The organism is Priestia sp. TGN 0903, assembly GCF_050846855.1.
Taxonomy (GTDB): domain Bacteria; phylum Bacillota; class Bacilli; order Bacillales; family Bacillaceae_H; genus Priestia; species Priestia zanthoxyli.
Genome location: NZ_JBOZGL010000013.1, coordinates 1 through 49,250, shown reverse-complemented (window position 1 = coordinate 49,250; position 49,250 = coordinate 1). Strand labels below are relative to the sequence as shown.

The 49,250-nt window shown below is 37.8% G+C and carries 51 protein-coding genes and 2 tRNA genes; 50 read left to right on the top strand and 3 right to left on the bottom strand.

The genetic code is table 11. The features are described 5' to 3' along the window. The first annotated feature begins 213 nt into the window (after nt 1-213). The 10 genes from ACRPLY_RS25100 (at nt 214) to rsmI (ending at nt 7,197) form a co-directional block, all read left to right on the top strand. On the top strand, nt 214-396 hold the full coding sequence (locus ACRPLY_RS25100) for a sigma factor G inhibitor Gin (RefSeq protein WP_013081329.1): 183 nt from the start codon (nt 214-216) through the stop codon (nt 394-396). 153 nt (nt 397-549) lie between these two features. Then, nucleotides 550-1,974: an aminotransferase class I/II-fold pyridoxal phosphate-dependent enzyme gene (locus ACRPLY_RS25095; RefSeq protein ID WP_028412631.1), complete on the top strand. Its 1,425-nt coding sequence runs from the start codon at nt 550-552 to the stop codon at nt 1,972-1,974. Nucleotides 1,975-1,990: 16 nt separating this feature from the next. Continuing rightward, entirely contained in the window at nt 1,991-2,617 is a 627-nt protein-coding gene (tmk, locus tag ACRPLY_RS25090; RefSeq protein WP_028412632.1) for a dTMP kinase, read from the top strand. A 63-nt stretch (nt 2,618-2,680) separates the two neighbouring features. Then, complete coding sequence (locus ACRPLY_RS25085) at nt 2,681-3,010, top strand: cyclic-di-AMP receptor (protein ID WP_013054845.1); 330 nt, start codon at nt 2,681-2,683, stop codon at nt 3,008-3,010. A 33-nt stretch (nt 3,011-3,043) separates the two neighbouring features. Then, nucleotides 3,044-4,036, top strand: coding sequence for a DNA polymerase III subunit delta' (gene holB, locus ACRPLY_RS25080; protein WP_013054846.1), 993 nt, complete (start codon nt 3,044-3,046; stop codon nt 4,034-4,036). 4 nt (nt 4,037-4,040) lie between these two features. Continuing rightward, a complete protein-coding gene (locus ACRPLY_RS25075) occupies nt 4,041-4,868 on the top strand; it encodes a PSP1 domain-containing protein (protein ID WP_013054847.1) in 828 nt (275 codons plus the stop codon). 14 nt (nt 4,869-4,882) lie between these two features. Continuing rightward, the gene (yabA, locus tag ACRPLY_RS25070; RefSeq protein ID WP_013054848.1) at nt 4,883-5,248 is read left to right on the top strand and encodes a DNA replication initiation control protein YabA; all 366 of its coding nucleotides are present in this window, start codon (nt 4,883-4,885) and stop codon (nt 5,246-5,248) included. A 78-nt stretch (nt 5,249-5,326) separates the two neighbouring features. Next, entirely contained in the window at nt 5,327-6,073 is a 747-nt protein-coding gene (locus ACRPLY_RS25065; RefSeq protein ID WP_028412633.1) for a tRNA1(Val) (adenine(37)-N6)-methyltransferase, read from the top strand. Continuing rightward, nucleotides 6,060-6,347 (top strand): GIY-YIG nuclease family protein, encoded by a 288-nt coding sequence (locus tag ACRPLY_RS25060; protein ID WP_013054850.1) that lies wholly within the window; start codon nt 6,060-6,062, stop codon nt 6,345-6,347. The genes ACRPLY_RS25065 and ACRPLY_RS25060 overlap by 14 nt, the downstream gene beginning before the upstream one ends. Beyond that, the gene (gene rsmI, locus ACRPLY_RS25055) at nt 6,325-7,197 is read left to right on the top strand and encodes a 16S rRNA (cytidine(1402)-2'-O)-methyltransferase (protein WP_016762698.1); all 873 of its coding nucleotides are present in this window, start codon (nt 6,325-6,327) and stop codon (nt 7,195-7,197) included. The genes ACRPLY_RS25060 and rsmI overlap by 23 nt, the downstream gene beginning before the upstream one ends. Before the next feature lie 32 nt (nt 7,198-7,229). Here rsmI and ACRPLY_RS25050 read toward each other — a convergent pair whose 3' ends face one another. Further along, nucleotides 7,230-7,520 carry an AbrB/MazE/SpoVT family DNA-binding domain-containing protein gene (locus tag ACRPLY_RS25050; RefSeq protein WP_170836841.1) on the bottom strand — a complete coding sequence of 97 codons (291 nt, stop codon included), beginning with the start codon at nt 7,518-7,520 and terminating at the stop codon, nt 7,230-7,232. A gap of 566 nt (nt 7,521-8,086) precedes the next feature. Here ACRPLY_RS25050 and metG point away from each other — a divergent pair. The 25 genes from metG to ACRPLY_RS24925 all read left to right on the top strand — a co-directional run bounded on the left by metG (nt 8,087) and on the right by ACRPLY_RS24925 (nt 31,464). After that, on the top strand, nt 8,087-10,069 hold the full coding sequence (gene metG, locus ACRPLY_RS25045; RefSeq protein ID WP_028412634.1) for a methionine--tRNA ligase: 1,983 nt from the start codon (nt 8,087-8,089) through the stop codon (nt 10,067-10,069). A 71-nt stretch (nt 10,070-10,140) separates the two neighbouring features. Then, entirely contained in the window at nt 10,141-10,911 is a 771-nt protein-coding gene (locus ACRPLY_RS25040) for a TatD family hydrolase (RefSeq protein WP_028412635.1), read from the top strand. Between the two features lie 223 nt (nt 10,912-11,134). Then, a complete protein-coding gene (rnmV, locus tag ACRPLY_RS25035; RefSeq protein WP_028412636.1) occupies nt 11,135-11,698 on the top strand; it encodes a ribonuclease M5 in 564 nt (187 codons plus the stop codon). Continuing rightward, a complete protein-coding gene (gene rsmA / locus ACRPLY_RS25030; protein ID WP_028412637.1) occupies nt 11,692-12,570 on the top strand; it encodes a 16S rRNA (adenine(1518)-N(6)/adenine(1519)-N(6))-dimethyltransferase RsmA in 879 nt (292 codons plus the stop codon). Before rnmV ends, rsmA begins: the two co-directional genes overlap by 7 nt. 77 nt (nt 12,571-12,647) lie before the next feature. Next, nucleotides 12,648-13,520, top strand: coding sequence for a sporulation peptidase YabG (gene yabG, locus ACRPLY_RS25025; protein ID WP_028412638.1), 873 nt, complete (start codon nt 12,648-12,650; stop codon nt 13,518-13,520). 273 nt (nt 13,521-13,793) lie between these two features. Continuing rightward, nucleotides 13,794-14,027: a biofilm formation stimulator Veg gene (gene veg, locus ACRPLY_RS25020; protein WP_013054859.1), complete on the top strand. Its 234-nt coding sequence runs from the start codon at nt 13,794-13,796 to the stop codon at nt 14,025-14,027. Between the two features lie 194 nt (nt 14,028-14,221). Continuing rightward, on the top strand, nt 14,222-14,392 hold the full coding sequence (locus ACRPLY_RS25015) for a small, acid-soluble spore protein, alpha/beta type (protein ID WP_016762700.1): 171 nt from the start codon (nt 14,222-14,224) through the stop codon (nt 14,390-14,392). Nucleotides 14,393-14,585: 193 nt separating this feature from the next. Beyond that, complete coding sequence (ispE, locus tag ACRPLY_RS25010; protein WP_013054861.1) at nt 14,586-15,455, top strand: 4-(cytidine 5'-diphospho)-2-C-methyl-D-erythritol kinase; 870 nt, start codon at nt 14,586-14,588, stop codon at nt 15,453-15,455. Between the two features lie 56 nt (nt 15,456-15,511). After that, a complete protein-coding gene (gene purR, locus ACRPLY_RS25005) occupies nt 15,512-16,333 on the top strand; it encodes a pur operon repressor (protein ID WP_013054862.1) in 822 nt (273 codons plus the stop codon). Between the two features lie 21 nt (nt 16,334-16,354). Continuing rightward, entirely contained in the window at nt 16,355-16,732 is a 378-nt protein-coding gene (locus tag ACRPLY_RS25000; RefSeq protein ID WP_325077499.1) for a RidA family protein, read from the top strand. A 155-nt stretch (nt 16,733-16,887) separates the two neighbouring features. Then, a complete protein-coding gene (spoVG, locus tag ACRPLY_RS24995; protein ID WP_013054864.1) occupies nt 16,888-17,178 on the top strand; it encodes a septation regulator SpoVG in 291 nt (96 codons plus the stop codon). A gap of 194 nt (nt 17,179-17,372) precedes the next feature. Continuing rightward, complete coding sequence (gene glmU, locus ACRPLY_RS24990) at nt 17,373-18,752, top strand: bifunctional UDP-N-acetylglucosamine diphosphorylase/glucosamine-1-phosphate N-acetyltransferase GlmU (protein WP_014462060.1); 1,380 nt, start codon at nt 17,373-17,375, stop codon at nt 18,750-18,752. A gap of 18 nt (nt 18,753-18,770) precedes the next feature. Continuing rightward, a complete protein-coding gene (locus ACRPLY_RS24985; protein ID WP_014462059.1) occupies nt 18,771-19,724 on the top strand; it encodes a ribose-phosphate diphosphokinase in 954 nt (317 codons plus the stop codon). A gap of 186 nt (nt 19,725-19,910) precedes the next feature. After that, complete coding sequence (locus ACRPLY_RS24980; protein ID WP_028412640.1) at nt 19,911-20,540, top strand: 50S ribosomal protein L25/general stress protein Ctc; 630 nt, start codon at nt 19,911-19,913, stop codon at nt 20,538-20,540. Nucleotides 20,541-20,679: 139 nt separating this feature from the next. Continuing rightward, nucleotides 20,680-21,237, top strand: a complete 558-nt coding sequence (gene pth / locus ACRPLY_RS24975; RefSeq protein ID WP_028412641.1) for an aminoacyl-tRNA hydrolase — start codon at nt 20,680-20,682, stop codon at nt 21,235-21,237. A 59-nt stretch (nt 21,238-21,296) separates the two neighbouring features. Continuing rightward, a complete protein-coding gene (locus ACRPLY_RS24970; RefSeq protein WP_013054869.1) occupies nt 21,297-21,527 on the top strand; it encodes an anti-sigma-F factor Fin family protein in 231 nt (76 codons plus the stop codon). A 69-nt stretch (nt 21,528-21,596) separates the two neighbouring features. After that, complete coding sequence (gene mfd / locus ACRPLY_RS24965) at nt 21,597-25,127, top strand: transcription-repair coupling factor (protein WP_048021886.1); 3,531 nt, start codon at nt 21,597-21,599, stop codon at nt 25,125-25,127. 249 nt (nt 25,128-25,376) lie between these two features. Then, complete coding sequence (gene spoVT, locus ACRPLY_RS24960; RefSeq protein WP_028412643.1) at nt 25,377-25,913, top strand: stage V sporulation protein T; 537 nt, start codon at nt 25,377-25,379, stop codon at nt 25,911-25,913. A 229-nt stretch (nt 25,914-26,142) separates the two neighbouring features. After that, nucleotides 26,143-27,747 (top strand): putative polysaccharide biosynthesis protein, encoded by a 1,605-nt coding sequence (locus ACRPLY_RS24955; RefSeq protein ID WP_028412644.1) that lies wholly within the window; start codon nt 26,143-26,145, stop codon nt 27,745-27,747. 12 nt (nt 27,748-27,759) lie between these two features. After that, nucleotides 27,760-29,220 (top strand): nucleoside triphosphate pyrophosphohydrolase, encoded by a 1,461-nt coding sequence (gene mazG, locus ACRPLY_RS24950; protein WP_028412645.1) that lies wholly within the window; start codon nt 27,760-27,762, stop codon nt 29,218-29,220. A gap of 20 nt (nt 29,221-29,240) precedes the next feature. After that, nucleotides 29,241-29,507, top strand: a complete 267-nt coding sequence (locus ACRPLY_RS24945) for an RNA-binding S4 domain-containing protein (RefSeq protein ID WP_013054875.1) — start codon at nt 29,241-29,243, stop codon at nt 29,505-29,507. Between the two features lie 99 nt (nt 29,508-29,606). Continuing rightward, nucleotides 29,607-29,912, top strand: coding sequence for a sporulation protein YabP (yabP, locus tag ACRPLY_RS24940; RefSeq protein ID WP_013054876.1), 306 nt, complete (start codon nt 29,607-29,609; stop codon nt 29,910-29,912). Then, a complete protein-coding gene (yabQ, locus tag ACRPLY_RS24935) occupies nt 29,909-30,532 on the top strand; it encodes a spore cortex biosynthesis protein YabQ (protein ID WP_028412646.1) in 624 nt (207 codons plus the stop codon). The genes yabP and yabQ overlap by 4 nt, the downstream gene beginning before the upstream one ends. A gap of 4 nt (nt 30,533-30,536) precedes the next feature. Continuing rightward, nucleotides 30,537-30,908, top strand: a complete 372-nt coding sequence (locus tag ACRPLY_RS24930) for an FtsB family cell division protein (protein ID WP_013054878.1) — start codon at nt 30,537-30,539, stop codon at nt 30,906-30,908. A gap of 88 nt (nt 30,909-30,996) precedes the next feature. Beyond that, nucleotides 30,997-31,464 (top strand): S1 domain-containing RNA-binding protein, encoded by a 468-nt coding sequence (locus tag ACRPLY_RS24925; RefSeq protein ID WP_013054879.1) that lies wholly within the window; start codon nt 30,997-30,999, stop codon nt 31,462-31,464. A gap of 121 nt (nt 31,465-31,585) precedes the next feature. Here ACRPLY_RS24925 and ACRPLY_RS24920 read toward each other — a convergent pair. Together ACRPLY_RS24920 and ACRPLY_RS24915 are read right to left on the bottom strand one after the other, a co-directional pair. Beyond that, nucleotides 31,586-31,657 (bottom strand) — tRNA-Glu (locus ACRPLY_RS24920). A gap of 10 nt (nt 31,658-31,667) precedes the next feature. Next, nucleotides 31,668-31,741: transfer RNA gene (locus tag ACRPLY_RS24915), tRNA-Met, on the bottom strand. A 312-nt stretch (nt 31,742-32,053) separates the two neighbouring features. Here ACRPLY_RS24915 and spoIIE point away from each other — a divergent pair. The 15 genes from spoIIE (at nt 32,054) to lysS (ending at nt 48,988) form a co-directional block, all read left to right on the top strand. Then, nucleotides 32,054-34,531 carry a stage II sporulation protein E gene (gene spoIIE, locus ACRPLY_RS24910; protein ID WP_013054880.1) on the top strand — a complete coding sequence of 826 codons (2,478 nt, stop codon included), beginning with the start codon at nt 32,054-32,056 and terminating at the stop codon, nt 34,529-34,531. Between the two features lie 71 nt (nt 34,532-34,602). After that, nucleotides 34,603-35,343 carry a VWA domain-containing protein gene (locus ACRPLY_RS24905; protein WP_013054881.1) on the top strand — a complete coding sequence of 247 codons (741 nt, stop codon included), beginning with the start codon at nt 34,603-34,605 and terminating at the stop codon, nt 35,341-35,343. Continuing rightward, nucleotides 35,312-36,277, top strand: a complete 966-nt coding sequence (locus ACRPLY_RS24900; protein WP_034263697.1) for a protein kinase domain-containing protein — start codon at nt 35,312-35,314, stop codon at nt 36,275-36,277. Before ACRPLY_RS24905 ends, ACRPLY_RS24900 begins: the two co-directional genes overlap by 32 nt. Before the next feature lie 96 nt (nt 36,278-36,373). After that, a complete protein-coding gene (gene tilS, locus ACRPLY_RS24895) occupies nt 36,374-37,750 on the top strand; it encodes a tRNA lysidine(34) synthetase TilS (protein WP_028412648.1) in 1,377 nt (458 codons plus the stop codon). A gap of 27 nt (nt 37,751-37,777) precedes the next feature. After that, complete coding sequence (gene hpt, locus ACRPLY_RS24890; RefSeq protein WP_028412649.1) at nt 37,778-38,317, top strand: hypoxanthine phosphoribosyltransferase; 540 nt, start codon at nt 37,778-37,780, stop codon at nt 38,315-38,317. A 93-nt stretch (nt 38,318-38,410) separates the two neighbouring features. Beyond that, nucleotides 38,411-40,321, top strand: a complete 1,911-nt coding sequence (gene ftsH, locus ACRPLY_RS24885; protein WP_013054885.1) for an ATP-dependent zinc metalloprotease FtsH — start codon at nt 38,411-38,413, stop codon at nt 40,319-40,321. Between the two features lie 219 nt (nt 40,322-40,540). Beyond that, nucleotides 40,541-41,308, top strand: a complete 768-nt coding sequence (locus tag ACRPLY_RS24880) for a type III pantothenate kinase (protein ID WP_013054886.1) — start codon at nt 40,541-40,543, stop codon at nt 41,306-41,308. A gap of 12 nt (nt 41,309-41,320) precedes the next feature. Beyond that, nucleotides 41,321-42,199, top strand: a complete 879-nt coding sequence (gene hslO, locus ACRPLY_RS24875) for an Hsp33 family molecular chaperone HslO (protein ID WP_028412650.1) — start codon at nt 41,321-41,323, stop codon at nt 42,197-42,199. A 201-nt stretch (nt 42,200-42,400) separates the two neighbouring features. Continuing rightward, nucleotides 42,401-43,339, top strand: a complete 939-nt coding sequence (gene cysK, locus ACRPLY_RS24870) for a cysteine synthase A (protein WP_013054888.1) — start codon at nt 42,401-42,403, stop codon at nt 43,337-43,339. Nucleotides 43,340-43,436: 97 nt separating this feature from the next. Continuing rightward, a complete protein-coding gene (pabB, locus tag ACRPLY_RS24865) occupies nt 43,437-44,852 on the top strand; it encodes an aminodeoxychorismate synthase component I (protein ID WP_028412651.1) in 1,416 nt (471 codons plus the stop codon). Nucleotides 44,853-44,854: 2 nt separating this feature from the next. Beyond that, a complete protein-coding gene (gene pabA, locus ACRPLY_RS24860) occupies nt 44,855-45,436 on the top strand; it encodes an aminodeoxychorismate/anthranilate synthase component II (protein WP_013054890.1) in 582 nt (193 codons plus the stop codon). 4 nt (nt 45,437-45,440) lie between these two features. Then, the gene (gene pabC, locus ACRPLY_RS24855; protein ID WP_274863128.1) at nt 45,441-46,304 is read left to right on the top strand and encodes an aminodeoxychorismate lyase; all 864 of its coding nucleotides are present in this window, start codon (nt 45,441-45,443) and stop codon (nt 46,302-46,304) included. 21 nt (nt 46,305-46,325) lie between these two features. Beyond that, a complete protein-coding gene (folB, locus tag ACRPLY_RS24850) occupies nt 46,326-46,685 on the top strand; it encodes a dihydroneopterin aldolase (protein WP_028412654.1) in 360 nt (119 codons plus the stop codon). Further along, entirely contained in the window at nt 46,686-47,231 is a 546-nt protein-coding gene (folK, locus tag ACRPLY_RS24845; protein WP_165635902.1) for a 2-amino-4-hydroxy-6-hydroxymethyldihydropteridine diphosphokinase, read from the top strand. Between the two features lie 272 nt (nt 47,232-47,503). Then, entirely contained in the window at nt 47,504-48,988 is a 1,485-nt protein-coding gene (lysS, locus tag ACRPLY_RS24840) for a lysine--tRNA ligase (RefSeq protein ID WP_013054894.1), read from the top strand. Nucleotides 48,989-49,250 lie beyond the last annotated feature (262 nt).

The window sequence follows — 49,250 nt, the reverse complement described above, 5'->3', positions numbered from 1 at the left end:
GAACACGGAAGTTAAGCTCTTTAGCGCCAATGGTAGTTGGGACTTTGTCCCTGTGAGAGTAGGACGTTGCCAGGCACTTGAAAAAAGACTAGCTATTTTAGCTAGTCTTTTTTTATTATTCACAAAGTATAAGCTATCTACATAAAATGGGGTAAATGAACTGCATAAAGAAGTTACATCTTGTCGATACTTATTTAGTGGAGGTGGAGAGTAATGGAAAAACAAATTAAAACATGTTCCGTTTGTCATGAACAGCATACAAAGGGTATTGAGGTGTTTTCCAGCTTTATATGCCAACACTGCGAGGTAGAGATTGTAGAGGTGGATTCATCTCATTTTCGTTATCAATTGTTAGTAAATCAATTAAAGAGAATATCAGGAGCGTTTTCTTACTAAAAGCCCTTTTTTATAAGGGCTTCTTTATATGGCTCAAAAAAATCATCTAAGTTTGTTATAATGAAAGAAAAATGAATTTTGATAGGAAAAATGCTTACATATTCTTTTATCAAGTTAACAATGTTATATTTACAAAAAGTAAGGAATGGATGTATGGATACATATTTACCTTTATATAACCGTTTAGTAAGGCATAGCGAAAAGAGGTCACTCTCTTACCACGTGCCCGGCCATAAAAATGGTCAAATTCTACCTTCACATATTCAGTCTTCTTACGCAGATTTTTTGCAATACGATCTAACGGAAATTAGCGGATTAGATGATTTACATGAAGCAGAATCTGTTATTAAAGAAGCACAAGAGTTAACGGCAAAGTTGTATGGAGTAGATGAAAGCTTTTTTTTAGTTAATGGTTCTACTGTAGGCAACCTCTCAGCAATTTTATCTCTTTGTCAAGAAGGAGATAAAATTGCTGTTCAAAGAGATTCTCATAAATCTATTTTTAATGCTATTACTTTATCAAAGGCATCACCTATTTTTTTAGCTCCTGAAATAGATTCAAAAACACATCTTAGTACAGGTGTATCCATTAAAACAATTAAAGCGGCTTTAGAGCGTTCTGAGGATATAAAAGCATTTGTATTAACAAATCCTACTTACTACGGGGTGGCACGAGATTTAAAGGAGACCATTGACTTTATTCATAGCTACAATATTCCTATAGTTATTGATGAAGCTCATGGAGCCCATTTTATTTTAGGCAATCCTTTTCCGTCGTCAGCTGTTACGTATGGAGCTGACCTTGTCGTTCAGTCAGCACATAAAACGCTACCAGCTATGACAATGGGTTCTTATTTACATATGCAGGGAACATTAGTGAATAAGCAAGCGGTGCGCCATTACCTACAAGTACTTCAGTCAAGCAGTCCTTCATACCCTATTATGGCTTCTCTCGATTTGGCACGGTATTATCTGCAGCAGTTTACACAGCATGATATCGATAGAATGACTGACAATATTCATTCGTTTGTTGAAAAGATTAATAAGATTGATACACTTTCAACTATTAATGTGGAAACAGATCAAACTGCTACCGACCTTTTGAAAATGACATTGACTTGTTCAGCGGCAACAGGATATGATTTGCAAAAGGAACTGGAAAAACAAGATATTTATACAGAACTAGCTGACGTTAACTATGTATTGTTTGTTCTACCGTTAAGCAGCAGTTGGGACTTTAATGATACAATTAAGCGGGTTAGACAAGCAGTAGCAAATATACAGCGTAAGTCGTATGAAAAACCACTAATCAAACCATTTCGTTTTTCAAGGGCAACGGTTCTCCTCTCTATGGAAGAAAGAAAATTAAGGACAAAGCATATGTGTTCGTTTGAAGAAGCAATTGGGTGTGTAAGCGCACAATCTATTATTCCATATCCTCCTGGAATTCCTATTTTAATGGAGGGAGAAACGATTACGAGCAATCATATTGACTATATTTTGCATATTCAAAGGTTAAATGGTCATATTCAAGGCGGCTCTTGTATGGAAGAAGGAAAGATAGAAGTATTTAAATAGAGAAAGGAATTTATACATGTCAGGAACGTTTATTACATTCGAAGGGCCAGAGGGTGCTGGTAAGACGACCATCATCCATATGGTTCAACAAAAATTAATACAAGATGGCTATAACATTGTATTAACAAGAGAGCCTGGAGGCATACGAATTGCTGAACAAATTCGTGAAATCATCTTAAATCCATCTAACACGGAAATGGATGCCAGAACAGAAGCACTTCTTTACGCTGCGGCTAGGAGACAACATCTTGTAGAAAAAGTGATTCCTGAGCTAAATAAAGGGAATATAGTATTATGTGACCGTTTTATTGATAGCTCACTTGCTTATCAAGGAAATGCGCGGGGGATAGGTGTAGAAGATATTTTTGCTATCAATCAATTTGCTATTGAGCAAACGATGCCACAGGCCACTTTATATTTTGATATTGAGCCTGAGGTAGGATTAGAAAGAATTAATAAAGGTCGAAAAGATGAGATTAATCGATTAGATTTAGAATCCTTAGACTTTCATTACAAAGTACGAGATGGATATCTATCTCTTTTGAGTCAATTTCCAGAGCGTATTCGCCGAATTGATGCAAATCAATCCATTGAAAAGGTCTGTGAAGAAGCTTATAAACAGATACAATTGATTTTAAAATAAATACAGATGATTGTTATTCTTGCTATACTATTCTTAACAATAAAGTAAAATGAGGTGTTATTCATGAAATTAGTAATGGCCGTTATTCAAGATTCAGATAGCTCAAAGCTTTTAAATGCACTTGTAGAAAGAGGATTTCGTTCAACCAAATTATCAAGTACGGGCGGATTTTTAAAATCAGGGAATACAACAATTATGATTGGTACAGATGATCATAAAGTAGATGAAGTACTTGATATTATTAAGGGCCAATGTGAAAACCGCAGACAGATGATTTCTCCTGTGGCACCGATGGGTGGTAATGCAGATTCATACATTCCGTATCCTGTTGAAGTTGAAGTGGGCGGAGCTACAGTATTCGTACTACCAGTAGATCAATTTCATCAATTTTAAGAGAGAAGATTTTAAATAGAAAGTGATGATTGAATGGGAAATACATGGGAACAGCTTGAAGCTCTTCAGCCGAACGTATTAAAGATTTTGCAAAACAGCTTACTTAAAGAGCGAGTTGCTCATGCTTATTTATTTGAAGGAAGCAAAGGAACAGGTAAAAAACAAATTAGTTTTTTGTTTGCTAAAGCACTGTTTTGCCAAAATCCAGTTAATCATAGGCCATGCCATGAGTGCAGTAACTGCCGGCGAATTGATTCAGGTAATCATCCAGATATTCACTTGATTGAGCCAGCTGGTTTATCGATTAAAAAAGAGCAAATTCAATTCTTGCAATCAGAATTCACAAAAACCGGTGTTGAATCTAATAAAAAGTTATATATTGTGAATCATGTTGATAAAATGACAGTAAGCGCAGCAAATAGTTTACTGAAATTTTTAGAAGAGCCTGGCAACGGAACTTATGCAATTTTATTAACAGAAAATATACAGCGCTTATTAGATACGATTATCTCACGTTGCCAAGTAATATCATTTCGATCTCTTACACCAGAACAGTTAGCTGAAAAACTAGTAGAAAATGGCCTTTCCGCAGTAGATGCGTCCATCTTGTCTAATTTAACAAACAGCATTGATGAAGCAATTGAATTAAGTAAAGATGAATGGTTTGGACTTGCAATAAAGTTAGTGATACAATTATATGAAGTGTTAACAACGAGACCTCAACAAGCTCTTCTTTTTATTCATGAAAAGTGGGTAACACATTTTAAAGAAAAAGAACAAGCTCATATTGGTTTAACTTTATTGATGCTTCTTTACCGTGATTTGTTGACGCTGCAAGTTGGACAAGAGTCTAAAATCGTCTATCGTCATAAAATAGAAGAATTAAAACAGCAAGCTCTTCAGACAACGCAGGAAAAAGCGATTTATCGCTTAGAGGTTATCTTGAAGGCCAAAAATAAATTAAATTCAAATATGAATCTACAGTTATTAATGGAACAGCTGGTGTTGGATTTGCAGGAGGGATAAAAGCTTGTATGATGTAGTAGGCGTTCGCTTTAAAAAAGCGGGAAAAATATATTATTTTGACCCTGGAGAACTTACAATTCCAGATGGTGAGTTTGTTATTGTAGAAACAGTTCGTGGTGTTGAATTTGGCAGAGTGGTTATTAACAAAAAGCAAGTAAGTGAACATGATGTCGTGCTTCCTTTGAAAAAAGTAATCCGCATTGCTGAACAAAAAGACAGGCTGATTGTGGATGAAAATAAACAAGCTGCTAGAGAAGCGTATGACGTATGCGTGCAAAAAATTCAATCACACGATTTAGATATGAAGTTAGTAGATGTAGAATATACGTTTGATCGTAATAAAGTCATTTTTTATTTTACAGCAGACGGCCGTATTGATTTTAGAGAGCTAGTTAAAGATTTAGCTGCTATTTTCCGTACGCGAATTGAGCTTCGTCAAATTGGTGTACGAGACGAGGCAAAACTGTTGGGCGGGATAGGTCCTTGTGGACGTATGCTATGTTGCTCAACGTTTTTAGGTGATTTTGAGCCGGTTTCTATTAAGATGGCCAAAGACCAAAACCTATCGCTTAATCCAACGAAAATTTCTGGTTTATGCGGACGTTTGATGTGTTGTTTAAAATATGAAAATGATGAGTATGAAACGGCAAAAGAACAGCTTCCTGATATAGGCTCAACAATTAAAACTTCAGATGGTTCAGGACGTGTAGTAGGTTTGAATATTTTGGAAAGAATTATTCAAGTGGAACTGTCAGATCACGAACAAATTTTAGAGTATACTCTGGATGAGATCAATAATGAAGGTGCTGTTTCGTTTCAAGCCACAGATTAACGAGGTGGGCAAAGGTGGATAAAAAAGAGATTTTTGATTCGGTGACAAACATGGAGGAACAAATTGGTCATTTATATAAGCAGTTAGGTGAGTTGAAAGAGCATCTTGCTGAGCTAATTGAAGAAAATCATCATCTGCAAATAGAAAATGATCATTTGCGCCGTCGCCTTGACCAGACAAACTTCGAAACGAAGCTGAAAAATAGACATTCAAAAGCAAGCGCTCAAACAAAAGAGCAAAAACAAATTGATATCGGAGAAGGATATGACAATTTGGCTCGCCTTTACCAAGAGGGTTTTCATATTTGTAACATTCATTATGGAAGTGTGCGTAAAGATGGAGACTGTTTGTTTTGCTTGTCATTTTTAAATAAAAAGTAACAACACCTCTCCCTTTTGGAGAGGTTCTTTTTATGAGTAAAAGATGTAAATAATAGATGTACAAGGAGAAGAACGATTATGGTTGAGTTATATGGAGATGAACGTTTAGATTATCTATTAGCCGATGAGGAAATGCGCATTATTCAAAGTCCATCTGTCTTTTCCTTTTCATTGGATGCTGTGCTTTTATCTCACTTTGCTTATGTCCCAATTCGTAAAGGCAACTTGGTTGATTTATGTTCAGGAAACGGTGTAATCCCACTGTTTTTATCTAAACGAACAAAGGGAAAAATCATTGGTGTAGAAATTCAAGAGCGGCTACACAGTATGGCACAAAGAAGTATTGCGTATAATCAGCTGGATGGGCAGATTAAAATGATACATGGTGATTTAAAAAATGCACCTCAAGAACTGGGTTATGGAAAATATGATGTTGTAACATGTAATCCTCCTTATTTCACCACATCCAATAAAGAAGAAATAAATGAAAACGAACACTTTGCAATCGCTCGCCACGAAATTCATTGTTCGTTGGAAGATGTGATTAGAGCCAGTAGTCAACTAGTTAAGCAAGGCGGAAAAGTAGCATTGGTTCACCGTCCAGGGAGACTATTAGATATCGTTACGTTAATGAGGCAATACCGTTTAGAGCCAAAGAGACTTCAGTTTGTCTATCCTAAAGATGGGAAAGAAGCAAATACGCTTTTAATTGAAGGTACGAAGGATGGAAGTCCAGATTTAAAGATTCTTCCTCCGCTGGTGGTCTACCAAGATAATGATGAATACACGGACGAATTAAAAAGGATTTTATATGGAACAGAATAATCATTATTTTTATGTAGTTGAATGCAAGGACTGTACGTATTACGCTGGTTACACGAATAATTTGCAAAAACGTATTTCTGTCCATAATGAAGGGAAAGGGGCAAAATATACGAGAGCAAGAAGGCCTGTTTCATTAATTTGGCATGAGGTGTTTACTTCTAAAACAGAAGCTATGCAAAAAGAGTATTGGTTCAAACAGTTGAGCAGAGTGCAAAAACAGGCTTACATTCGAAGGGAGCAAGAAAAGCAGAATGAAATCACAAAAAAGTTATGATGTATCGAATGAACGAGGCGTTTTATATTTAGTTCCCACTCCTATTGGAAACTTAGAGGATATGACATTTCGTGCGATTCGAATTTTAAAAGAAGTTGATTATATTGCCGCAGAAGATACGAGACAAACGAAAAAACTATGTAACCACTTTGAGATCGATACGCCTATTACAAGTTATCATGAACATAATAAACATACAAAAAGTGAACAGCTGTTAAGCGACTTGGACAGTGAAAAAAATATTGCTTTAGTAAGCGACGCGGGTATGCCCTGTATTTCAGATCCTGGTTATGAGTTAGTGGTAGCTGCCGTTAAAGAAGGATATACGGTTGTTCCGCTGCCGGGGCCTAACGCAGCATTAACAGCTTTAATTGCTTCTGGTCTACCTACAGGGCAGTTTTATTTCTATGGATTTTTAAACAGAAATAAAAAACAGCGTAAAGAACAGCTTCAAGAGCTTCAGTATATTAAAGAAAGCATGATATTTTATGAAGCCCCTCATCGGTTAAAAGAAACGCTAAAGAGTATAGAAGAAATTTTAGGGAACCGATCTATTGTGTTATGTAGAGAGTTAACCAAACGCTATGAAGAATTTTTAAGAGGAAGCGTATTAGAAGCAATTGAATGGACAAATGCCACAGATATTAGAGGGGAATTCTGCTTAATTCTTGAAGGGACAAATGAAGAAGCGCCAGATGAAAGTAATCTATGGTGGGAACAGCTCACCATTATCGAGCACGTTGATCACTATGTAGAAGAAGGACTTTCAAACAAAGAAGCGATTAAGCAAGTGGCAAAAGACCGAGATGTATCAAAACGAGACATTTATAGTGAATATCACGTACATTAAAAAAAGCTGTCTATCATAGACAGCTTTTCGTTTTATTTAGAAGCTTGTAAAGAATCTTGAAGTTCTTTCATGATTTGTTCTGCACCTTCACGGCTTAGAATTAATTTGCCGCTAGCAAGTTGAATGTTATCATCAGATACTTCACCTGTTACTTGGCAAGTCATGTTTGGTTTATATTTTTTTAAGATGATGCGCTCTTCATCTACATAGATTTCTAGAGCATCTTTCTCTGCAATTCCTAATGTACGACGTAATTCAATTGGAATTACTACGCGTCCTAATTCATCAACTTTACGAACAATACCTGTAGATTTCATGTTAATCGTTCTCCTCTCAATGATCATTTTTCTATGTTATTACTTTCGTCATTATTCGACAATTTCAACGTACTTTCATAATACCAGCGTTTCCAAAACTAGTCAATCATTTTATATGTAAAAAAATGTAGCTGGGAAAAAATTTTTTCCCCGACTCGTTTAGAAGCTAATTGTGACCGTCAGTCAAGGAATGACAAGGGGTTTCATTGGAAAAAAGATTAATCGCCTAAATAGCTTGATATTAACTATTTTGAAGATAGGGTAAATATAATTCGACATAAAACGACAAAATTAGACCTATTTGTCGTTTTTATCAAAGTGACTTTTTGAATGGGGGTATATTTTTTATAAAAATAGGGCGAAGCTGATACAATTAACAGGATTATTTTTTGGGAAAATAACGATTATTTAAAAATGAAGTGAATCCGTCATATTCCCGTGTATATAGGAAGAGAATGTTTTGAAATTATCATGTAAAATAGTATGATAGATAGTAGAATAAGAAGACAGGGTTTATATGATTACATCCATATAAATCAAAATGTTGAAATGGAATGTTGGAGGTTATGAACATGGCAGATGGAAATAATACATTTTACATTACTACGCCGATTTATTATCCGAGTGGTAAATTACATATAGGGCACGCATACACGACGGTAGCGGGAGATGCAATGGCTCGTTATAAACGTTTGAGAGGGTTTGACGTACGTTATTTAACAGGTACGGATGAACATGGTCAAAAAATTCAGCGAAAAGCAGAAGAGAAAAACGTGACACCTCAGCAATACGTAGATGATATTGTCTCTGGAATCAAAGAGCTGTGGGATAAGATGGATATTTCGTATGACGATTTTATCCGTACAACAGAACCAAGACATAAAGAAATCGTGGAAAAGATTTTCGCGCGCCTTTTAGAACAAGGTGATATTTATCTTGATGAGTATGAAGGTTGGTATTCAGTTCCCGATGAGACGTACTATACAGAGCATCAACTAGTAGATCCAATCGTTGAAAATGGAAAAGTTGTAGGTGGGAAAAGCCCGGATAGCGGACACCCTGTAGAGCTCGTTCGAGAAGAGTCCTATTTCTTTAAAATGGGGAAATACGTAGATCGTTTACTAGCTTTTTATGAAGAGAACCCTTCATTTATTCAACCGGAGTCTCGTAAAAACGAAATGATCAATAATTTTATTAAGCCGGGTCTTGAAGACTTAGCTGTTTCTCGTACGACGTTTGATTGGGGAGTAAAAGTTCCAGGTAACCCAAAACACGTTATTTACGTATGGATTGATGCGCTTTCTAACTATATCACCTCTCTTGGGTATGATACTGAGAATGATGAAAACTATCGAAAATACTGGCCGGCTAACGTACATTTAGTAGGAAAAGAAATCGTACGTTTCCATACCATTTATTGGCCAATCATGTTGATGGCACTTGATTTGCCACTTCCTAAGAAAGTATTTGCTCACGGCTGGTTATTAATGAAAGATGGAAAGATGTCGAAGTCAAAAGGGAATGTAGTAGACCCAGTGACATTGATTGACCGCTATGGGTTAGATGCCCTTCGTTACTACTTGCTTCGTGAAGTTCCATTCGGTTCAGACGGTGTATTCACACCAGAAGCGTTTGTTGAACGTATTAACTTTGACTTAGCAAATGACCTTGGCAACCTAGTTAACCGTACAGTGGCGATGATTAATAAGTATTTTGATGGTGTTATTCCGACTTATGAAGGAAATGTAACAGAGTTTGATGCACTTATCGTACAAGCTCAAAAAGATACAGTGAATAAATATGAAGAAGCGATGGAGGATATGGAGTTTTCAGTGGCTCTTGCTTCTATCTGGCAATATGTAAGCCGCACGAATAAATACATTGATGAAACGCAACCTTGGGCGTTAGCAAAAGATGAGAATAAGCGTGCAGAACTTGCTTCCGTTATGACACATCTAGCTGAATCAATTCGTCACATTGCGGTATTACTACAGCCATTCTTAACACGTACACCTGAGAAAATTTTTGCTCAGATCGGTGTAAAAGAAGATGTGTTAAAAACGTGGGAAAGCACGACGCGCTTTAATATGCTTAAAGAAGGCACAAAGGTAGAAAAAGGTGAGCCAATGTTCCCTCGTCTAGATCGAGAAGAAGAGGTAGCGTTTATTAAAGAGCAGATGCAAGGAAGTGCTCCGAAGGAAGAAAAACCTGTTGTGAAGGAAGAGCCTTCTGAAGAGATTACGATTGATGATTTCATGAAAGTAGAGCTTCGTGTAGCGCAAGTTACGCAAGTAGAACCAGTTAAGAAGGCAGATAAACTATTAAAGCTGCAGCTTGATCTTGGCTATGAAAAACGCCAAGTTGTATCAGGTATTGCCAAGTTTTATAAGCCTGAAGAATTAGTAGGTCGCAAAGTAATTTGTGTAACCAACTTAAAACCTGTAAAATTGCGCGGCGAACTATCACAAGGAATGATTTTAGCCGGTGAAGATGAGAATGGTCTTTCACTAGCAAGCGTAGATCAAAACTTAGCAAACGGCACGAAGATAAAATAAGTATAGGTAAAAGGGGTGTTTCACGTGTAACATGCGAGGACCCCCTTTTATTCATGGAAAGGATCGATTAGATGTTATTTGATACACATGTTCATTTAAACGCAGAACAGTATGAAGACGATTTGCAAGAAGTAATTAATCGCGCGTTAGAAAAAGGTGTTCAAAACATGGTGGTTGTTGGATTTGATGAACCTACCATTAAAAAAGCTATTCAAATAGCTGAAACGTACGACTTTATCTATGCTAGTGTAGGCTGGCATCCAGTAGATGCAATTGATATGACGGATGAGCATTTAGCTTGGATTGAAGAGTTAGCTCAGCATCCGAAAGTTGTGGCTTTAGGAGAGATGGGATTAGACTATCATTGGGATAAATCACCTAAAGAGGTTCAAAAGGACGTATTTCGCCGTCAAATTCGCTTAGCGCGCAAAGTGAATTTACCTATCATTATTCATAATCGTGATGCCACCGAAGACGTGGTAACCATTTTAAAAGAAGAGCACGTAGAGGAAGTAGGCGGGATTATGCATTGCTTCACGGGCAGTATTGAAGTAGCGAAGCAGTGTATGGATATGAATATGTATATTTCTTTTGGTGGACCTGTTACTTTTAAAAATGCAAAAAAACCAAAAGAAGTTGCTGCAGAACTTCCTTTAGATAAACTATTAATTGAAACAGACTGTCCTTATCTAACTCCTCATCCATTCCGCGGCAAGCGCAATGAACCTGGTTATGTGTCATACGTAGCGGAGCAAATTGCAGAGTTAAAAGGCATAACGTATGAAGAGTTGGCTGATATTACAACAGCTAACGCTAAAAAGCTATTTGGCATTAATGATTAAAACTTTTTCTCATATAACAATCATTTTCGTGTTAAAGTAAAGATAGGCGCAGAGGAGAATGTTATCCTCTGCCTTTTTCAGTTAAAATAACAGATAGATGCTTTTTAATTTAGTTGATAATAAGATAAAACGTTGATTTCATAGAAGAAAAATGATGTGAGTAACGAGCATTTCATTTTTACTGAAAAGCAAATGAACAAAACTGAATGTTTTGGAGGAAGAAATGAAGATTAAAGAAATTATTGTAGTAGAAGGTCGGGACGATACCGTAGCGATTAAACGTGCAGTGGATGCGGATACTATCGAGACAAATGGATCAGCTGTAAATGAAGAAACCATTGAAAAAGTAAAATTAGCTCAAAAAACAAGAGGCGTAATTATTTTTACAGATCCAGATTATCCAGGACAGCGAATTCGAAATATTGTTTCAGAACGTGTTCCAGGATGTAAACATGCATTTTTAGATAAAGAAGAGGCTCGCCCTAAAAACGGCAAAGGTATTGGAGTTGAACATGCTTCTATTGCGTCTATTCAAAAAGCACTAAAAGATGTAAAGCAAGAGTGGGTAGAAGCAGATATGGAGATTTCTCAAGAGGATTTAATCGTAGCTCGTTTGGTAGGAGATAGTAAAGCCAAGTCTCGACGTGAAAGAATAGGAAAGTTATTAAAAATAGGCTATGCCAATGGAAAGCAGCTTCATAAACGATTACAGATGTTCCAAATTTCAAAAGAGGAGTTTATCAAAGCTGTTGAGCAGATAAATAAGGAGGAAAAGGAATCGTGTTAAAAGATATTGCAACGCCTAATCGAACCAAGGAAATTTTAAAGAAATACGGTTTTACATTTAAAAAGAGTTTGGGACAAAATTTTTTAATTGATACGAACATTTTACATCGCATTGTTGATCATGCAGAAATAACAGAAGAAACGGGAGCAATTGAAATTGGACCCGGTATCGGGGCGTTAACTGAACAGCTAGCAAAGCGCGCAAAAAAAGTACTGGCATTTGAAATCGACCAGCGTCTGCTTCCGATTTTAGCCGACACTCTTTCTCCTTACCCAAATGCAAAAGTTATTCATCAAGATGTGTTAAAAGCGGATTTAAAAGAGACGCTCGAACAAGAATTCGAAAACATAGAAGATTTAATGGTCGTTGCGAATTTACCGTATTACGTGACGACACCCATTTTGATGAAATTATTAGAAGAGCAAATTCCGGTACGGGGAATCGTTGTTATGCTTCAAAAAGAAGTTGCCGACCGTATAGCAGCTAAACCGGGAACAAAGGAGTACGGTTCACTTTCTATTGCGATTCAATACTATACAGAGGCTGAGACGGTTATGATTGTGCCTAAAACAGTATTTAATCCGCAGCCTAATGTAGATTCAGCTGTTATTCGGCTGCTGAGAAGACCGAAGCCAGCGGTAGAAGTACAAGATGAAGCATTCTTCTTCCAAGTTGTACGAGCAAGTTTTGGACAGCGCCGAAAAACCATTTTAAACAATCTAGTGAACAACTTGCCAAATGGGAAACAGAAAAAAGCGGACATTGAGCAAGCACTTGCAACTGCCGAAATTGATCCGAAACGAAGAGGCGAAACGCTGTCTATTCAAGAATTCGGAGCGTTAAGTGACCAACTTTTAAAATCATTTCGCTAAATCATCACATTTTTATCATGAAGTCATAGGCTATGAAGAGAATTTATTTTTGAAGTAGCAAAGACGGAGTGAAGCATATGAACATCAAAATTGGTGATATAGTTACACGACCTTCTTATCAAAGAGATTTGCTTTTTCGTGTTATAGCTATTAATGACAGCGAAGCGGGGAAATATGCGACTTTAATAGGAGAAGACGTTCGGTTGATTGCCGACGCTCCTTGTACAGATTTAGAGGTTGTGGATGCTAAAGAACAGGATCAAAGAAAAAAACAAGAAGAAGAACTTTTAGAAAGATCCTTGGAGCTTATTCAACAGGATTATCGGCTCGTTCGAGAGAAAACTGAATATAGCATGACTAATGGATACAGCCATTCACATCGCTTGTTTCAAATTCCTGGAAAGGTCCTGCACGTAGACGGAGACCCTAATTATTTACGTAAATGTTTATTGGTTTACGAAAAAATTGGTGTTCCTGTTTATGGTGTTCATTGCGTAGAGTCAGAGATGCCGGAGAAAGTTGGAAAGTTAATTGAGGATGTAAGGCCTGATATTCTGGTGCTGACAGGGCATGATGCTTATTCCAAAGGAAAAGGAAATAAGGATGATCTTCTTGCTTATAGACATTCCAAGCACTATATTCGAACAGTCCAAGAAGCAAGAAAAAGAGTTGGTAATTTAGATCAGCTGGTGATTTTTGCAGGTGCCTGTCAATCGCATTTTGAATTATTGATTCAAGCTGGAGCAAACTTTGCTAGTTCACCTTCGCGTGTAAATATTCATGCGCTTGACCCCGTGTATGTAGTAGCAAAACTAAGTTTTACTCCTTTCACGGATCGTATTAATGTATGGGACGTCTTACGTAATACATTAACGGGTGCTAAAGGTTTAGGAGGAGTAGAAACAAAAGGGCTGCTTCGCACGGGCATGCCTTATGAAAGCGATGAGTAGAAATAAAAACAACTGGTTACAGCATGTACACGCATGATGTGCAACCAGTTGTTTTTTCGTATGAAGCCAAAGTATACGCTGAATTTCACAAAATCATTTTCAATATTTGCTAAAGATATACATATTTCGTTAAAAAACGAGCATACTAACAGCGAAATGTAGATTCATGTTGAAAATTATTTATTGACACAATTAGAGATAGATTGTTATAATTTTATGTTTTTGACTATTTTTCTAACATGTGTTACACTATACATAGTGAGGTGGACCAATATGGCGAAAACTTTGTCTGATATTAAGCAAGCGCTGGATTTGCACCTAGGCCAACGATTAACTTTAAAAGCAAACGGTGGTCGTAGAAAAACAGTAGAACGTTCAGGTGTATTAACAGAAACGTACCCATCTGTTTTTATCGTTGAATTAGATCAAGAGGAAAACTCTTTGGAGCGCGTTTCGTATAGTTACGCAGATGTGTTAACGGAAACAGTGCAACTAAAATTTTTCTAAGAATGACATAGGCAATATAGCAAGTGGTGATGAGCAGTGGACATTGGTTTACTGCTTTTTTATTGGTCTTTTTTTCAAATTATATATACATTATTTTTTATACATACTATACATATCTTCCTCGCATTTTCATGTATAAAGAGCGAGGAGATTCAGGTTGAAATTTCATTTTATACGTAAAGGAGCCATGTGCAATGTCAAGGCGTAGAGGGATTATGTCATCGAAGCTGAAAGAAGAACTGGCTAAAGAACTTGGTTTTTACGATACTGTACAAGCAGAAGGTTGGGGCGCTATTCGGGCAAAAGACGCAGGCAATATGGTGAAGCGAGCAGTGGAGCTTGCACAGCAGCAGCTAAGGCAATAGTGAAAATCAATGCTTATGCGATTATTTAAAGTGAAATGAGGAAAACCGAAGTGTATAACCGCTTCGGTTTTTTTGTCCCAAAATGAAAGATAAAATAGAGGATTAAACAAAGATGTTTAAATGAACAGCTATATCTTGTTCATTTTATGATAAAATAGCGTTAAACTCGATAAGATGAAGTAGGTGAAGTAAGTTGAAATTAATGGTGAAAGCACCGGCTAAAATAAATTTGTCACTTGATGTGTTACATAAACGCCCAGATGGTTACCATGAAGTTAAGATGATTATGACAACAATTGATTTAGCGGACAGAATTGAACTTTCTGATCGTGAAGATGGACGAATTGTTATTTATTCTCATAATCGCTTTGTTCCAGATGACCAGCGAAATCTCGCTTATCAGGCAGCGCAGATTTTGAAGCGACGTTATAACATTTCAAAAGGTGTAAATATATTAATTGATAAACATATTCCAGTAGCTGCTGGATTAGCTGGAGGCAGCAGTGACGCGGCTGCTACATTACGCGGTTTAAATACGTTATGGGAATTAGGGTTATCATTAGACACACTTGCAGAAATAGGGGCTGAGATTGGCTCTGACGTATCTTTTTGCGTGTACGGAGGGACAGCTCTTGCTACAGGGCGCGGAGAGATTGTAGAGCATATTGAGGCACCTCCAAGCTGCTGGGTGATTTTGGCTAAGCCTGAAATAGGTGTTTCTACAGCAGATGTATATCGAAACTTAAAAATTGAGGAAATGGATCATCCTAAAGTAGATGAGATGGTTCACGCCATACAATCAGGAAATTATGATCAAATGTGTAGCCTTGTCGGAAATGTATTGGAAGCAGTAACGCTGAAAATGCATCCGGAAGTAGCTCTCATTAAAGAACAAATAAAGCGTTTTGGCGCCGATGCTGTACTCATGAGTGGCAGTGGGCCAACTGTATTTGGACTTGTACAGCATGATTCACGTATGCATCGCATTTATAATGGATTACGTGGCTTTTGTGATAAAGTTTATGCAGTTAGGTTACTAGGTGAACGAATAACGCTTGAATAAATCCGTATGTTAATGTTATATTTACATTACAATATTCGGATTTTCAGGAGGATGTTATGAAGTTTCGACGTAGTGGACGATTAATTGATATGACCAACTATTTCATTCAAAACCCTCAGCGCCTTATCCCTCTTACGTATTTTGCAGATAAATATGATTCCGCAAAATCATCTATTAGCGAAGATATGGCGATTATTAAACAAACTTTTGAACAGCAGGGTATCGGAACTTTGGTTACGCTACCAGGGGCTGCCGGCGGAGTTAAATTCATTCCAAAGATGACGAATGAAGAAGCCGGTCAGCTTGTTCAAGAATTATGTGGGTTGATTGAAAAACCTGAGCGTTTATTGCCAGGTGGATATTTATATTTAACTGATATTTTAGGGAACCCCCGCGTTGTGAATAAAATCGGTCGCTTGTATGCATCGCTTTTTGCTAACCGCAAAATCGATGTGGTGATGACTGTAGCAACAAAAGGTATTCCTATTGCGTATGCGGTTGCTCAGTATTTAGACGTGCCCGTTGTTATTGTGCGCAGAGACAGTAAAGTAACTGAAGGATCGACCGTTAGTATTAACTACGTGTCAGGTTCATCTAAGCGCATTCAAACGATGCTGTTAGCTAAGAGAAGTTTAGCGGTGGGGTCAAATGTACTCATCATTGATGACTTCATGAAAGCCGGCGGTACGGTAAATGGAATGGTTAGTTTGCTTGAAGAGTTTGATGCAACTGTTGCTGGTATTGGAGTTTTAGTAGAATCAGAAGATATTGAAGAACGTTTAGTGGATGAGTATGTGTCTCTTGTACAATTAACAGATGTAAATATTAAAGATAAACAAATTCGTGTACAGGAAGGCAATTACTTAAAATATATTTGATCAAGTAAGGGAGAGGAACATATGTTACAGGTTCAAACAAAAAATGCACCGCAAGCTATTGGTCCATATTCACAGGGAATTGTTGTGAATAACTTGTTTTACAGTTCAGGTCAAATTCCACTTCGTCCAGATGGTACGTTGGTCGAAGGCGATGTTCAAGTACAAGCTACTCAAGTATTTGAAAATCTAAAAGCAGTTCTTGAAGAAGCAGGAGCTTCTCTAGATACAGTTGTAAAGGCAACCGTGTTCATTAAAGATATGAACGACTTCGCAGCATTAAATGAAGTCTATGGTGACTACTTCGGCGACCATAAGCCGGCACGTTCATGTGTAGAAGTAGCGAGACTACCTAAAGATGTACTTGTTGAAATTGAAGTTATTGCGCTTGTTAAAGGGTAATTAAATTAACAAATTTCTAACAAAAAGCAAGTAACTTCCAATTGTTCACTTTTTTTGCGAAAATTTTCTAAAAATTTTTTCTGAATAGCAGGAAAACACAAAATTCTGTGGAATTAAGTATGTAAAGCTTCGCATAGAAAAAGGTGGTGAACAAGATGGAAGTAACTGACGTAAGATTACGCCGCGTGAACACTGAAGGACGTATGAGAGCGATTGCTTCAATCACATTAGATGGTGAATTTGTTGTTCATGATATTCGTGTGATTGATGGTAATAATGGCTTATTTGTAGCCATGCCAAGTAAACGTACACCGGATGGTGAGTTCCGTGATATTGCACATCCAATCAATTCAAATACTCGCGGAAAGATTCAAGATGCTGTTTTAGCAGAATATCATCGTTTAGGTGAGGTAGAAGTTGAATTCGAAGAAGCGGGTGCTTCGTAAACATATGATACATTAAGAGTCTACTGAAAAGTAGGCTCTTTTCTTTTTGATTACCGCTTATATAATTTCACACCTTTGTAAAACTTTAGCATTACCAAAAAATAAAATTCATGACTTATAAATGATTCCTTGAAATGCTGTCATTTTTGATATAATATTCTTAATGGATAAAAAGGTAAAATTGGAGGCCTGTTATGTCAAAAAGATATGCAGTCATATTGGCAGCTGGTCAGGGTACACGTATGAAGTCATCTTTATATAAAGTGTTACACCCTGTGTGTGGCAAACCGATGGTGCAACACGTAATTGATCAGTTATCACGCTTAGATTTAACAAATTTAATTACAGTTGTAGGTCACGGTGCCGAAAAAGTGAAATCACATGTTGGAGATAAAAGCTTATTTGCTTTACAAGAAGAGCAGTTAGGAACAGCTCATGCAGTAATGCAAGCAGAATCTTTACTTGCACATGAAAAAGGTACGACAATTGTTGTATGTGGAGATACTCCGCTTATTACAGCTGAAACAATTGAATCTTTATTAAAGCATCATGAAGCAACAAATGCAATGGCAACTATTTTAACGGCTCATGCAGAAGATCCAACAGGATATGGACGCATCATTCGAAATGAACAAGGCTCTGTTGAAAAGATTGTTGAGCATAAAGATGCCACAGAACAAGAGCGTCTTGTACAGGAAATTAATACTGGTACGTACTGTTTTGATAATGAGAAATTATTTGAGACACTTTCAAAAGTTTCAAATGATAATGTACAGGGAGAGTACTATTTACCTGATGTTATCGAAATTCTAAAAAATGAAGGTCAAATTATTTCTGCATATCAAACATCCGATTTTGCTGAAACATTGGGCGTTAATGATCGATTTGCTCTGTCTCAAGCAGAAGAAACAATGAAAAAGCGTATCAACAAGCAGCATATGTTAAATGGAGTGACGATTGTGGATCCTTCTAACACGTACATTTCAGCAGATGCTGTCATTGGCAGAGATACGGTTATTTATCCTGGTACGGTTATTCAAGGAACAGTTGTAATTGGAGAGAACTGTGAAGTAGGACCTAACAGTGAAATTAAAGACTGCAAAATAGGTAATAATACTTCTATTCGCCATTCTGTTGCTCACGATAGTGAAATTGGTCACGAAGTCACAATTGGCCCATTTGCACATATTCGTCCTCAATCATTAATTGGAGATGAAGTGCGCGTAGGAAACTTTGTAGAAATTAAAAAAGCATCTTTTGGCAAAGGTAGCAAAGCTTCTCATTTAAGTTATATTGGAGACGCAGAGGTCGGAAAAGGTGTAAACTTAGGGTGCGGATCTATTACAGTTAACTACGATGGGAAAAATAAATTTTTAACAAAGATTGAAGATGGGGCATTCGTAGGATGTAACTCAAACTTAATTGCACCTGTAACAATTGGTGAAGGCGCCTATGTTGCAGCTGGTTCAACCGTAACGGATGATGTGCCAGGAAAAGCATTATCAATTGCTCGTGCGAAACAAGTAAATAAAGAAAACTATGCTGAAAAGCTTGATATTAATAAAAAATCCTGACGGAGGTTTCACAATAAAATGTCAAATGTATATGCTGATGAAAATTTAAAGTTATTTACGCTAAATTCAAACAAGGCTTTAGCTGAAGAGATCGCAAAAGTAATTGGTGTGGAATTAGGTAAATGTTCGGTTGATCGTTTCAGTGACGGTGAAATTCAAATTAACATTGAAGAAAGTATCCGTGGTTGTGATGTATTTATCATTCAATCAACAAGTGCTCCAGTTAACGAACACTTAATGGAATTATTAATTATGATTGATGCATTAAAACGTGCATCAGCTAAAACAATTAACATCGTTATGCCTTACTATGGCTATGCTCGTCAGGATCGTAAAGCTCGTGCACGTGAACCAATCACTGCCAAATTAGCAGCAAATATCATTGAAAAAGCGGGAGCTACTCGTATTATCACATTAGATTTACATGCTCCTCAAATTCAAGGTTTCTTCGATATTCCAATTGACCATTTAGTAGGTGTTCCAATTTTAGGTGAATACTTCAAGAGTAAAAATCTTGATGACGTTGTTGTTGTATCTCCGGACCACGGTGGCGTAACGCGTGCTCGCCGTTTAGCGGAACGTCTAAAAGCGCCGATCGCTATCATTGACAAACGTCGCCCACGTCCAAACGTAGCAGAAGTTATGAACATTGTTGGACAAGTGGAAGGGAAAACAGCAATCTTGATTGATGACATGATTGATACAGCTGGTACAATTACAATTGGTGCAAGTGCATTAATTGAAGCAGGTGCAAAAGAAGTATATGCTTGTTGTACACACCCAGTTCTTTCAGGCCCTGCGATTGAGCGTATTCAAAACTCTACAATCAAAGAGCTAGCTGTAACAAACTCTATTGCTTTAACAGAAGATAAGAAAATTGGTAAAGTAACAGAACTTTCAGTAGCTCCGTTAATTGGTGAAGCGATTATTCGTGTTCACGAAGAGCAATCAGTTAGTACGTTATTTGATTGATAAACAGAACCTCTTTCCATTTGGAAAGAGGTTTTTTTGAAAAAAATTAAATGGGCTAATCCTTGGTTTTAAAGGGATTTGGACGGGATGAGCAAAGATATATTGCTGATTGAAACGAGTTTTATGTTTAGCAGCCTTCTAAAAAGGGTACATTTTAAGTAGAAAACATACTGGAAGGTGAATAAAATGAGTATTTCAATTCAAGCAAATAAAAGAACGGATTTCAAAAATTCTACAAATAGAAAAATTCGCGACGAAGGAAACTTCCCAGCGGTTGTTTACGGAAATAAAACAGAATCCACGCCTATTTACTTAAACAGTGCTGATTTTATTAAGACTATTCGTGAAGCAGGACGCAATGGAGTGTTAACATTACAAGTGGACAAGCAAAAATATTCCGTAATGTTACATGATATTCAAACCGATCCATTAAAAAACGAAATTGTCCACGCCGATTTCCAAGTGGTCGACATGAAGAAAGAAATTGATACTGAAGTTTCTTTATCTCTAGTAGGAGAAGCAAAAGGAACAAAAGAAGGCGGCGTATTACAGCAGTCTCTATATGAAATTTCATTAAAAGGCTTGCCGCAAGATATCCCATCATCTATTGATGTAGATGTATCAGATTTGGGAATTAACGATACAATTACAGTAGGGGATATTAAGGTAGATAAAAAGCTAGAAATTACGCATGATGCAGAAGATACAGTTGCTTCTGTACTACCTCCTCAACAGGAAGAAGAGCCGGATAGCGGCGAAGTTCAGGATGCTGAAGGCGACGTTGAAGCAACAAAAGAAAAAGATAGCGAAGAATAATATAAAAAGACGTAACCAAAAGGTTACGTCTTTTTGTGTGAATTGATTATAATAAAAGTGATACTATATAGTAATGTAAAACATTAAAGACATTTACCTATTATGTACAACTTACATAGAGTGGAAAGGAGTATCTATTTTGAAATTAATCGTTGGTTTAGGGAATCCTGGAAAAGAATATGACCGTACTCGTCATAACATAGGATTTATGGCAATTGATAAAATTGCCGAACAGTTTATGATTTCATTAGATAAAACAAAGTTTAACGGAATATATGGAACAGGTATAATAAGAGGAGAAAAAGTCATATTATTAAAGCCTCTAACATATATGAATTTATCAGGAGAAAGTATTCGCCCGTTAATGGACTATTTTGATATAGACGTCGAAGACTTGCTTGTTATTTACGATGACTTAGATTTGCCGTGCGGAAAAGTAAGATTGCGTACAAAAGGAAGTCCAGGCGGCCATAACGGAATAAAATCAATTATTCAGCATTTAAAAACCCAAGAGTTTAACCGAATTCGTATTGGGATTGATCGTCCGAAAAACGGTATGAAAGTAGTTGACTATGTACTAGGGCGCTTTACAGAAGATGAAATGGTTCATATGGAAGAAGCGATGAAAACGTCTGTGCACGCGAGTGAAGACTTTTTAGGTCAAACGTTCTTAGAAGTAATGAATCGCTATAATTAAGCAGAATAAAATTTCTCTCAATCGTCCATACTAACACTAAAAGATTTGGGAGGATTTGTATGTCTATTCATTATTTCTGTAGACATTGTGGCGCAAAAGTCGGTATGATAGAAAAGACAGCTCACAATACAGAAGCACTCGGTTTTAATCACCTGACCGCAGATGAACGAAAAGACTTTATTCACTACCATAATAGTGGAGACATCGTGGTTAAAATTATTTGTGAAGACTGTCAAGAAGCGCTAGAACGAAATCCAGACTATCATCAGTACGAAACATTTATACAATAAAAAGCTTTGGTCTCAAACCAAAGCGTTTTTCTGTTTAGTTTAGACATATCATGGGAGGAGGGAATTCCTTTGCGAGGGATTAGACAGCAATTTGAAGAAAATAAAGAAATTGGAGCTGTTGTCAGCAGTTTAGAAGAAGGTTTGAAAGAACAGTTAGTAACGGGAATTTCCGGTTCAGCTCGATCTGTATTAATGGCACTCTTAAATGAGGATAAAAAATACCCCTTATTAGTAGTGACTCATAATTTATATCAAGCCCAAAAAGTGTATGAAGACCTTTTGCACCTTTTACCGGAAAAAGACGTTTTCTTATACCCTGTTAACGATTTAGTTGCTACAGAAGTGGGGATTGCAAGTCCAGAATTAAAGGCTCAGCGAATTGAAGTACTCAATTATTGGAGTCAACATACAGGTGGAGTAGTTGTAACCCCGCTTGCAGGAATTCGAAAGCTGCTGCCTCCTAAAGCAAGATGGGAGCAAACGCAGCTGCCGTTTCAAATGGGAATTGACATCGACGTTGATCATTATTTAAAAAGGTTAGTTGAGTTGGGCTATGAGCGGGCATCGATGGTTTCAGCTCCGGGTGAGTTTAGTGTGCGCGGAGGAATCATTGATATTTATCCGTTAACAGAAGAGCTACCTGTCCGAATTGAACTATTTGATACCGAGATCGATTCCATTCGTACTTTTACAATTGAGGATCAACGCTCTCAAGAACAGTTAAAAGAAATTTCAATCGGCCCTGCTACGGAAATCATTGTGAACCAAAATGAAGTGGCCCAAGGAATTGAAGAACTAGAAGCACAGCTGGCTTCGACGCTGCAGCAAGTGAAAAACGCAGCGCTAAAAGCTACCTTAACAGAAAATATTAAAGGTGAAATTGAACAGCTGCGTCAAGGTCAACTTCTTGAAAATATGTTCAAGTATTTATCATTCTTTTACGAATCGCCTGCTAGTTTACTAGATTATTTACCAGAAGGTGGCCTTGTCATCTTTGATGAAACAACTCGAATTCAAGAGACGTCTGATCAGCTTGAAACAGAGGAAGCTGAATGGATAACAGAATTATTAGGACAGGGGCAAATTGTTCGAGATGTTCAATTATCTCATAAGCTCCCATCTCTTATTCAGCGAGCAAAACATCAGTTTTTATACTTATCGTTATTTTTGAAGCACGTATCGTATACGAGTCCGCAAAATATTATTAATATTTCATGTAAGCAGATGCAGCAGTTTTACGGCCAAATGAACTTATTAAAAAGTGAAATTGAACGTTGGAAAAATGCTAATTATACGGTAGTCCTCTTAGGAGCAGATAAAGAGCGCGTGAAAAAACTCGAAGGGGTGCTAGCAGATTATGATATTGATTCATCTATTTTAGATGGAAATGGTCAGCTTGTGCCAGGTCTTGTTCAAATTATTGAAGGCGATTTACAAATGGGCTTTGAACTGCCGATGCAAAAATTAGCAGTTTTAACCGAGGAAGAATTGTTTAAAAAACGGATCAAGAAATCAAAGCGTCGTCAAAAGCTTTCCAATGCAGAGCGTATTAAAAGCTATTCAGAGTTAAACGTAGGTGACTATGTCGTTCACGTGAACCACGGTATTGGCCGTTATTTAGGAATGGAAACGTTAGAGATTAACGGTAATCATAAAGATTATATCCATATCAAATATGAAGGCTCTGACAAGCTGTACGTTCCTGTTGAACAGATTGATCAAGTACAAAAATATGTAGGCTCTGAAGGGAAAGAGCCGAAAGTATATAAACTTGGCGGAAATGACTGGAAGAAAGTGAAACGAAAAGTTGAGTCTTCTGTTCAAGACATCGCTGATGACTTAATTAAACTGTATGCAGAGCGCGAAGCAAGTAAAGGTTATGCATTTTCCCCGGATGGCGATTTACAGAGAGAATTTGAAACAGCTTTCCCTTATCAAGAAACCGAAGATCAGCTTCGTTCTGTACAAGAAATTAAAAAGGATATGGAACATGAAAGACCAATGGATCGTCTGCTTTGTGGAGACGTTGGATACGGAAAAACAGAAGTAGCCATTCGTGCTGCGTTTAAAGCTGTGACAGATGGAAAACAAGTGGCTATTTTAGTACCAACCACTATTTTAGCTCAGCAGCATTATGAAACCATCCGTGAGCGTTTTCAAGACTACCCAATTAATATTGGGCTATTGAGCCGCTTTCGCAGCCGTAAACAGCAGCAGGAAACAATTAAAGGGCTAAAAAACGGGACCGTAGATGTAGTGATTGGTACACATCGTTTACTATCTAAAGATGTGATTTATAAGGATTTAGGGTTGTTAGTTATCGATGAAGAGCAACGTTTTGGTGTAACGCACAAGGAAAAAATCAAGCAAATGAAAGCAAACGTTGATGTCCTTACACTTACAGCAACACCTATTCCACGAACATTACATATGTCTATGTTGGGCGTAAGGGATTTGTCTGTTATTGAAACGCCGCCTGAAAATCGTTTTCCGGTTCAAACATATGTAGTGGAGTATAATCCGGTTCTAGTTCGTGAAGCGATTGAGCGTGAGTTAGCGCGTGATGGCCAAGTTTACTTTTTATATAATCGCGTAGAAGATATTGAACGAAAAGCAGAAGAAATTTCGATGCTCGTGCCTGATGCTAGGGTAACGTATGCCCACGGAAAAATGAATGAAACAGAACTCGAAGCGGTTATCTTAAGCTTTTTAGAAGGCGAATATGACGTGATTGTGAGTACAACTATTATCGAAACAGGAGTAGATATTCCAAATGTAAATACGCTCATTGTCAACAATGCTGATAAGATGGGATTATCACAACTGTATCAATTAAGAGGACGCGTAGGTCGTTCAAATCGCGTGGCATATGCGTACTTTACGTATCATAAAGACAAAGTACTGACAGAAGTAGCTGAAAAGCGTCTGCAAGCTATTAAAGAATTCACCGAATTAGGTTCTGGTTTTAAAATTGCTATGCGTGATCTTTCAATACGTGGCGCCGGAAACCTACTGGGTGCTCAGCAGCATGGATTTATCGATTCTGTCGGTTTCGATCTCTATTCACAAATGCTTAAAGAAGCGATAGAGGAAAGACGCGGGTCTGACGGAGAAAGTGTGAAATTTAATGTGGAAATGAACCTGGACTTAGACGCGTATATCCCTGATCAGTACATTACAGACGGCCGCTTGAAAATTGAGATGTATAAGCGCTTTAGAGGAATTGAAGCGCTAGAGGATATTCAAGAACTGCAAGATGAAATGATTGATCGTTTTGGAGAGTATCCGGCTGAGGTTGAGTATTTGTTTAAAGTAGCTGAAACAAAAGTATATGCAACGCAGAACCTAGTAGAATCTATTCTTCAGTCAAAACAAGAAATTTCTATTCTGCTGTCTGAAGAAGCGAGCTCAACGATAGACGGTCAAAAATTATTCATGCTAGGTGATCAATTTGGCAGAATGGTCAGCTTAGGTATGGAAGGCAAAAAAGTAAAATTAGTGGTTAATGTAAAAGGACTTGCTCAAAAAGAATGGCTCAATATTGTGTATCAGTTAGTAAAAGGAGTAGCTACTGTTAAAAAAGAACAAGTTACGAATTAAAAAGAAGGCTCATTTTTGAGCCTTCTTTTTATATAGCCGAAATAAAAATGTCCAAATCCCCATGTTTTGGCGGTTTTTTGGACATTTTTTTAATAAAAGCACACTTTTTAACAAAAAAAGAGATGGTTGGTGAATAGAAGTTGTAGAGTGAAGAATACTAACCTCAACAAAGGTGAACCTTTTATCATATAGCCATCAGTGATATTCACCAACTATTTTAATCATCATATGAAAGAGAGGCTTCAATGAATGAAAGCAACAGGTATTGTTCGTCGTATTGATGATTTGGGTCGCGTTGTGATTCCAAAAGAAATTAGAAGAACACTTCGCATCCGAGAGGGAGACCCGCTAGAGATTTTCGTCGATCGCGATGGAGAAGTTATTTTAAAGAAATATTCGCCAATTAGTGAATTAGGAGATTTTGCAAAAGAGTATGGCGAAGCGCTATACGATAGCTTAGGTCATCCTGTACTTATTTGTGACCGCGATGTATTTATTGCGGTAGCAGGAAGCTCTAAAAAAGAATACTTAAATAAAAACATTAGTTCTTTAGTAGAATCTGTTATGGAAAGCCGCAGTTCTTCTTTAGTAACTGATGGGAAAAACCTTGAATTTGTCGATGGATACGAAGAAAATATTTCTTCTTACACAATCGGTCCGATTATTGCAAATGGAGATCCGATTGGAGCTGTTGTCATCTTCTCAAAAGAGAAGTCTCTTGGTGAAGTAGAGCATAAAGCAGCCGAAACGGCAGCTAGCTTCTTATCTCGTCAAATGGAGCAGTAAGCGTAATTATCTTTATTTTACATTATTTACTGAAAAGGTAGCAGTTTCTGCTACCTTTTTTCATGCTGTCTTACCTTAGAAATAAAGAGAACATGATATAATGGTACGGTATTTTATTTATTGGAAAGTGCAGGATGTTTTATAAGAACAAAGCGCTATTCTTCTACAGTTAGCGGCTCATAAAAAGCGTTGTTCACATAATTACAAGCTGCAGGTGAAAGGTGTAGGAATGCAGAAACAATCAAAGCTCTATTCTATTTTTAACGGCGCGATTATTTTAACGCTCGCAGGTTTATTTACGAAAATCTTAAGTGCTACTTACCGTATTCCATATCACCATATTGCGGGAGATATAGGGTTTTATATCTATCAGCAAGTTTATCCGCTATATGGAATTGCGCTACAGCTAGGTACATACGGTTTCCCTGTAATTATTTCAAAGTTAGTAGCCGATTATGTGGCAACAAATCGGAGAAAGGAAATCCGAGGAATACTTCAAGTTTCATTTGCTTTTTTGTTTGTAGTAGGCTGCATAATGTTTTCCCTCCAATATATCTTTGCAGAAACGATTGCCGAGTGGATGGGAGATCGTCAGTTAACGCTTCTCATTCAAATTATTTCATTTTCGTTTTTACTTATTCCGTTTATTGCTGTCATTCGTGGTTATTATCAAGGATTATATAATATGTTTCCTACTGCGTTGTCTCAAATCGCAGAACAAATTGTTCGAGTAGGGACTATTTTGTGCCTATCTATTTTCTTTATCCACCATGGGTATGGTCCTTATACTGCAGGAGCAGGAGCTATTTTTGGTTCCATAACAGGCGGTATAACATCTCTTATTATTTTATGTTTATTTGTTTTTAGAACAAAGACAAATTCTAAGGGAGTATTTCAACGCATAAAAAAAGCAGACATCAAAAAAGTAGTGAAAATCCTTATTATTCAAGGTTTATTAATTTGTATCAGCGCTATGGGTCTGCTGTTTATTCAGCTTATTGATTCCTTTACATTATATTCTGGTCTGACGGCGCATGGCATGGCTGAACAGGCAGCAAAAGTTTCAAAAGGTATTTATGACCGTGGACTTCCGTTGATTCAATTAGGTACAGTAGTAGGTACAGCTTTTTCACTTTCACTTGTACCCGTTATTTCTTCAGCCATTGCGAAAAAGAACTTGTCATTTGTGCTTGAAAAAGTTCAGCTGTCTCTCCGACTATCGCTTGTAGTCGGAGTTGGAGCAGCCTTTGGCTTGATTGCGCTGATGAAACCCATTAATATGCTTTTATATAGTAACTCCGACGGAACGGACGTTTTACAAATTTTGAGCTTGTTAGTTATATTTACAACCGTAGCAGCAACTGCTGGAGCTGTGCTTCAGGGGATGGGAGCTGTTTTCGCACCTGTAATAGCCGTCATCGCTGGCATGACGGTTAAACTGATATTGAATCTTTGGCTAATACCAGATTTTCAAACCATAGGAGCAGCCATTGCTTCCTCAGCTGGATTCGCTATTGTTGCAGCAATCAATCTATTTTGTCTGTATAAAAAGCTAGCTGTATCGCTCGTTCCGAAAAAGGCGAGTGGAGGTATTTTTATAACGGGCATAGCAATGGTCATTCTTTTGCAAAGCTATTTATTTTGTTTACATCACTTTGTATGGTCTAATGGTTTAGATACAAGCAAACAAGTGGTTGAAACAGGATCTGGTGTTTTAATAGGCGGTTTGTTTTATTTGTTTATCATTATGAAACAACATATTTTTACCGAAGAGGAATTACGTTTACTTCCAATGGGAAGTGTTTTAGCTAAATACGTATTAAAAAATAAATAAGAAGGTGAAGCAATGACAGGTAAAGTAACAGTTATTGGTTTAGGAGCAGGCGATTTAGAGCAGCTACCCGTAGGCATCTATCGCTTGCTGCAGCAGGAAAAGCATATTTATATGCGCACAAAAGAACATCCTGTAATCAAAGAATTAGAAAGTGAAGGCTTGACGTACGTATCCTATGATGACGTATACGAATCTTATGATGGATTTGAAGAGGTATATGAACATATATCAAATGATTTAATCGATAAAGCTTCAGTAGAAGAAGTGGTGTATGCCGTTCCCGGGCATCCTTTAGTGGCAGAACGTACGGTTCAATTACTTTTACAAAAAGGAAAAGAACGCAGCATTCCTGTTGAAATTAAAGGGGGACAAAGCTTCTTAGATCCAATTTTTGGCGCACTAAAGATCGATCCTATTGAAGGATTTCAGCTGCTAGACGGAACAGACTTAAAGCGAAGCGAAATAGAGTTAACGGGTCATGTTCTAATTGCTCAAGTGTACGATCAGTTCGTTGCTTCAGAGGTAAAACTAACGCTGATGGAACACGTTCCTGATGATTACCTCGTTTACATTGTAACGGCAGCGGGAAGCAGTGAAGAAAAAATCCAGCCGGTCAAGCTGTATGAATTAGATAGAGAAATGTCGCTCAATAACTTAACGACTATTTATGTCCCTCCAGTAGCGGACGAAACGGTTTTATACCATCAATTTGACTCATTCAGAAGGATTATTGCCACGCTCAGAGGGCCAAACGGATGTCCTTGGGATCAAAAACAAACGCATGAATCGCTCAAGCGCTATTTGCTAGAAGAGTCTTATGAGTTATTAGATGCAATTGACCGTCAAGATGACGATAATATGATTGAAGAGCTCGGTGATGTATTGCTGCAGGTATTGCTTCATGCACAAATCGGTGAAGATGAAGGAATGTTTTCAATTGATGACGTCATTCGCAGTGTTTCAGAGAAAATGGTAAGACGCCATCCGCATGTATTTGGGGAAGTGAGCGTGAATGATGCAGATGAGGTCTTAAAAAATTGGGATGAAATCAAAAAAGAAGAAAAAGGAGAGGAGCCTTCTTCTCTGTTAGCTTCTGTACCTGGGGCTATGCCTTCTTTAATGAAAGCGCACGGATACCAAAAACAAGCTGCAAAAGTTGGTTTCGATTGGTCAGAAGTTGAACCTATGTGGGAAAAAGTACAGGAAGAACTTGCTGAATTCCAAGATGAAGTACAGCATGCTGATAAAGAAAAAATGAGCGATGAATTTGGAGATATTTTATTTGCTTTAGTGAATATTGCAAGATTTTATAAAATCGACTCTGAAGCTGCATTAGCTAAAACGAATACAAAATTTTTAAATCGATTTCAATATATTGAAGAAAAAGTGAGAGCTTCTGAAAAACCATTTGAATCTTTTTCGTTAAAAGAGTTAGATGAATTTTGGGAAGAAGCCAAAAAAACAGGTTTGTAAAACAGAAAGGTGAGGGAATTATGAGGTTAGATAAATTTTTAAAAGTATCACGTTTAATTAAGCGCCGTACATTGGCAAAAGAAGTATCAGACAAGGGCCGTATTACGATTAATGGTATCGTTGCAAAAGCAAGCACAAATGTGAAAGTAGGAGATGAATTAGCCATCACATTTGGCACGAAGAAAATTACCGTTAAAATAGAGGCTCTTCAAGAAGCAGCTAAAAAAGAAGAAGCAGCTAATTTGTACTCAATTGTCAAAGAAGAGCGTATTTCATCTGAAGTATAACTGATGAAGGCTTGTTCTAAATCACCTTTCTCATTCATATGTTTTAAACAACAGATAACAAGAGCGAATGCTCTTAATGAATGAGGTGGGGATGAAGATATGAGCCAATTTTATGAAACAAGCAATTCAAACAAAGACCATACTCCAAATCATGATTTAGTGATGAAGGGTCGGCGTCTCTTAGATATCACGGGTGTGAAGCAGGTAGAGAGCTTTGACAATGAGGAATTTTTACTTGAAACAGTGATGGGTTTCTTGTCAGTTAGAGGGCAAAATCTGCAAATGAAAAATTTAGACGTTGATCAAGGAATTGTATCGATAAAAGGAAAAATCTTTGATATAGTTTACTTAGATGAGAACCAATCGGAGAAGGCTAAAGGATTCTTTAGTAAGTTGTTTCGATGAGTTTAAACATTCAGCTCTATACAATGCTTGCGATGGTATCGATGGGAAGCGGTTTAGGTGCTTCTCTCGATACTTATCGTTACTTTGTTAATCGCTCTAAATCACGCCCATGGTTTGTATTTGTAAATGACGTATTGTTTTGGATGGTGCAAGCTCTTCTCATTTTTTATGTGTTGTTTTTAGTGAATGAAGGAGAACTGCGTTTGTATGCGTTTCTTGCTTTGTTTTGCGGCTTTGCCGCGTATCAAAGCTTATTTCAATCACTGTATTTAAAAGTATTAACATTTACTGTCTCGAGCGTATTAAGTTTATATCGAGGTGTTTTAACGCTTAGTAATATTTTTTTGGTCAAGCCTATCCGCTTCTTTATTCATATTCTACTTGTAGTCGCTTTAGGGATCTACCGAGCTGTTCATAAGCTGCTCGTATTCTGTCTAAAGCTTATTTACTTACCGACTAGGTGGGTTCTTTTCGTATTTTGGAGAATGATGCCTAAACCTGTAAAACGATTTTTACATATGGGTTTTCGGTATATAGAAGGAATTTACAATCGTGCAAAGAATATGATAATGAGAGTCGTTGCATGGGTGAACACTTTAAAAAACAAGGGGGACGACTAATTCAATGAGTGCGGTACGAAAAAAAAAGGTCGCGAAGTTAAATACTGATTATAGCCATAAACAAGAACAAATTAAACAAAATACAGATCGAAAGCGTATCGGTTTAATTAGGCGTTTGACTGTTTTCGGAGTGTTGGCCTTAATCATTGGTGGATTGATGGTATCAGCTTTAATTACGCAAACCTCAGCTATTGAGAACAAAAAAGCTGAGAAGGTAAAATTAGAACAGCAGCTGACAAAATTACAAAGCAAGCAAAAACAGTTAAAAGGTGAAATCGTCAAGTTGAATGACGATGATTATATTAAAAAGATTGCCCGCAGAGATTATTTTTTATCAGAAGACGGGGAAATTATCTTTAATGTAAAAAAAGACTAAACGTATGGTTCGTTGACAGTGTATTTTTGCTTTTTGTATAATATAATAAATTGATTTCTTTTATCATTTAAGGAGGAGCATTTTTTTTATGTCAATCGAAGTAGGCAGCAAGTTACAGGGAAAGGTAACAGGTATTACGAACTTTGGAGCTTTTGTTGAGTTACCAGGAGGTTCAACAGGCTTGGTTCATATCAGTGAAGTAGCTGATAATTACGTAAAGGACATTAACGACCATTTAAAAGTGGGCGACGAAGTTGAAGTCAAAGTAATTAACGTTGAGAAAGATGGTAAAATTGGTCTTTCAATTAAGAAAGCGGTAGATAAACCAGAACGTCCAGAAAGACCAGAGCGTCCTGCAAGAGCGCCACGCTCAGACCGTCCACGTGATTCACGCCCACAACGTAATAACAATCGTGGTGGCGGTAATGATTTCCGTACAAAAGAAACATTCGAACAAAAAATGAATCGTTTCTTAAAAGACAGTGAAGAACGTTTATCTTCCCTAAAACGCCATACCGAATCAAAACGCGGTGGACGCGGTGCAAAACGCGGTTAACTTGCTGCTTATATCAAATAGATAGCGAGTTTTTGGAAAGTACCTTTTATCTAAAAGGTGCTTTTTTTATATGTAAAAAAGAGTAGAAAAAAAGCATGTACTTGTTGTACATGCTTTTTGATGACCCGTACGGGATTCGAACCCGTGTTACCGCCGTGAAAGGGCGGTGTCTTAACCGCTTGACCAACGGGCCGTTATTCGAGTAGCGGCGGAGGGGATCGAACCCCCGACCTCACGGGTATGAACCGTACGCTCTAGCCAGCTGAGCTACACCGCCATTATACGTTCTCTAAAAGACATTTATAATAATATAAAAAAGCAGGGTTATTGTCAATAACTTTTTTGTTATTTTTATAGACTTTTATTTGCTTTTAAAAAAGAATGATGAGCATAGGCTTTCTCTGGGGCGAACAGTATCTCTCATATTTTTTAAATCTCCATGTAAGATTGTACATCTTTTTGTATAGTTTTCAATATAATACTAGAAAATAGTCGAACGATTATAGGTATTTTGCTAGTCCGTTTGACAAAATTTCACCTTTCGCCGCGATATAATAACGAATAAGTATAATTAGCGGGTGGTGGGAGAATGCAAAAGACGGAAAGAGATTTTGCAAGTCCAACAACAGAGGCGGTATTTAACCGAACTAGATTAGAAATGTCCCGTGTATTTACAAAGGCGGGTATGAAAACGGAAAAGGTGTTATTTCAATGGGGATTATTGCTGCTAGTCGTAGGTTTCTTATTAGGACGAGCGTTAATTTTAATGAAAATCATGCCATTTGCTTTGCCATTCTTTGCAGCCGTAATGGCTATAAAGAAAGAAAAAGCACCGTTAGCAAGTTTAGCCGTATTGGCAGGGGCATTTAGTGTTTCCATTCAAAATGGAGGTACCGTATTTGCTACACTATTTGTTTTCTTACTAATTCATCGATTTAGCGGCATACTGACAATGGATCCGTTAAAGAAACTGCCGTTCACTGTATTTAGCGCGATGTTACTTACAAAACTAACTATTTTTTATGTGTTTACCAAGGAATTCACCATGTATGATTTTACATTTGTGGCAGTAGAAGCAGGGTTGAGCTTTATCTTAACAATGATTTTCCTACAAAGCGTGCCTTTAATTTCATATCGAAAGCGAAAACAATCATTAAAAACAGAAGAAGTGATTTCTCTTATTATTTTGTTGGCATCTGTTATGACAGGGACAATAGGGTGGATGATTTACGGCCTTTCGGCTGAACATATATTATCTCGTTACTTAGTATTAGTTTTTGCGTTTGTATCTGGCCCTACGATAGGAGCTACGGTCGGGGTCGTAACCGGTTTAATTTTAAGTTTCGCGAATGTTTCTAGTTTGTACGAAATGAGTTTACTCGCTTTTTCTGGCTTGCTTGGAGGACTTTTAAAAGACGGTAAAAAGCTAGGGGCAGCTCTAGGGCTGGTTGTTGGTTCATTGCTAATTGGCCTATATGCTCAGGCAGATCAAGGATTGACGACTAATTTGTATGAATCACTGACGGCCGTTGTCCTATTTTTATTAACCCCATCTTTTGTTTTGAAAAACTTAAGTAAACTAGTACCAGGGACATCTGAAAATATGCTTGAACAACAGCAGTACGTGCGTAAGATCCGAGATGTAACAGCAAATCGCGTAGAACAGTTTTCAAATGTTTTTCAAGCACTTTCCAAAAGCTTTACGCAAAATGGATTTTACGATGAAAAGCCAAGCGCTGATAAAGAAGTTGATTATTTCTTAAGCAGCGTTACCGAAAGGACGTGCCAATTTTGTTTTAAAAAAGAACAATGCTGGGCACAGCAGTTTGATACAACCTATGAATATATGAAGGAAATTATGCTTGAAGTTGATAATGGCACTCTTGAACAAAATCCAAGGCTAATTCGAGAAATGGACAAACATTGCGTGAAATCGAAAAAAGTCATCGATGTGATTGAGCATGAACTTACGTATTTTAAAGCCAATCAGCACTTAAAAGCACAAATTCAAGAAAGTAGAAGGATTGTAGCAGAACAGCTTCACGGTGTCTCTGAAGTCATGGGGAATTTTGCAAAAGAAATTAAGCGAGAGCGCGAAAATTTAAATGTACAAGAAGAACAGATTTTAGAAGCTCTTCGTAACTTTGGGATGGAAATCAATCAAATTGAAATTTATAGCTTAGAACCTGGAAATGTAGATATTGAAATGTGGGTGCCATATTGTCACGGAAGAGGAGAATGCGAGAAAATTATTGCGCCAATGCTTACAGATATTTTAGGTGAAAGTATTGTAGTAAAGAACGAAGAATGTGCTAAATACCCTCAAGGCTATTGCCATGTTTCGTTTGGCTGTACAAAAGCATACGTTGTTGATACAGGCGTAGCACATGCTGCTAAAGGCGGAGGGTTTGTATCCGGTGACAGCTATTCCATGATTGAGCTAAACGCCGGTAAGTATGCACTAGCTATTAGTGATGGCATGGGAAATGGAGAGCGTGCCCACTATGAAAGCAGCGAAACGCTTCAGCTGTTAAAACAAATTTTACAAACAGGAATAGAAGAGACAATTGCAATCAAATCGATTAACTCTATTTTATCCCTGCGTACAAACGATGAGATCTTTTCGACCTTAGATTTAGCGATGATTGATTTACAAGATGCCAATGTAAACTTCTTGAAAATCGGTTCTACGCCAAGTTTCATCAAACGCGGAGATAAGGTTATTAAAATACAGGCAAGCAATTTGCCAATGGGCATTATTGAAGAATTTGAAGTGGATGTTGTGAATGAACAAATGAAGGCGGAAGACTTGTTAATTATGATGAGTGACGGTGTATTTGAAGGACCGAAACACGTTGAGAACTACGAAATGTGGATGAAGCGAAAAATTGGCGAGCTTCAAACAAACGATCCACAAGAAATTGCAGACTTAATTATGGAAGAAGTTATTCGAACAAAATCAGGTTTAATTGAAGATGATATGACGGTAGTTGTGGCAAAACTTCAGCACAATACCCCGAAATGGTCATCGATTCCTTCTTACGCTTATCGTAAAAAAGCACAATAGTTAGATAGAAGTATATTTTATCTCCTCCTCGTCTATCATGTTAATACTGATAATGAGGAGGGGATTTTTTTATGAAAAAAGGTACATTGAAACAGATGTTGGTCATTACGGACGGTGGTTCGAATACAGGTGAAGATCCGGTAGCAATGGCTGCACTAGCTAAAGAACAAGGAATTAGTGTAAACGTTATTGGTGTGATGGAAGAGGATACAATTGATGAGCAAAGCACGAATGAAATAGAAGGCATTGCCATGTCAGGCGGTGGCGTGAGTCAAATTGTTTACGTAAAACAGCTGTCTCAAACTGTTCAAATGGTTACAAGGCAGGCAATGACGCAAACACTTCAAGGCGTTGTAAATAAAGAACTTCAGCAAATTCTAGGTTCCTCTAATTCAAGATTAGAAGAGTTATCTCCTGAGAAGCGTGGAGAAATCATGGAAGTGGTTGATGAACTTGGGGAAACGGTTGACTTAGAGATTCTTATTTTAGTTGACATGAGCGGAAGTATGAAAAATAAGCTCCCTACTGTAAAGGAGTCGCTGTTAGATTTATCGTTAAGCTTGAATGCTCGCATGGGGCACAATCAATTTTCAATCTTTTTATTTCCTGGGAAAAAGAAAGATGTAGAGAAGCTAATGGACTGGAATCCAAGATTAGAGTCGCTTTCAACGATTTTCCCAAAACTAACAGCAGGAGGTATTACGCCTACTGGACCGGCTATCAAAGAGGCTACTCATTATTTCACCAAAAAGCGCTCATTGAGAGGGTTGTTAAAAAATAATGAACAATACATTGAAGAATCAGGTATGTAACCTATCTCCGGGAACAGAAATTCAAGGGAAATGGCATCACGTCCATTATAAAATTCTTGAGAAATTAGGCGTGGGAGCAACTGGAGTTGTCTACTTAGTCCAATTAGTAAACGGAACGCTAGCAGCGTTAAAAATAAGCTTTTCCAACATGTCCGTTACAGCAGAAGTGAATGTATTAAAGAAGTTGTCTCAAGTCAAAGACAAAGTGCTAGGACCGCGTTTACTTGATGTAGATGATTGGAGCTATGGTTCTCACGCTCTTTCTTTCTATGTAATGGAGTATGTGAAAGGGCAGCCTCTCCTTTCTTTTATCTCAACAAGAGGGACAGAATGGTTGCAAGTGTTTGCAAGCCAGCTCTTAACAGACTTAGAAAACCTTCATGAAGAAGGGTGGGTATTTGGCGATTTAAAACCCGAAAACCTGGTCGTAACATCTAACCCTGTAAAAGTTCGATGGATCGACGTGGGAGGAACAACTCTGCAAGGGCGGTCAATAAAAGAATTTACCGACTTTTATGATCGAGCGCACTGGGGGCTTGGCTCCCGAAAAGCAGAACCGACCTATGATTTGTTTGCCGTATCTATGGTTTTGATTCACGCGGCTTATGGCAAGCGAATTAATAAAACAGACAAACCGGCTGAACAATTAAAACAATTTATATTAACAACAAAGCAGTTGGAGCCTTTCGGAGACGTTTTGTATCAAGCGGTTACGGGAAAGTATAAGTCAGCTAAAGAAATGAAAACAGAGGTGTTATCGGTCGAAAAAAGAAGAGGGGCAAAAAGTAGAGGAACAAAGCCTCAAAACGTTCGTCAACCGTCTGCCCCTCGTGTTAAAGTAAAGAAGAAGCGTTCTCACGTGTTAGAGACGCTACTACTTTGTACGTCTGTAATGTTGATTTATATTTTGTATCTATTTATTCAAGTGCTATAAAGTTTGGAGAAATTGTGAAACTTTCCTTATAGTCATTCGTATAAAGTAAATTAATGATACATTATTGCGTGTACATTATAAGGATGAGTCATTCCTATGGAAAAGCAAGTGAACAATTTTATGACAAAACATCAGTTATTATCCGCAGGCTCTACGGTGGTTGTAGGTATTTCTGGTGGTCCTGATTCTTTAGCGCTGCTGCATTTCTTATGGAGTCTGAAAGAGCAAAAATCTCTTACGATTATTGCTGCTCATGTTGATCATATGTTCCGGGGCCAAGAGTCACAGCAAGACATGGAATATGTGCAGAACTACTGCAAACAATTGAATATTAAATGTGAGGCGAAGCAGATTGATGTTACTGCCTATCAGAAGGAAAGAAAGCTATCTTCTCAAGTAGCTGCTAGAGAATGCCGCTATGCATTTTTTACTCATGTTATGAAGAAGCACAAAGCAAACCTTCTTGCATTAGGACATCACGGAGATGATCAGATTGAAACGATGTTAATGCGAATGGTTCGAGGTAGTACGATGAATGGATACGCAGGGATGCAGCCCAAGCGGCCATATGGGCATGGATTTATTATTAGGCCTTTCCTAGCTGTAACGAAAGAAGAAATCAATCGCTACTGTAAGCTACATGGGCTTACACCTCGAATTGATCCGAGTAATGAGAAAGACTCGTACACGAGAAATCGGTTTCGTCATTACGTTTTGCCATTTTTAAAGCAAGAAAACGTCGCTGTACATGAAAAATTTCAACAATTTAGCGAGAACTTGCATGAAGATCAAGCATACTTAGAGGAATTAACGACCGATGTGATGAATAAAGTAATGAGAAAGAAATTGCAAAATGAAATTCTCATTGATAGAGATTGTTTTCTAAGGATACGCAAGCCTTTACAAAGGCGTGGTATTCAACTAATATTAAACTATCTCTATAAAGAAATTCCTCCAACCCTTTCCTCAGCGCATGTTGACACGTTAGTAGGATTTTGTGAAAGTGAAAAACCGTCTGGGACGCTTGACTTTCCAAATGGTTTACGCATTATCCGATCTTACAACGACTGTCTTTTCACCTTTAATGAGGGGAACATCGAGCCATATGAATTTATTGTTCCGATTCCAGGGGTCGTTGAGCTTCCAAATGGTCACCAGCTTATTTGTGAAATACATAATAAAGTCGAAGATATAAAAGGAAACGATGTTTTTCTTTTAGATGAAGCTCACGATTTACAATCATTAAAGGTAAGGACACGAAAAAATGGCGATAAAATGCGAGTAAAGGGCATGAAGGGACATAAAAAAGTAAAGGATATTTTTATCGATGAAAAAATCCCTTTACACTTCAGAGATCATTGGCCGGTAGTGGAAGATAGCCAAGGAACTATTTTGTGGCTACCTGGTTTGAAAAAATCTGCTTATGAACTGCATACACATAAGTCCAGATATGTTATTTTATACTATAAGTAGCGAAAACTTCTAGGAGGCAAGTAAGGAATGAAGCAGGATATTCAAGAAATTTTGATTTCAGAAGAAGAAATACAACAGAAAGTAAAAGAATTGGGTAAGCTATTATCTGAGGAATACGCTGACCGTTTTCCTTTGGTAATCGGTGTACTAAAAGGCGCTATGCCTTTTATGTCTGATCTAATTAAGCGTGTTGATACATATTTAGAAATGGATTTTATGGATGTATCAAGTTATGGCAATGCGATGGTTTCTTCTGGTGAAGTAAAAATCCTAAAAGATTTAGATACATCAGTTGAAGGTCGAGACATTCTTATCTTAGAGGATATTATCGACAGCGGCTTAACACTTAGCTATCTTGTAGAGTTATTCAAGTACCGTAAAGCTAAGTCAATTAAGATTGTCACACTCTTAGACAAACCAACAGGTCGTAAAGCAGCTATTAAAGCAGATTACGTTGGATTTGAAGTACCTGATGCGTTCGTAGTAGGGTATGGATTGGATTATCAAGAAAAATATCGTAACCTGCCGTATATTGGGGTTCTTAAACCGCAAGTATACAGCAATTAAGAAGCACATATCCAAGTGCAATTTATTGGATAGGATAAATGTTCTATGTTAGTATTGAATACAGTATTTGTTTATCGTGGGAGGAGGTAAGAAATGAATCGGATCTTCCGTAATACCATCTTTTATTTACTTATATTTTTAGTCATTATTGGCGTGGTAAGCTTCTTTAGTGGCTCTAATCAAAAAGCAGAACCAATGAGATACGATACATTTGTTCAACACTTAGACAAAGGTGATGTGAAATCACTCTCTATGAAGCCTGAAAGAGGCGTGTATGTTGTGCAAGGAAAGTTAGATTCTTATAAAAAGGATCAAACGTTCCAAACTTACATCGTAGATGGTGACAAAGCACTTGATCGTATTGACGCTGCTTCAGAAAATAATCAAGTAGAAGTTGATTTTAAACCTGCTGATGAAACAAGCGGCTGGGTAACGTTCTTTACGTCAATCATTCCGTTTGTTATTATTTTCATCCTATTCTTCTTCTTACTGAACCAAGCTCAGGGCGGCGGAAGTCGTGTTATGAACTTCGGTAAGAGTAAGGCTAAGCTTTACAGCGAAGAAAAGAAAAAGGTTAAATTTAAAGACGTAGCTGGTGCAGACGAAGAAAAGCAAGAACTTGTGGAAGTTGTTGAGTTCTTAAAAGATCCTCGTAAATTCGCAGAGCTAGGTGCAAGAATTCCGAAGGGTGTCTTACTTGTGGGACCTCCTGGTACTGGTAAAACATTATTAGCAAGAGCTGTTGCTGGTGAAGCAGGCGTTCCTTTCTTCTCTATCAGTGGTTCGGACTTTGTTGAAATGTTTGTTGGGGTCGGTGCTTCTCGTGTTCGTGATTTATTCGAAAATGCGAAGAAGAATGCTCCATGTATTATCTTTATTGATGAAATCGATGCTGTAGGTCGTCAACGTGGCGCAGGTCTTGGTGGTGGACACGATGAGCGTGAACAAACATTGAACCAGTTGCTTGTTGAGATGGATGGTTTTGGTGCTAACGAAGGTATCATTATTATTGCAGCAACAAACCGCCCGGATATTTTAGATCCAGCGTTATTACGTCCAGGCCGCTTCGACCGTCAAATTACGGTAGATCGTCCAGATGTAAATGGCCGTGAAGCAGTGCTTAAAGTACATGCTCGCAATAAGCCTTTAGATGAATCAGTAAACTTAAAAGCAATTGCTATGCGTACGCCAGGTTTCTCAGGTGCAGATTTAGAAAACTTGTTAAACGAAGCTGCCTTAGTAGCTGCTAGACAGGACAAAAAGAAAATTGAAATGGTCGATATTGACGAAGCAACAGACCGCGTAATTGCAGGTCCAGCTAAGAAAAGTCGAGTTATTTCTAAAAAAGAACGCAATATTGTTGCTTATCATGAAGCAGGACATACAATTATCGGTGTCGTATTAGACGAAGCTGATATGGTACATAAAGTAACCATTGTTCCACGTGGGCAAGCTGGTGGATATGCTGTTATGTTACCAAAAGAAGATCGCTACTTTATGACGAAGCCAGAGCTGCTGGATAAAATTGTTGGATTGCTTGGTGGTCGCGTAGCTGAGGAAATTATTTTCGGCGAAGTGAGTACAGGTGCTCACAATGACTTCCAGCGTGCAACAAGCATCGCTCGTAAAATGGTAACAGAATACGGTATGAGTGAAAAGTTAGGACCAATGCAATTCGGTCAATCACAACAAGGCCAAGTATTCTTAGGTCGTGATTTACACAGTGAACAAAACTACAGTGATGCGATTGCTCATGAAATTGATAATGAAATCCAACGTTTCATTAAAGAAAGCTATGAGCGTGCGAAGCAGATCTTAACGGAAAACCGTGACAAGTTAGAGCTTGTAGCTCAAACATTGTTAGAAGTAGAAACGTTAGACGCTGAGCAGATCAATCACTTAGTAGATCATGGAACTCTTCCAGACCGTTCTAGTCACGTAACAGATGAAGATGTTAAAGTAAACATCCAAACAAAGACAGACGATGAAGAGCCAAAAGCATAAGATCAAAAAAGATCAGTGGAGACAATCTCCACTGATCTTTTTTATTGGGTAGAAGTTAGATTTGGCAAAAAGTTTTTCATATATAGTGGATAAGTAGGATATCTACTAGAGAATTGTGTCATTATATTCCTATTTTATCTAGAATATACACGTCTATTTACCAGTTATGGTATGATGGTTTCAGTGTGAATACTGAATTTAAATAAAGTGGTGATTGAAATGATTTTTGTATTAGATGTTGGAAATACCAATACGGTATTAGGTGTATACGATGGAGATGAATTAAAGTACCATTGGCGTGTAGAAACAAGCCGTAATAAAACAGAAGACGAGTATGGCATGACAATCAAAGCCTTGCTTGAGCACGTTAGTTTATCTTTTAAAGATATTCATGGTATTATTATTTCCTCTGTTGTTCCTCCTATTATGTTTGCATTGGAGAGAATGTGTCAAAAGTATTTTCATTTAAAGCCGCTTGTTGTTGGTCCTGGAATTAAGACGGGTTTAAATATTAAATATGAAAATCCACGTGAAGTGGGAGCAGACCGTATTGTCAATGCTGTTGCTGGAATTCAGCTGTACGGAAGCCCTTTAATTATCGTTGATTTTGGTACCGCAACCACATATTGCTACATTGATGAAAATAAGCAATATATGGGTGGTGCAATTGCCCCTGGTATTAATATTTCGACAGAAGCTCTTTATTCAAGAGCATCTAAGCTTCCGCGTATTGAAATTGCGCGACCAAATAGCATTGTTGGGAAAAATACAGTATCTGCGATGCAAGCAGGTATTTTATATGGATACGTTGGACAAGTAGAAGGAATTGTAGCAAGAATGAAAGAGCAAGCAACAGTAAATCCTAAAGTTATTGCTACTGGAGGACTCGCAACATTGATTGCTAAAGAGTCGGATATTATTGATATTGTGGATCCATTTTTGACTTTAAAAGGATTACAAATAATCTATACAAAAAATATGGAGTAAGAGGTGTATATTATGGGCGACTATTTAGTAAAAGCACTAGCTTACAATAGTCAAGTTCGCGCTTATGCGGTAAAAACAACGGATACAGTTGGAGAAGCGCAGCGCCGTCACTATACATGGCCTACAGCCTCTGCAGCATTGGGACGTTCAATGACTGCGGGAGTTATGATGGGGGCTATGCTAAAAGGTGAGCAAAAGCTAACAATTAAAATTGAAGGCCGCGGCCCAATTGGTGTTATCTTAGTAGACAGCAATGCCAAGGGTGAAGTGCGTGGATATGTAACGAACCCGCAAACGCACTTCGATTTAAATCAGCATGGAAAATTAGATGTAGCACGTGCTGTAGGTACAGATGGTACGCTGAGTGTTGTAAAAGATATCGGGATGCGTGATCAATTTAATGGACAAGTACCTATCGTATCGGGAGAATTAGGAGAGGATTTCACGTATTATTTCGTGACATCTGAGCAAGTTCCATCTTCAGTAGGTGTAGGTGTACTTGTTAACCCTGATAACACAATCTTAGCTGCGGGTGGATTTATCATTCAGCTTATGCCAGGAACAGATGATCAAACGATTACAGCTATTGAACAACGTTTACAAACGATTGAACCCATTTCAAAACTGATTCAAAAAGGTCTTTCTCCTGAGGAAATCTTAGAAGAAGTTCTTGGAAAAGAAAACGTAAAGTTTCTAGAGACAATGCCTGTAGAGTTCAAATGTCAGTGCTCAGAAGAAAGAATTGCTAATGCCATTATCAGCTTAGGAAAAGAAGAGATTCAATCGATGATTGAGGAAGACGGCCAAGCTGAAGCACAGTGTCATTTTTGTAATGAAACCTATCGCTTTGATAAAAAGCAGCTAGAAGAAATGAAAGAACAAGCAATTTAAATGAAATAAAAGATTCTTTAAAGGCGTCATTTTATAAATGAACGCCTTTTTTTATAAGTGTTAAGTCCTATTTATGTATATATTGATCTAAAAATATAACAAAAATAGGTAAATGGAAAGACAAAATGATTGACAATTTAGAAAACATCTGATAAATTGTATACAAAATCAATAAAATTAGTTGGTATTAGGAGTGGTCATATGGCACGTATTGCAAATTCAATTACAGAGTTAATTGGTCAAACACCAATCGTAAAACTAAACCGTCTAGTTGAAGAAGATATGGCGGATGTATATTTAAAATTAGAATTTATGAACCCAGGAAGCAGCGTAAAAGATCGTATCGCATTAGCAATGATCGAAGATGCTGAAGCAAAAGGTGTATTAAAGCCTGGAGACACCATCATTGAACCAACAAGCGGTAACACAGGAATTGGCTTAGCAATGGTAGCTGCAGCAAAAGGATACCGTGCTATTTTAACAATGCCTGAAACGATGAGTATTGAGCGTCGTAATCTGCTTCGTGCGTACGGTGCAGAGTTAGTGTTAACACCAGGTCCAGAAGGAATGAAAGGTGCGGTTAATAAAGCAACTGAGCTTGCAAAAGAGCACGGCTACTTTATTCCTCAGCAGTTCCAAAATGAAGCGAACCCAGAAGTGCACCGTCAAACAACGGCTAAAGAGATCATCGAGCAGTTTGGCGATCAGCTAGATGGATTTGTGGCAGGTATCGGTACTGGCGGTACTATTACAGGTGCTGGCGAAGTATTAAAAGAAAAGTATCCAAACATCAAAATTTATGCGGTAGAGCCAGCTGATTCTCCGATCTTAAGTGGTGGTCAACCAGGACCTCATAAAATTCAAGGAATCGGTGCAAACTTTGTTCCGGATACGCTTAACACGGAAGTATATGACGAAGTTGTCGCTGTTCAAAACGACCAAGCTTTTGAATATGCACGTAAAGTAGCAAAAACAGAAGGCGTACTAGTAGGTATCTCTTCTGGGGCTGCGATTTATGCTGCGTTAAAAGCTGCAAAACAGCTAGGAAAAGGTAAAAAAGTGTTAGCGATTATTCCAAGTAACGGTGAGCGTTACTTAAGTACTCCATTGTTCCAATTCGAGGAACAAACACAAGCATAAAAACCATAAAAGAACAGCTTCTATATGAAGCTGTTTTTTTTCATCTGAGAATCATGTAAAATGAAAGCAGGTGATTTATTTTTAGGAGAGTGAACAAATGCAGCAAAGAATGACTTGGGGCGAATCTATTTCTATCTCTAAAAACCAATGGTTCAAAAAATATCAAGAGTTGTCAAAAGAGGAACCGAATCATATCCTGCTTGAAAGCGGTCGAGGCGGAAAGTTTCAAATGATGGGATTAAAACCTGTAGCCATTTTGCGAGGCGAACAAAACGAGCTTCATATCAAAACGGATGGCCAAGCTACTGTTCAAAAAGGTAATCCGCTTCATCTTATGCGAGACTGGATGAAGAAGTTTGAAGCAGAGGTGAATCCAGATCTTCCTCCTTTTCAAGGTGGAGCAATTGGCTTTATTAGCTATGATTATATCCGCTATGTAGAAACCATACCTGATCTTGCTGAAGATTCATTGAAAACGCCGGACGTTTATTTCCTTATTTTCGATGACGTATTTGTATACGATCAAGAAAAGGAAAAGCTCTGGATTATCGTTAACGATGAAGCAGATTGTAAAGAGCAGGCACATAAGCGTATTGATCAATACAAAAAGGACTGGATGGAGGCAAGTGCTGAAGGGCTCTCATATGAGCGTATTCATCGTGTTGCCGAAAAGAGTGAGGTTTCAATGTCTGAAGCTGCTTTTTCAGATGCCACAACTCGCGTACATGAGTACATCGGTCAAGGCGATGTGTTTCAAGTGAACTTATCTGTTCGACAGTCTCAACAGCTTCAAACTCATCCTATGCATATCTACGAACAGGTACGAAAAATCAACCCGTCTCCTTATATGTCTTATATGCAGACAGAAGAATTTCACATTGTGAGCTGTTCACCAGAACTATTAGTGAAAAAAGCCGGTGACGAAATCAGTACGAGACCAATTGCGGGAACGCGCTCTCGCGGTAAGGATGATCAAGAAGACCAACAGTTAGCGGATGAGCTTATTCATAACGAAAAAGAGCGTGCAGAGCATGTGATGCTTGTTGATTTGGAGCGTAATGACCTTGGTAGAGTAAGCGACTATGGTACCGTTCATGTTGACGAGTTTATGGTTATTGAAAAGTATTCACATGTGATGCATATTGTGTCTAATGTAAAAGGCAAGCTCGCGCGCAATAAAGATTTTGTAGATATTGTAGATGCGGTTTTTCCTGGAGGAACGATTACTGGAGCGCCTAAAGTTCGTACAATGGAAATCATTGAAGAACTTGAACCTGTAAGGCGAGGAATTTATACAGGATCGATTGGTTGGATTGGGTTTAATGGAGATATGGAATTAAATATTGCGATTCGCACTATGATTATTCAAGACGGCCAAGCTTATGTGCAGGCTGGTGCGGGTGTTGTAATTGATTCAAATCCGAAACACGAATACAAAGAATCACTGAAAAAAGCAATTGCACTATGGAAAGCAAAAGAGCAGAGCGAAAATGAGCTGAGTGAGGGTGAGTAAAGATGATATTAATGATTGATAATTATGATTCTTTTACGTTTAATTTAGTACAGTATTTAGGTGAGCTAGGGCATGAGCTTCTTGTAAAAAGAAATGATGAAATTACACTTTCTGAAATTGAAGTGCTAAATCCAGATTTCTTGATGATCTCCCCGGGACCTTGTAGTCCTAACGAAGCGGGAATCAGTTTAGAAGCCATCGAGTATTTTGCAGGTAAGATTCCAATATTCGGCGTATGCTTAGGGCATCAGTCGATTGGGCAAGCTTTTGGAGGGAATGTGATTCGTGCGGATAAATTAATGCACGGTAAAACATCTGAAATGCATCATGATGGCCGTACTATCTTTAAAGGTCTTGATAATCCGTTCACGGCAACTCGATATCATTCTTTGATTGTAGAAAAAAGTTCACTGCCGGATTGCTTTGAGATTTCAGCGTGGACAGCAGAAGATGAAATTATGGCGATTCGCCATAAATCATTACCTATTGAAGGGGTACAGTTCCACCCTGAATCTATCATGACTTCTTACGGTAAAGAAATGCTGAAGAATTTTATTGAAACTTACGAAAAAAAGCGAGTGTAATGATATGTATATATACGTAAATGGTGAAGTAAAGCCTGCGTCTGAAGCCACTATTTCTCCGTTTGATCACGGATATATGTATGGTCTAGGGCTATTTGAAACGCTACGAGTTTATGATGGTCATCCATTTTTAGTGGAAGACCATCTGGATCGACTGCGTAGCAGCTTACGTGAATTAAATATTGTATGGGACTACTCCACACAGGACGTGTTGGCAATTATTAATAGTCTGTTAATGAAAAACAATGAGAGAAATGCGTATGTTCGATTAAATGTTTCAGCAGGAAATGGCGGAATTGGACTGCAAGTGGAAGAATACGACAAGCCATCTACAATTGTATACATGAAATCAATGCCTCATCCATCGAGCCCCCTTGTAAAAGAGGGGCTTATTCTTGAGACAAAGCGAAATACGCCCGAAGGAACCGTGAGGTTGAAGTCTCATCATTATTTAAACAATGTACTGGCTAAGCGAGAAGTTGGTTCAGACTTAAATAAAGAGGGTATTTTTTTAACAAAAGAAGGGTTCTTAGCCGAAGGTATTGTGTCCAATTTATTTTTTGTAAAAGATGATTGTGTATATACACCGTCTCTTGAAACAGGTATCTTAAATGGAATTACGAGACAGTTTATCTTTACGCTTTTAAAAAAGAAAAACATAGAAGTTGTAGAAGGTTTATTTACGGCGGAACAGCTTTTGGAGAGTGATGAAGCTTTCGTTACAAATTCCATTCAAGAAATCGTACCTCTTCGAAGTATAAAGGATAAGAAGTTTTTAGTCGGAGACCATACGTTAACAGCTCAGTTGCAAAAAGAGTATCGCTCTTACACGATGTCGCTAATGAGTCGACGCGAGCTACATGTATAAAAGCGAAAGGAGAGGCTAAAGATGGATAAAATTTATGTGAATGATATGCGTTTCTATGGATATCATGGTGTATTTCCAGAAGAAAATAAATTAGGGCAGCGTTTTCACGTGGATTTAACTGTAGAACTAGATTTAAAACAAGCTGGTACTACGGACAATTTAGAATACTCGGTGAGCTATGCAGATTTATACCAAACATGCCAGGAAGTTGTAGAGAAGCGCACGTTCAAGTTAGTTGAAACGGTGGCCGAAACGATTGCATCTGAATTGCTTGCTAATTACGAACTCGTGCAGGCTTGTACAGTAAAGGTATATAAGCCTGATCCGCCAATTCCCGGTTATTATCAATCGGTAGCTATTGAAATTAAAAGGAGCCGTTGAATGACAACAGAAGCATATATTGCATTAGGATCAAATATTGAAAATCGAATGGAACATTTGAAGTCGGGAGTTACTGGCTTGATGAAACATTCTGAGGTTAAGGTAGTGGCTGTTTCATCTGTTTATGAAACGGCCCCGGTCGGGTATACGAATCAAGCAAGCTTTTTAAACATGGTAGTAAAAATACAAACAACGTATTCGTCAGAGCAACTTTTAGATTGTTTGCAAGCCATTGAACAAGCGGCAGGTCGAAAAAGAGAGATTGTATGGGGACCTAGAACCCTTGATTTGGATATCTTACTTTATAGTAATGAAATCATTCATACGGATAGGCTGAACGTCCCTCATCCCCGAATGTTTGAACGGGCGTTTGTGATGGTTCCTCTAAACGAACTAGCTCCATCTCTTATTCTCCCTGTAGCAGAAGAAAAAGTTGAAACCATCACAAAACGGTTATCGGATTTAAAAGATGTAAAATTATTTCGAGAGCAAACAACTGATATACTAGATATGTTCGAAAATAATAGGAATGATTTACATAATTAAAAATGAATCTTATTAGTTGATTCATTTTTATATTGGCGTAAAGTAGAGTTCACAGTGAAAACTTTAAGGTTTGGGTTCGCAGGTTGTTGGTTTATTCGGTAGCTTGTTAGAGAAATCGAAGAAAAAGAGAAGCGAAGCAAGAATAAAGCGATTTGACATAGAGAAACGACTGAACCTATAATAATTTTAAAGAAACGTAGTAGTTGCCAGTAAACATGCTGGCCTTTTTTCTGTTTCGGAAAACTTAATTATACGATGGAGATGAGTAAACGATGAGTCATGAAGAATTAAATGATCAATTTCTCGTTCGTCGCGAAAAAATGAGCAACCTACGAGATCAGGGTATTGATCCGTTTGGTCAACGTTTTGAACGTACACATACATCACAGCAATTAATTAGTGAGTATGACGAGTTAACAAAAGAACAGTTAGAAGAAAATGAAGTGCCTGTGTCACTAGCTGGTCGTATTATGACAAAGCGTGGAAAAGGAAAAGCAGGTTTCGCTCACGTTCAAGATTTAACAGGACAAATTCAGCTTTATGTACGTAAAGATGCAATTGGCGAAGAACAGTACGAAATCTTCAGCAGCGTAGATATCGGTGACTTGGTAGGGGTTGAAGGTGTTTTATTCAAAACAAAAGTTGGCGAACTTTCTATTAAAGTAAAAGATTTCACGTTACTAACAAAAGCGCTTCGTCCACTTCCAGATAAATATCATGGTTTAAAAGATATTGAACAGCGCTACCGTCAACGTTACTTAGATTTAATTACAAACCCAGAAAGTAAACAAACATTTATCTCAAGAAGCCGCATTATTCAATCGATGCGCCGTTACTTAGATAATCACGGATACTTAGAAGTTGAAACACCGATGATGCATTCAATCGCAGGTGGAGCAGCAGCTCGTCCGTTTGTGACACACCACAATGCGCTTGATATGGAACTTTATATGCGTATTGCGATTGAACTTCATTTAAAACGTTTAATCGTAGGTGGATTAGAAAAAGTATATGAAATTGGCCGTGTATTCCGTAATGAAGGTGTATCTACACGTCACAATCCTGAATTTACAATGATCGAATTGTACGAAGCGTATGCGGACTACAAAGATATCATGGCTTTAACAGAGAACTTAATTGCACACATTGCGCAAGAAGTACTTGGCACAACAAAGATTCAGTATGGTGATCAAGAGGTAGACCTAACGCCAGAATGGACAAGACTTCATATGGTCGATGCTATTAAACAATATACGGGCGTAGACTTCTGGGGAGAAACATCTGTTGAAGAAGCTCGTGCTTTAGCAAAAGAACACGGGGTAGAAATCACTGAACATATGCAATATGGACATATTGTAAATGAATTCTTTGAACAAAAAGTAGAAGAGCAGTTAATTCAACCGACGTTCATTTACGGACATCCTGTAGAAATCTCTCCACTTGCTAAGAAAAATGCGGAAGATCCGCGTTTTACTGACCGTTTTGAGCTGTTTATCGTTGCGCGTGAACACGCGAACGCATTTACAGAGCTAAATGATCCAATTGACCAACGTGAGCGCTTTGAAGCTCAGTTGAAAGAGAAAGAACAAGGAAACGATGAAGCACATGAGATGGATGATGACTTCATTGAGGCATTAGAATACGGTATGCCACCTACAGGTGGTCTAGGAATCGGTATTGACCGCCTTGTTATGTTACTAACAAATGCACCGTCAATCCGTGATGTACTATTATTCCCACATATGCGTCAACGCTAAAAAAAGAGATGGCTACGGCCATCTTTTTTTAGGTATTAATATTAGAAAATTTAAACTTTTAATTTACCTCTTGTTTTTATGAAAACGATTTGGTATATTTATATCTGTTGCTAACGCAGATAAGCGAAAACAACAAAAAGAAATAAAAAAAGTTGTTGACATTACGTTGATAACTTGATAAGATAGTAAAGTCGCTTAAGAGCGGCGGTTGAACTTTGAAAACTGAACAAAGCGACAAACGTCAACGTTAATTTTTATTTTT

Coding starts and splice junctions, on each gene's coding strand:
- ACRPLY_RS25100 (WP_013081329.1), top strand. CDS start 214: ATGGAAAAACAAATTAAAACATGTTCCGTTTGTCATGAACAGCATACA.
- ACRPLY_RS25095 (WP_028412631.1), top strand. CDS start 550: ATGGATACATATTTACCTTTATATAACCGTTTAGTAAGGCATAGCGAA.
- tmk (WP_028412632.1), top strand. CDS start 1,991: ATGTCAGGAACGTTTATTACATTCGAAGGGCCAGAGGGTGCTGGTAAG.
- ACRPLY_RS25085 (WP_013054845.1), top strand. CDS start 2,681: ATGAAATTAGTAATGGCCGTTATTCAAGATTCAGATAGCTCAAAGCTT.
- holB (WP_013054846.1), top strand. CDS start 3,044: ATGGGAAATACATGGGAACAGCTTGAAGCTCTTCAGCCGAACGTATTA.
- ACRPLY_RS25065 (WP_028412633.1), top strand. CDS start 5,327: ATGGTTGAGTTATATGGAGATGAACGTTTAGATTATCTATTAGCCGAT.
- ACRPLY_RS25060 (WP_013054850.1), top strand. CDS start 6,060: ATGGAACAGAATAATCATTATTTTTATGTAGTTGAATGCAAGGACTGT.
- rsmI (WP_016762698.1), top strand. CDS start 6,325: ATGAAATCACAAAAAAGTTATGATGTATCGAATGAACGAGGCGTTTTA.
- metG (WP_028412634.1), top strand. CDS start 8,087: ATGGCAGATGGAAATAATACATTTTACATTACTACGCCGATTTATTAT.
- ACRPLY_RS25040 (WP_028412635.1), top strand. CDS start 10,141: ATGTTATTTGATACACATGTTCATTTAAACGCAGAACAGTATGAAGAC.
- rnmV (WP_028412636.1), top strand. CDS start 11,135: ATGAAGATTAAAGAAATTATTGTAGTAGAAGGTCGGGACGATACCGTA.
- yabG (WP_028412638.1), top strand. CDS start 12,648: ATGAACATCAAAATTGGTGATATAGTTACACGACCTTCTTATCAAAGA.
- veg (WP_013054859.1), top strand. CDS start 13,794: ATGGCGAAAACTTTGTCTGATATTAAGCAAGCGCTGGATTTGCACCTA.
- ACRPLY_RS25015 (WP_016762700.1), top strand. CDS start 14,222: ATGTCAAGGCGTAGAGGGATTATGTCATCGAAGCTGAAAGAAGAACTG.
- purR (WP_013054862.1), top strand. CDS start 15,512: ATGAAGTTTCGACGTAGTGGACGATTAATTGATATGACCAACTATTTC.
- ACRPLY_RS25000 (WP_325077499.1), top strand. CDS start 16,355: ATGTTACAGGTTCAAACAAAAAATGCACCGCAAGCTATTGGTCCATAT.
- spoVG (WP_013054864.1), top strand. CDS start 16,888: ATGGAAGTAACTGACGTAAGATTACGCCGCGTGAACACTGAAGGACGT.
- glmU (WP_014462060.1), top strand. CDS start 17,373: ATGTCAAAAAGATATGCAGTCATATTGGCAGCTGGTCAGGGTACACGT.
- ACRPLY_RS24985 (WP_014462059.1), top strand. CDS start 18,771: ATGTCAAATGTATATGCTGATGAAAATTTAAAGTTATTTACGCTAAAT.
- ACRPLY_RS24980 (WP_028412640.1), top strand. CDS start 19,911: ATGAGTATTTCAATTCAAGCAAATAAAAGAACGGATTTCAAAAATTCT.
- ACRPLY_RS24970 (WP_013054869.1), top strand. CDS start 21,297: ATGTCTATTCATTATTTCTGTAGACATTGTGGCGCAAAAGTCGGTATG.
- spoVT (WP_028412643.1), top strand. CDS start 25,377: ATGAAAGCAACAGGTATTGTTCGTCGTATTGATGATTTGGGTCGCGTT.
- ACRPLY_RS24955 (WP_028412644.1), top strand. CDS start 26,143: ATGCAGAAACAATCAAAGCTCTATTCTATTTTTAACGGCGCGATTATT.
- mazG (WP_028412645.1), top strand. CDS start 27,760: ATGACAGGTAAAGTAACAGTTATTGGTTTAGGAGCAGGCGATTTAGAG.
- ACRPLY_RS24945 (WP_013054875.1), top strand. CDS start 29,241: ATGAGGTTAGATAAATTTTTAAAAGTATCACGTTTAATTAAGCGCCGT.
- yabP (WP_013054876.1), top strand. CDS start 29,607: ATGAGCCAATTTTATGAAACAAGCAATTCAAACAAAGACCATACTCCA.
- yabQ (WP_028412646.1), top strand. CDS start 29,909: ATGAGTTTAAACATTCAGCTCTATACAATGCTTGCGATGGTATCGATG.
- ACRPLY_RS24930 (WP_013054878.1), top strand. CDS start 30,537: ATGAGTGCGGTACGAAAAAAAAAGGTCGCGAAGTTAAATACTGATTAT.
- ACRPLY_RS24925 (WP_013054879.1), top strand. CDS start 30,997: ATGTCAATCGAAGTAGGCAGCAAGTTACAGGGAAAGGTAACAGGTATT.
- spoIIE (WP_013054880.1), top strand. CDS start 32,054: ATGCAAAAGACGGAAAGAGATTTTGCAAGTCCAACAACAGAGGCGGTA.
- ACRPLY_RS24905 (WP_013054881.1), top strand. CDS start 34,603: ATGAAAAAAGGTACATTGAAACAGATGTTGGTCATTACGGACGGTGGT.
- ACRPLY_RS24900 (WP_034263697.1), top strand. CDS start 35,312: ATGAACAATACATTGAAGAATCAGGTATGTAACCTATCTCCGGGAACA.
- tilS (WP_028412648.1), top strand. CDS start 36,374: ATGGAAAAGCAAGTGAACAATTTTATGACAAAACATCAGTTATTATCC.
- hpt (WP_028412649.1), top strand. CDS start 37,778: ATGAAGCAGGATATTCAAGAAATTTTGATTTCAGAAGAAGAAATACAA.
- ftsH (WP_013054885.1), top strand. CDS start 38,411: ATGAATCGGATCTTCCGTAATACCATCTTTTATTTACTTATATTTTTA.
- ACRPLY_RS24880 (WP_013054886.1), top strand. CDS start 40,541: ATGATTTTTGTATTAGATGTTGGAAATACCAATACGGTATTAGGTGTA.
- hslO (WP_028412650.1), top strand. CDS start 41,321: ATGGGCGACTATTTAGTAAAAGCACTAGCTTACAATAGTCAAGTTCGC.
- cysK (WP_013054888.1), top strand. CDS start 42,401: ATGGCACGTATTGCAAATTCAATTACAGAGTTAATTGGTCAAACACCA.
- pabB (WP_028412651.1), top strand. CDS start 43,437: ATGCAGCAAAGAATGACTTGGGGCGAATCTATTTCTATCTCTAAAAAC.
- pabA (WP_013054890.1), top strand. CDS start 44,855: ATGATATTAATGATTGATAATTATGATTCTTTTACGTTTAATTTAGTA.
- pabC (WP_274863128.1), top strand. CDS start 45,441: ATGTATATATACGTAAATGGTGAAGTAAAGCCTGCGTCTGAAGCCACT.
- folB (WP_028412654.1), top strand. CDS start 46,326: ATGGATAAAATTTATGTGAATGATATGCGTTTCTATGGATATCATGGT.
- folK (WP_165635902.1), top strand. CDS start 46,686: ATGACAACAGAAGCATATATTGCATTAGGATCAAATATTGAAAATCGA.
- lysS (WP_013054894.1), top strand. CDS start 47,504: ATGAGTCATGAAGAATTAAATGATCAATTTCTCGTTCGTCGCGAAAAA.